The sequence below is a fragment of the Paenibacillus arenosi genome (genome assembly GCF_014841135.1).
GTDB classification, from domain to species: Bacteria; Bacillota; Bacilli; order Paenibacillales; family Paenibacillaceae; genus Paenibacillus_B; species Paenibacillus_B arenosi.
The window spans coordinates 1-57,671 of sequence record NZ_JACYTN010000020.1 but is presented as its reverse complement, the minus strand read 5'-3'; the positions used below and the strand labels follow the sequence as shown (position 1 = coordinate 57,671).

The following is a 57,671-nucleotide window of genomic DNA, read 5'->3' as shown; positions in this document are numbered from 1 at the left end:
AGCGGGGCACGCTCTGCCTCTTCATTTAAGATACCTGCTGCATTAATAATGACCTGCGGACGCACCGTTTCGATTAGCGTATCAAGATTCGTTCCGTCTGTGACATCGAGTACTAAAGACGCTTCATCTTCGATGTCTCGTGACGTGTAGAATACATGATAATCAGGCTTTTGACGGAAATAACGGACCAATATATGGCCCGCCATCCCATTACCGCCTATAATTAGCAGCTTCATTAAAGGAAGCCCCCTCGTTGCAGCATCAGATGAATTTCTTCCTTGCTTATGACATTTTGCTCGGAACTGAAGCTATTGAATTCAACAGACGGGTATAAGGCATACTTCTCTCTTAATCCTGGAATATCTAGTGTCGGTAAAATAACAAGATATTGTTCGTCGTAGACGACCGTTGTTAAGCTTTCATAGTCACTCATCAATATTTCATGAATTTTCTCGCCTGGTCGTATCCCTTTTTCAATAATCGATACGCCTTCTACACTAGATGCTTCAATAAGTACTTCAGCAAGATCAACGATGCGGCAAGTTGGCATGGTCATAACAAATATTTCACCGCCATGGCTTTCTTCGGAAGCCTTAAACAGCAGTGTTATCGCATCTTGAAGTGTTAAGAAGAATCGAGTCATTTTCATATCGGTAATGCCAACTTGACGCTTGCTGTGAATCTGATCCTTAAATAAATGCACAACAGAACCATTCGTGCCAAGCACGTTCCCTCCACGCACACACACGAATTGCGTGCTTGAAGGAAGCAAGTTCGCATAAACGATTAGCTTCTCTCCGATCGCTTTCGTCATTCCGTAAAAGTTCGAAGGATTGGCCGCCTTATCCGTTGAAATGTAGATTACTTTTTTGACTCGATTCTCGATTGCTGCCTCGATCACATTTTGGGTTCCAACCACATTCGTTTTCAATGCCTCATAGGGCTGTTCTTCACATACGGGAACATGCTTGAGCGCTGCAAGATGGTACACATAGTCCACGTCTTTACACGCTGTTCGAAGCGCTTGTAGGTCTCGGATATCTCCGATACAGAAGCTAAGGCTGCTATTTTCAAATTCTCGGCTCATTGCAACCTGACTTGATTCGTTACGTGAGAATACGATAATTTCCTTCGGTTGCTGTGGCAGCAATTGACGTATCAGTTCATATCCCCACGATCCCGTACCACCGGTCACAAGGATGCGCTTATTCTTAAACATCCATTTTCCCTCCAAGCAAAAATTTCACCACAGTATGTGAAACATGGGGCTCTAAGTACCCATTTGGACATTCCCAACTAGTCGGAAGTGAAGTCATTACGCCAACGGCTTCTACAATGTGCTTCGGCTTTAGTCCGCTAACGATGTTACTCCCACAATCGACTGTCTCAGGACGTTCTGTCGTGTTGCGTATCGTCACAGTAGGAACGTGAAAAATACAGCACTCCTCTTGGACCGTACCACTATCTGTAATCGCACAAGCTGCATGCTGCTCCAGCTTCACGAAATCAAAAAATCCAAAGGGCTCATAGCATTCTACCAAAGGGTTCAGCGACAAATGTGGAGTACTCTCCATCCTAGCTCTCGTACGAGGATGAACACTGCAAATGATTCGCTTGCCATAGCGTTCAGCCGTCTCATTTAAACTTTGCATAATTTGCTGCAAATGCTCTGCGCAATCCACATTTTCGGCCCGATGAGTTGTCACAATAAAATAATCTCCACGCCGCAAATTCAGCCTCGTCAATATCGTGCTTGCTTCAATTTTCGACTTATAATGTACCAACACCTCATAGATCGGGTTGCCTGTCAGTATGATTCGCTGGCTAGGGATGCCTTCCTTAATGAGATGCTTCTTGCTCTGCTCGGTGTATGGCATATTAATGCTCGACACTGTATCAATGATGCGCCTATTTTTCTCCTCAGGAACTCGCAAATCGAAGCAGCGATTACCTGCCTCCATATGCACAACAGGAATCCCTAATCGTTCTACAACGATCGCACTCAATGCACTGTTCGTATCACCGAGCAAAAGCACGCGATCTGGTTTCTCCTTAAGGCATATTTTTTCAATCTCACGAAACATAATCGAGAGCTGCTCACCTACACTCTGCTGCTGATCGAACAACTTATAGTCTGGTGATCGCAGTCCCATTTCCTCGAAAAAGATATCGCTTAATGTGTGAGTGAAATTTTGACCAGTGTGAACAACGATATGTTTTTCCGCCAATTGATCGAGCTGCTTCATAATCAGACTAAGTCTAATAATTTCTGGTCTTGTACCCAAAATAGTCATGACACGCATCGCTTCCTCATTCACCTCCTGCTCGCAGTTCGCAGCACCTTGCGCATTCGTCTAACGTTCTTCTTTCGCTTTCTTCGCCTTTGCCGCGCCGATGATAGTGGTGATTTGTGCGGTCTGGTTGCTCTAGATACGGTAGACGCTTTACGACGATTTCGAATAGATGGGGATTTGCGTGATGATTTTGGGGATAGCCGAACTCTTCGTGGTTTACTGGATTGTTTGCGCTTGTGAATAGGCTTCCGGGGACGTGAAGACCTTACCACTTCATTAGCATCTTTCGGAAGATCATGTTGACTCTCAGCTGTACTTGTCTGCACAGGAATGATTGTTCGCTTATGTGCACGAAAGAGGTTCCAAAATGCAGTTAGCAGACTTCGATAATGCTCGATACCATACACTTGTCTAACTACGTTGTAGTTATGAATACCAACTGCTGTCCGTTGTTCTGGGCTGCTTATCAATCCATTGACAATATCGGACAATTCTCGCCAGTTCCCCACATCCGCAATAAAACGCTCATTGCCCATGGATTGCTGTATTTCTTCTAATCCTCCTGAGCGATAGACGACAATAGGCTTGCCGAAGATGAGCCCTTCAAGTGCTGTCATGCCAAACCCTTCGGGAAAGAGACTCGGGGTCACAACAACATCAATAGCTGGGTATACATGCTGAATCTTGTTCTCGAAACCAGCAAATTGGAATTTGTCCTTTAATGAAGAGCGCTGCACAAGCTGCTGACATCGCTCGAAATAATCTTGATGAGCGGGGCATCCAATAACGATGAAGCGCGTTGACGTATTTCTTTCTGCAACTTGCATCGCCATCCACACGAAATGTTCCAGTCCTTTTTGGGCAGTTATCGTTGCTGCAACATACCCAACTAAGCACATTTCTGGAGCGATGCCTAATTCGACGCGTTTCTTCGCTCTTGACTGAGGCCATAAGTCAGGCTCCAATGCTTTGTCGTCCCATGAAGGAGGAAGTGTAAACAGAACAGGGGGCGAAGAGGTGGGGAAAGCTTGAGGATAGCGTGTCATAAAGGCCACTGCCGATTGAGATATACCGATAACTGCCTCTGCATACTGATGTACAATCGCTGCTGCATGGATTGTATACGCATTGTCTGGGATCTTCTCAGTAATCTGCCAAATGACAGGAATGTTCAGCGATTGAGCTGCTACTGCTGGGATAGCATGCACACACGTATTTGTCAGCACATAATCAGGAGCTAGACGTTGAAGCAAGCCAACAACCGCATCCCATTCCGAGTGTGCACGTAATTGCTCCAATTCATTATGCAGATCAGCATGAGGTTCCATCATGGAGTAGAACAATCGGCAAGGCTGAACATAGTAGGAGATCCCTGCATTCACTGCCTCTTGTGACAATATCCCTTCCTGAGGCACGATCAGAATGCATTCGAAGTTGAAGTTGGTCCGAAGTTCACGCATGAGAAAGAGGATTAATTTCTCTGCACCTGTAATATACGTTTGATTACATAAATGAGAGAAGCACACGATACGTGATCTCATAGCAGTTACCTGTCGACCGATAGGTCACAGGGTCAGTCCCCCCTCTCTTCACCAATGTACTTCAATATATTAGTACAGGTCACATATCGGCACGACATTTGAACCTTATCCAAGTGTACAATTTACTTGCGTCAGCCTATGAAAACAGAAAAAACGGCCAATAAAATCAGCCGTTCCTTACATCCTTTCATTATCAGTTACCACTAATACATCCATATGACGGGCAATTCGCATTAACATTTGCATACGTCCCATATGTGATTTGCGCATACGCCGTGCAGGTACACCTACTATCATTTGAGAAGCTTTATGTTCATCAGCTAGGCGAACCGCTTCCTTCGCCCAATATTGACAAGCCACACTCGCTTGAACACGAAATGTCCCCCCAAGTCGAACGGTTAATGCCTCGGTTTGCTCACACCATTTCAGAAATGGTTGACTCGCGGTATGTTTACCATTTAATGATAGAAGTGATGGGAGCATCTTCGATACAGGAAGACAAATAACATGCAGCTCCGCCTTTAATCGATGCGCAATTCGAAACCCATGACGCACAAGGCGTTCCGCACGCTCATCAGGTTCAACACATACAAAAATTACTTCTTTGCGCCTCCACGGCCCCCGCAGCAGTGCACGCCGTTCCCACGATTCCAAGCGCTCATCGACATCGTCGGCTACTTCACGCAAGGCAAGCTCGCGAAGTCCAATCAAGTTAGGTATGCGAAAAAAGTTGTTCAGCGCCTGATCAACCTTGTCTTTTGCATAAATCAGCCCATCCTGCATTCGCTTTTGAATCGTAGATGGGGTAACATCGATCAATTCCATCTCATCTGCAAGACGCAGCACCCCGTCAGGAACCGTTTCCCTGACACGCACCCCTGTTAAGTGCTCTACAGCATCATTCAAGCTCTCAATATGCTGGACATTTACCGTTGACATGACTGAAATACCCGCTTCCAGTAGTTGAATAACATCCTCATAGCGCTTAGCATGCACACTGCCAGGCACATTCGTATGTGCCAATTCATCAACGAGCACTAGCTCAGGCTTTCTCGTCAATATTTCTGCTACATTCATTTCTTCTAATAAGTGAGCTTGATATTTGATTTTCTGACGCTTCACTATAGGCAAAGCTCCAATTTGAGCAGCCGTTTCACGTCTACCATGCGTTTCTAGAAGGCCAATTACGACATCTATCCCCTGCTCGAGCAGTCGATTGCCCTCTTGCAGCATTTTGTACGTCTTACCAACACCAGGGGCTGCACCAATAATAATTTTAAAATGTCCACGCCTTAGTCCATCCGCACGCTCCTCAAGTTCACCTGCGGTCCAACGTTTAAACGCTTGTGTCGGCATCCTTTGCTCTGTCTTCACAGGAAATACACGCTCACCTTCGCGTTCCGAACGATCCGCCACAAAGAACAAGTCCGTATGCTCCACCGTCCGCAGCAAACCATTCACAAGTGAACCATGCAGCCATTCCTGCCACCTCGACTGGCGTGAATGTCCTAGTACGATTCGAGTCATGCTGTGTGTCCATGCATATTGGGACAGCAATCCTGCCATACGCCTGCGTGAGGACAAGGGCACTTCCTCCCACTCAGCGCCTATTTTTTGCACCAGTTTCTTCAATGATCGTTGAAATGTTAGCTGGAGCTGAGTTAAAGGCACATCTGGATCCACAAACGATAAAATAAACAATTCTCCGTTCAGTCGTTTCGCCACCTGCTCACCACGGCGAACATGAATAGAACCGTTCCATCCATATTGTGCGAGGACGAGAATGCGTTCCGTCACCCCAGATGGACCCTCCAATCCTAGCTCATGTCGATGCTGCTCCAATGAACCATTCACATCATTCGCTATCGTGCGCAAAGCCAGCTCACGCAAAATGCTGAGCCGGCTTCGTTCAGAAACTCGTTTATTTTGTCTTTTCTTATTTACCGATGCAAACGATATACGTTCCTTCTGCGAATAAACCTGCCTGCGCTCCATTAACGTTTCTGCGGATACATCCAGCAAGCGAACCTCATCTGCTGCCTGCAGCACCTCTGCTGGCAAGGTCCATTTCGGATCGACACCAGCGATACGACGAGCTTGTTCACTAACACGCTCGTCTTCATAGGCATTCATTGTCGCAATGACACTAATTCCTTGCTGCAACAAAAATCGCACATCGTCCAACCGGCGTGTTCGTGCTGCTTCAGGGCGATTCGGCTGGGCTAAGCCATCTACTAGCACGATATCTGGTGCTCGTTCGCACAAACGCTCCACGTCCAAATCTTCCAACTGTAACTGACCACGAGCCCAACTTATTGCTGCAACCGCTTCTATTGATGAGGTAGCAGTGTCTTGCTCTGGTACAGAAGTTCCCCAGACAACCTCCAAGCCTTCTTTCGCTCTTAATTCACCTTCATGAATCAATTGAGTCGTCTTCCCAGCGCCACTAGCCACTGCTACAAGAATGCATAGTCGGCCGCGCCGCATCTCCTCAATGAGCTTAAGCAGCACCTCAGGCGAGCGCCTGCGATAAGCATCCCCTTCTTTCATGGCCAACCTCCCGCCTAGTGCTTTTATTTCAACAATTGTCCCAATTCGATATTCAATAACAACACATTGACTCTACTTTCACCAAACACTCCAAGGTCAGGCCCTTCCGTATGCTTTTCCACTAACTGCGCCAATTGAGACTCAGACAGTCCTGTTGCTTTAACAATACGAGGGATCTGCACAACTGCTGCTTGAGGCGTGATATGTGGATCAAGACCCGAAGCCGAATTTGTCAATAAATCTGCTGGAACTTCAGATACCGCCACTTGTGGGTTCTGTTCCTTCCAATCGCTAAACGATTGGGCTACACGCTCTGTGAGCGCTTCGTTCGACGGTGCTAAGTTGCCTGAGCCTGAACCAACTCCGTTATATTCAATACTGGATACACGTCCGTGGAAATATTTCGAATCCGTAAAAGTCTGGCCAATTAATGCTGAACCAACAATTTGACCACTTTTATCCTTTACTAGACTACCATTCGCTTGATGAGGAAATAAGGTTTGTGCTGCCGCCGTCATAACAATTGGATACACAAGCCCGCATAAGACCATAAGGCCGATGCTCATTCGGATAATGGTGCCCAGACCACCACCTTGATTATTTCCTTGTGAGTGAGAGGCTGATGATTCACGACTGTTTGATGATGAAGCGTAAGTGTTCATGCATGGTCATCCTTTCGCGTATTTACGCATAGTATCCTTGTTATTTTTAATAGGAGTGTATCTCTATTTTTATAGGTAGACCTTCATTTCGGTAACTACATTACATGTAAAACCTTTTTCATATCTTATTTATTCTCTATTTAATCTGAAAATGGAAATGACTCGATAAACCCTATTCGTTGCCTTTACTTTTGAAGAGCAGATCCTGTTTACAATCGCTGTTGTAGTCGAGTTCTTTGGAATTTACAAGAAAACTCCGACAACTAAATCTATTAGCTTAATGCCGATAAATGGTGCCACGAGACCACCTAGTCCGTAAATCAACATATTACGGCGCAGCAGTTGTTCCGAGCTAAGCGGCTTGTAAGCTACCCCTTTCATCGCTAACGGAATGAGCAGCGGAATAATAACCGCATTGAACACAAGTGCCGACAAAACGGCTGACATCGGTGAATGAAGACCCATTATATTCAGAGCAGACAATTCAGGAATTGCGATCATAAACAAGGCTGGAATGATGGCAAAATATTTAGCCACATCGTTCGCAATACTGAACGTAGTCAGTGCGCCGCGCGTCATAAGCAACTGCTTGCCGATGGCTACGACTTCAATTACTTTTGTCGGATCCGAATCCAAATCGACCATGTTGGCAGCTTCTTTTGCTGCTGTTGTTCCACTGTTCATCGCAATACCGACATCCGCTTGCGCCAGTGCTGGCGCATCATTCGTACCGTCCCCTGTCATCGCAACAAGTTTGCCTTCTCCTTGCTCTTTACGAATTAAGGCCAGCTTATCTTCCGGCTTGCTCTCTGCAATAAAGTCATCCACCCCAGCTTCGCGAGCAATTGTGGCAGCAGTAAGCGGATTATCACCCGTACACATTACCGTGCGAATTCCCATTTTCCGCAGCTGTTCGAACCGTTCGCGCATACCTGGTTTTACCGTATCCTTCAAATAAATAACGCCATAAATTTGATTGTCTACTGCAACAGCTAGCGGTGTACCGCCTGCCTTTGCAATTTTTTCTGTAACACCATCAAGATCAGCTGGAATTACCCCGCCTTTACTTGCAACCCACTGCTTAATCGCATCTACCGCACCTTTACGAACGAGCCGTCCATCTGGCAAATCAATGCCACTCATCCGCGTTTCTGCTTTGAAGGGGACAAACTCTCCTTGCTCTGACAGCTCACGATCATAGCTAAGACTGTGCTTCACAAGCCACTCCAATACAGAGCGCCCTTCTGGAGTCTCATCAGAATGAGAACTTACAGCTGCCCAGCGTGCCAATGTCTGCACACTGTTGCCATTAACCGGAATTAGATCGTTCGCAAGACGGTTACCATACGTAATCGTACCTGTCTTATCCAAAATAATAGTATGGATATCTCCGCATGCTTCGACCGCTTTACCAGAAGTAGCTATGACGTTGAAGCGCGTAACGCGATCCATACCTGCGATCCCGATAGCGGAGAGTAAGCCACCGATTGTCGTCGGAATAAGACAGACAAGCAGCGCAATCAATTCTGCCGTATGCAGCGTAATGTTCAAATATTTACCGAAGAAAGGAAGTGTAACGACTACGATAAGAAAAATAAGTGTCAAGCTTACAAGTACCGTATGCAACGCTAGTTCATTCGGCGTCTTTTGACGTTCTGCTCCTTCAACCAAGGCAATCATGCGATCCAAGAAGGATTCGCCCGGATCACTTGTAATACGAACTTTCACCCAGTCACTTACCACACGTGTTCCAGCTGTAACGGAGCAAAAGTCACCGCCTGATTCCTTTAGTACAGGAGCGGATTCCCCCGTAATCGCAGACTCATCAATCGATGCCAAGCCTTCAATAACTTCCCCGTCACCAGCAATGGTCTCACCTTCACGAACGATAATAATATCGCCTTTTCGTAAGCTTACAGAAGAAACACGAATCGTACCTGTCGAAGTCACTTTTTGCGCCCACAAGTCTTTCTTCGTCTGCTTCAAGGAATCTGCTTGGGCTTTCCCTCTACCTTCCGCCAACGCTTCCGCGAAGTTCGCGAACCACACAGTCACAAACAAAATCAAACTAACAACTCCGTTGTACCAGCGAGGAGCTGCGCTCCCGAATGCATCAGGGACAAACGTCAATAGCAAGGTGATAACAAAGCCAAGTTCCACAAGGAACATCATCGGATTTTTGATCATAAACTTCGGATGGAATTTGCGCAAAGCATCTATAGAAGCTTGACGAACGATGTCGCCACCGAACATCGACTTCGATTTCTTGATTTCACTTCGAGACCCGCTATCATACGATGACGGAGTTTTCATCGATTGTACTGTACTCATTGCTTATTTCTCCTCTCGTTCGCAAACGATTATTTCCACAAAGTCAAATGTTCTGCAATTGGTCCAAGCACAAGAATCGGGAAGAACGTCAAAGCACCAACAACGAGAATCGTACCGACGAAAATCGTACCGAACGTTGCGTTGCTCGTCTTAAATGTACCTGATGTGACCGGCACTGGACGTTTCGCCATAAGCGATCCAGCAACAGCCAGCAACGTAATCATGCTAATATAGCGTCCGAAGAACATAACCAATCCCGTTGATATATTCCAGAATGGTGTTGCATCGCCAAGTCCCTCAAACCCTGACCCGTTGTTTGCAGCTGAAGACGTATATTCATACAGCACCTGTGAAATGCCATGGAAGCCAGCATTTGATATCGTCTCAGGATAAAATACAAGCGCGATCGCCGTCGGCACCAAAATAAGAATCGGCTGAATAATAAGTGTTACGGCGATAAGCTTCATTTCCCGAATTTCCAACTTGCGTCCCAAAAATTCAGGAGTGCGTCCTACCATTAAGCCTGATAAAAATACGGCAATCATCGCATACATCAATACGTTCACAAAACCTACACCTACACCGCCAAACACGGTATTAAGCATCATATTTCCTAGCGGAACTAATCCACCAAGCGGTGTTAATGTGTCATGCATCGTGTTAACGGCCCCTGTCTCAGAAGCTGTCGTAACGACTGCGTACAAGGCAGACTGTGCTACACCAAAGCGCACTTCCTTACCTTCCATACTAGGGCCTGACATACCAAGCTGATGCAGTGCTGGATTGCCCACTTGCTCTGCTGTTACCGCGATTCCAAGCATCATAATAAACATAATTGACATGGCGACGAAGAGTACTCTGCCTTCTTTCGCACTTCCAACAATTCGACCGTATGCAAACGGAAGAGAAGTCGTTAACAGCATCATGAGCAAAATTTGCAGCATATTGTTAATGCCGTTTGTATTTTCAAACGGATGCGCAGAGTTCACACCCATAAACCCGCCACCGTTATTGCCTAATTCCTTAATAGATAAGAAGGAAGCGATTGGCCCGCGGGCAATTTGCTGCTCTGCACCTTGCAGCGTTGTCACCGTTTCTGTTGGTGCAAATGTTTGTGGTGTCCCCAAGGCAACCAATAGAATCGCTGCAACGATAGCTATCGGCATCAGCACGCGTACGATGCTGCGCACTAAATCTACGAAGAAGTTGCCGAGCGGCTTGCCAGCAATTCCTCTCATAAAGGCAAAGGCAATCGCAAGCGAAGTAGCTGGTGCTGTAAACATCATGAACGTAATGCCCAGCGTTTGAGACAAATAGCTCAATCCGCTTTCACCGCTGTAATGCTGCAAGTTCGTATTCGTCATAAAGCTGATTGTCGTATTGAACGCCAATGTCGGCTCCATACCCGCTATGCCGCTTGGGTTCAACGGAAGACTGCCTTGCAAGCGTAATACGGTGTAAACAAGCAGCATCATAAACACATTCGTCAAAATTAATGCTGTCGCATAACTTTTCCACGTCTGATTCGTTTCTTTAATGCCAAATAGCTTGAACAATAGTTTCTCTATCGGTCCAAATATACCGTTAAGCGGCATCCGTGCCCCTTCACTATGAAATACTCGTGCTAGATAAATACCTGTTGGGCGTGCCAACAATAGCACTAGCAGTAGAGTAAGGCCAATCGATACCCAGCCTAATAACGTCATCTCTCGTTCCACCTCTCTAGATTTAACCCCGCTTCGATCATTCAACATCGTATCTTGTTTCGGTGCGTTCCGAATTACTAGTTACGTAATTCCCAGTTGCATGCCAAGTATTTTTAATTATTTACGCCTAGTATCTGCTGAAATTAGAACTTCTCAGGTTTAACTAGCGCGTATGCTAAATATAGAAATAGTGCAGCAATCACAATACCTAGCGCGATCATCATTTCCATCACCTCATCTATCAATTTCTTGCGAGCACCAATGTATGACGACATAGGCTGCAATTCCTAACATCAACAGTAAAATACACATCACCGCATCGAACATGTACCATTCCTCCCTTTGTCTAGTCAGATGCTGTTGCGCTCTCCTGATTTTCGCTCTTGCCGGCAAGCATACTGACTTGTCGGGACGCAAAAAGGCCACGCGGAAGGAGGTCCCCTTTCCGCGTGGCCAAATAAACACAGCTATAGAAACCGTGCATCGATCCACGACGAAATAAGGCTGCCTCTACGGACGCTTACGAGGTTAGCTGACGGATTCGGACGCAAGAGTCGCCCTACCAGATGCTAATTCGACGCTCCATCTATGCAATGGAAGCCGAGCAGTCATCCGGACTCACCCCAGACATGCAGATGCATATCGATTGGTTCCCCCGTTCCCTTATAAAGGGACTCAGCGATGAGCAAAGCCCAAAGCTATCTGATTGTATTTCTATCATCACCTATACCCGAACCATACGAGGCTATGATCATCATAAGCTCGTTCAAGCAGGCTGATGGCTGTCCTGACTCAATAAATCAGTCAGCAGAAAGGACACTTGGTCTGACTGCGTATAAATGACCAAATCTGCCCCCAACATCCGATAAATCGACTTCGGATAATTCTGTTTCGTAATCACCGTAATGATTTCGTCCGTCCAAGGACGACACTGCTGCAACAAGCGGCATGTCAGTGCGAAGCTTTGCTCAAATACATACATGCGCCCTACAGGTACAGTTGGCAGCACCATTGTCTTTCGCTGCGATGTCGTTCGCACGTTGCAAATATGCTTTACACCTAACTTCTCCATATTAGCTGTTAGACGGGTATTGTTCGATATCGCGGCTACAGATACATTCGCACCTCGCAGCTGCTTCAAAAAATCAACACCCATCGCATTGGGAGCAAATACAGTTACCATGCGCCCCTCACTATGCATCTTGTTCATTCCTCCTGAAATCCGTACAGCGGTCATTTTCGGGTGTGAGGCCATTCGAAATGCGCCAGTATACATAACGGTATTCAGGCACGCCTCTCCTCGGACGCTTACGAGGTTAGCTGTCGGATTCGGGCTCGAAGAGTTGCCCTACCAGTTCTCGGCACCAATTGCACCAATTCCTGCGATAAGCTGGAATTGCGTACCGATCTCTAGATTCACCCCAACAAACGATTGCCTGCGGCCTTTCAAGCTTAGTCAGGCAGCCGTTTGCATTTGGTTCCCCCGCTTCCGCACCTTATGCGGAACTCAGCGATTTCAGACGCTACGGAATGTAGTTGCTGTTGCTGAACTGAATCTTACTCCTCTGCTCCGAGACTGTAAACAAATCACAGCGCTCATTTTAGACAATCCCTAATTATGGCAGTCATATAAACCATTTCAATCTTTTATTTTCATATCATTTCCTCGCTCAAGCTCATTCTTTCTCTATTCTTAATGAAAACGAAAGATAAAAGGAGATAATCCACAAATAACCCCTATAATAACGCTTTCTTGAACGTTAATCCTCTTAAAATCGAACATATTTGCCGATAATCAGCCATTCAGCAAATTAGACCGCTTATCGAAAATAGACAAGCTTGCTCATCCCTCACCTACAATGTCACTTCATACATAGGCAGCAAAAATACCCCCACCTAATCGTTCTAGGCCGAGGGCAAAAAACAAGCTCCATAAGGTAAAATCTCCTCACTCTGTTTGACGATCAAATATAATACCCAACAGCTGCTGGAGGCGTTTCACATAACTATGATCTTTCAACGTACGCGCTAATCCGCGCAATGCAATCTCTCTACGTTCCTCTTCGTGGGTTAAATAGTAAACCGCTTTTTCCAGCAAGTCGATAGGGGTTTCATACGTTACAAGTTCAACTCCAGGCACATAAAAACTAGCTAAATCACTTCGAGCATCTGTCAGTTGCAAAGCCCCACATCCGTTAATTTCAAATGTGCGGGGATTAGGTGATGTTGCTCTAATTTGCTGAGAGTTTTGGTTTACTGTCGAATCATCATAATCTCTATGCATATTTATTACAATTTTACTACTATTATAAAATTCTGCTGTTTCTTTTGGACCCATCCAAAGATCAAGCTTAATAGATGACTTATGCTTCTTGTATTGGGGAAGCCGATCCCACCATAACCCTGAAACATGAGTATTGTATTTCATTAGTCGATCCATAATTGGCTCGAAGAAACGCACTCGATTCCAATAAGCAGAGCCAATAAAGCTAAAGTCATACTGAAATGGAGCCGGAGAAGCCCGCGGAGTAAAATGTTCAGGAAAAGCAGCAAAAGGCAAATGATGCACTTGCCTACATCCTAATGATTGATAGTACTCGATGGCCGTAGATTCTAATGTAAAAATATAATCATAATGAGGAGCAACCGCTGACATCCGATCCGTATAATAGGGATCATCTGTAATCCATAACGCTGTACGAATAGCGAGAGCCTTCAGCTCAATAAGCTGCTCAGCTGGAAAATCCATGCCATCTAGAACGAGGACTAGATCTGCACGATATTCTACGGCACTTACAGCTATTGAATCTTTAGGTCCCGATACTCGCACATCTATAGCCATTGCCTGCATCGTTGATACCACAGCTTCATCAAGCGGTGAATAAGGGAATCCTTTGCCTGACGATACGTAAATAATACGTAATTGGCGCTGGGGAGCATGTTCAGTAAGTGTATGCACAAGCGCTTGTGCTCTTCCACGAAAGTACCCTTCTCCGTATCCTCGTTCGTGTCCTTCTCGCGCTCCTTTATCACTAGCCGACCGCACCTGATGCAGCAATGATGGTCGAGATTGCTTGACTATGCCTTTTTTCTCTGTTGCACCAGCCATCCTATTCCTCCTTCCCTTCATGCTTTATCAGTTTAACAATGCTACTGAAGGTAACGAGTAGCCCTTCTCAATGACGTCAAGCATATGATGCACCCGATGCTCAAACGTATGACGCATAAATGTGGTTTGAAGAGAGCGCATCGCGATACGCATCCTCTCTTCTTCATGATTTAAGTAGTATTCAATCTTTTGCATAAGTTCTTCGCCTGTCTGGAAAGTTTCAATATCCCAGCCTGGCGTATACATTTGAGCCAAATCACTCCGCACATCGGTAAGTTGAAACGCACCACAAGCAGCAATTTCATAGGTGCGAGGATTAATCGACTGCGCAGGAAGGTCAAATGTATTTCGATTGTCAGCCCCTTGTTCATGGGGACGATGAATATTTAATATAATTTTGGAAGAATTGTAATAATAAACACTCTCTTCTAGAGGAACCCACCCTGAACGCAGCCGCTTCCCCCAACGAGCATGCGTGACCATCCGATCCCAATAGCCACCTGCAATAGAAATATCGTACTTCATCAGCTGATCCGCATAACTATCAAAAAACGCTACCCGATTCCAAAAGCCGTTGCCAATAAAGCAAATATCATGGCAATAACGATAGTCTGACCGAATAGGACGGAAGCGTTCTGTTGCTGCCGCGAGAGGAAGGTGGTAAACATGTCTACATCCCAACTGCTTGTAGAAAGGAACACATTGCTGTTCATGGGTGAATACGAAGTCATAATACGGGGCTAATACTGCTGTGTCTTGAGTGAAGTAAGGATCATCGACAAACCATATCGCCGTCTTTATACCTTGCTGCTTCGCCCATATGATATGTTCAGGATGTTCCTGAGGAAATACATGAAGGGCATTTAGAACGACAATGAGATCTGGCTTGAAACGCTGCGCTTCCTCTATAAGTCGGGAGGGATGTGCTTCCGCATACGCACTGCTCATTTTACTCAAAGCAATGCTGCATCCGTGGTCAATCGCTTCAAATCCTTGTGGAATATAAAGAATTCGCAACGGTGACGACTTGGGTGGCATCATAGGAATCTGTGACACAACAGCTTCAGCCGTACCAAGGCGATAACCATGCTTATATCCTATGGAGAAGCCGTCCCGTCGTCCTTTTGCACGTTCTTTCTGTCTAACTTGCTGCATGGCATCACCTGAAATTCAGACATATGATCATTTTCATGTCTTGCTGCATAAAAGTTGGTTTAAGCCTGCTGGCTGTATATGATATGGTGCCCATCCTCGAAGCCTTTTGCAAATCCTTCGTTAAAACCTTGATTAAATGCTTCGTTATAGCTTTTATCATACGCATGATTTACTCGTTTTTTAGATTTGGTTGATAACTTGGAACTCGCGGAGTTCGTTGTCCGTACTCTTTTCTTGGACAGACGTCTTCCTTTTGTTTCTTTCTCAGTGGCAGGTTTGGCCTTTTTAGCGCTTTCTTTTGTCGACTGTCGCCGAATACGTACTTTCCGCTGAGTCGACTCCTTCCGCTTCTTCTTAGCTCTTTTTTTCTTCATCTATTCCATCCCTCCCTGCGTATCGGACTATGCGTTCTCCTTTTTGCGCGTGGCTAACTGCTCAATATGAGGGGAGAACCGATCTAACAGCGAGCTTATTGCAGCTTGACTGCGTTCAATTGCCTCCAACAAATGCAGTTGGGCCGCAACCGCTCGTTCTGACCGATAGTTGCGACGAAGATCATCGAGGACAAAGCGTTGTTCTTTCAACTTCGCTGCATGCTTGGTGTCTTGCTTGGACGCTTGCCCTTGAAGCTGCTTCATGTCATTTCATCCAGATCAAGCTGACCTTTAAAACCACCATTATTCGCATGACCTGCACCTTGTTCATCCTGTCCATCCGGATCAAGAATCGTCTGCATATTACGGTTTAAGCTTTGCTGTAATCTTGTTAATCCAGCAATGACCTCTATCACTTGAGCATGGACATCTAGCGCATCCTTCGTCTGTTCATGAGCGTCTGCGCTGTCGCTCGCGATCATATGATTAAGCAGCCAATTACGCACTTTCTCTGCTTCCAATGTTTTGGCTTCCAGCATAATCGCAATATTCCATTGCATGTCCGCCATAGATTCCAAAATTCGAATGTTGGCATGTTCACGATCCAAATCTTTCCCTCCTGACTGCTAATGAATAAGGTAACTGCTTTTTCTATTCTTCTTCTGGCTCATGCAGGTCCTTCAACACCAACTTCAATTGATCAGCCATGGCATCTTCTAACTCAGCAATACTCATCATATAATCGATGAGGCAACGAGTAACTTGTCCTGATTGTACCTTTACCTCAGATACATGTTCGACTTGAGGAAGCTCATCTGGAACAGCATGAACGAGTTGTGACATTCTAACTGCCACCTGACGCTTTGCCTGCAATATTTTTGCCATCTGATTATGCGTGTGAGCCATATGGACAATGATTTCATTCACTTTATCTTCAGGCTTCATAGGTTATACCTCCCGTTCATTCAATGGTCCATTTGCCCCTAATAGAACTGCTGCCTCTATTTCGTTCTAGATTGATATACGATATGCCGCTTCCGTGCTAAAGCTCACCGTCATCTGCCTATCAATTGCCGTTGGATATAAAATCATTATTTATCGACCAGCATGCAGACATGAAAACTCCGCTGCAGCCTGCATGCTCAAGTCGATATTATTCCCATCACAAATTGCCGTTTACGAGGACAGGTGCAGCCATGATTGGCAGCCCCTCTACTAACTGCGATTTCTCCATCCCTGATCGTGACATCACCCTATCACTCAGCTTCCAACGCTTAAGCACATATTCGCTTATCAACATACGACATGTATTTCCATCTCGTTGAAACCAATGACCGCTCTCTGTAACAAACACCCCTCCGTCAGGTATCATGTCGTCAAGCGTCATCGTTCCCCGCCACTTCTCAGCCGCTATATCAGCTTCTATATCCGAACCTGTCGGCCATGACAATAGCTCAATTTGAGACAGCTTAACCGCAGGAAAAGGGTATGCCCCTTGAATCGGATACTTTACCCCCTGCTCCACCCAAAAAACAGTCCCATTCAAGCCTGTAACTGCTACATGGGTCGGATAAAAGGAAATGGCTCTCCGGGAGGCTCCTGTATCCCATTCACCTTCCTTAATCACTGCTTGAGACTCGGACCATTCCGTTACACGTTGAACCCACTCGTAGGGATTGCTCCATTTCTGCTGATAGAAGGCTTCATTTTGTTTATAAATTTCTTGCAGTTGCTCGCCAAGCTCCCTCATACTTTGGCTGCCAAAATGATGAATGAAACAATCACCAGCAATCGCTAACTTTCGACCTGCCAATCGTGTACGAATGATGAAATCTTCATCCTCAAAGTTTCCGATCTTATACCCTTCATCTAAGTAGCCGGTCTGTTCAAAAAATGATTTTTGAAAAAGCATACAAAAACCGACTATCCGCTCAACGATTTTCCATTTGCTTGCGTCCTGCTCATTGTGCTGCCTTGCAAATTGCTGCATTTCTTGATTCGTACTATAGGAAACCTCAATCTGTTGTTCCCCGCTAATATAGTTAGTTACGGGACCAACCATCCCAATCGCAGGATCACTTTCTAAGCAGTGCAGCAAATTACCTAGCCAATTCGTCGTTACGATAATGTCATTGTTTAACAAACATATCGTTTTGCCTTTTGCCATTTTCAAACCAGTATTCATAGAGCTTGCAAACCCGTAATTTTTGTCGTGTATGTGATAGCGAATCTGCCCTGACAACTTGCGCAAATAGGCAGCTGTTCCATCCGTTGACGCATCGTCCACTACAATAATTTCGTGTGCCTCAGATGTATACTGCTGAATACTAGCGATACATTGTTTGAGCAAGTTCAGCTTGTTGTAAGTCGGAATAATAATGCTAGTTCCCTCTATGTGGTGGTCGAATTGCTCCTTTCCTGAAGCAATGCCCATTTGATAGCCTGCTGCATATCCTTTTTTGTAATGTTCTTTAGCCAGTCTACGTCTCGAATTAGAGCGTTTTAATGGCGTACTACGCAGCTTGCGATTACGCTGGCTCTGGCCATTATGCCTATGCTGCTGAGATAGTCGTGACAATACGTCCACCTCCGTTTCATGAACATTCGCTAAAAACTCATCTCTCCTTCTGCTAGCCTATTTGCTAAATGACCGAAGTCCAAAGCAACTTTACCCAGCTCTGAAGCGATACGTTCCGCAATAATAACAGCGGGAATGCCTGCCGACACTAATGCAATATCAAAGGTAATGGAAGCTGCTTCCCTCATAACACGAGGAATATCCTTCATTCCTGATACAGAAGCAATCATGCCGCTAATGATGACACCTCGCTTCGAAAGTACTTTCCCTAATTGTTGAGCTACATTGCCGATAAGCAGTACATTTCTGCCCTGCAACAGCTGCTGCAAATATCCAAGCTGAGCGATTAAATAATTCACCGTCGAATAGGTAATTCGCATATGCTGCAAAGATAGACCGTACTCACGACAAACGGGATACAATAGACCTTGAAAGTAAGGAAGTCTCGAAATAGGAATGCCTACATAAGTAGCTCTTCTTACCGACTCTGCCAGCGCTTCACGCCCTGCGTAATCAGGCAATGACATACCAGATGTGGCAACGAACGGGGAGTGATCACGAATTTCTTGAGAGGGTATAAGTCGATCATGGGCTAATGCCAATAATTCTCCATCTCCAAGTCTAACGACCGATAGCGGTCTTCCCTCCAACAGCGCTTGCTTCATATCAACAAAGATGGCAAAAGGATCAGTAAGAGGCAGAAGAAGATGTTTAACTTGTTCGAATCCCAAAGAAATAATATGGTCTAATGAAATATCCGGTAAAATAAGATGCTCTGGAATAAGCTGCTGTAGCAAAGCTTCTCCTCCATCGTACTTTCCTTTCATATAAACTTTTCTATATGTTTTTTCTGTCTCTATTTTTGGTTCGACCTGTACGTTAGCAGGTTCTGTTGAGAGATTCTCCTTGTCGGTTAGAGAAGAATGCGAGGGCTCATGAACAGTGGATGGAGTATGATCAGGGAGCAAATCGATAGCAGCACTTTCAGGCAAGGGAGGCGTATGTGGTCGCTTCAAATTGGAGGAACGGCGAGTATGTGGGCTGTGTTTACGGGAGCGCAATCTATTATGCGCATGCTTGTCACCTTTGCTACGTTTACTTACGCGCTTCATCACACGACGTTTTTTTCGGAATCCTTTCTCTTTGACAGCAGTACGCCGCTGACGCTGTGAAGAAGCTGTAGCAGGGCTCATCGCTTACCTCTCCTTCCAAGTTTAATACGTGCAGCATATAACGATTCATACGTTCCAGCATCCGTCCACCACCCATTCAAAATATTATATTGCAGCAAGCCTTTAGACGCATAGGCATTATTCACATCTGTTATTTCTAGCTCACCGCGAGCAGAAGGTGATATATGGCGAATATGCTCAAAAACAGCTGTATCGTACATATAAATGCCTGTGACACAATAGCTAGATTTGGGCTTACGCGGCTTTTCTTCTATTTTAATAATACGCTCAGGTTCTACTTCATCCAGCACAGGAACCCCATAACGATGCGCATCCTTTACTTTTTTAAGCAGCACCCTTGCCTCACCATCACCTTGGTTCTCGAATTGCTGTAGATAGGGCTTTAAGCTATCGTGAAATAAGTTGTCTCCTAACAGCACAACAAAACGTTCATTCGGAGCTAGAAAAGGTTCAACTAAAGATAATGCTTGAGCGATTCCTCCAGCTTCCTCTTGGATTAAAAATGATACATGTACACCTAGAGATTGACCGCTTCCAATGAAGTCTGCGTATAAAGGTACGGACTTGCTGCCAATTACAATAAACAGATCTGTGATCCCCGCTTCCTTCATTCGTTCAATCCCATAGTAAATCATCGGAAACTTGCCTATCGGAATCAGGTGCTTATTCATCATCTTTGTTAAAGGCAGCAAGCGCGAACCTGTACCACCGGCTAAAATGATCCCTTTCACCTTTCTCCCTCCTTAAATGAACTGGTGCGGGTCTATGTTCCACTTTTCTTTGAAGCGATCATAATTCCGTGCAATCAATTGATTCAACTGTTCCTGGCCGTGCTCTTTGAAGCTATGACTGCCGTAATGATGAACAAGCGCATCTTCACACACAACCAGTTGAAAGCCGTTCATTTTGGCGCGTAGACAATAATCATCGTCTTCATAGTGACCAGGACTAAAGCGTTCATCCAAATAACCGATTCGTTCCATAACAGCGCGCTTCATAACGAAACATAACCCTACAACACGCTGTACATGAAGCCATTTGGACGGATCGGGCTTTTGATTCACGCTATAGGCGATATGTTGAAATTGTCCCATCGTATCGTAAGGATGCTGCACTTGCTGCTTGCCGCTCGCATAATTCGTTACGGGGCCGACAATACCAATCTGCGGTGCTGACATCAAGGCTGCCAACAGTTGATCCAACCAACGATGAGCGACAATCACATCGTTGTTCAACAAGGTAACAACGTCTCCAGAGCTTAAACGCATCCCAGCATTACATGCATATGGAAAGCCTGTATTGGATGGCAAAGATATGCAAGTAATTCCTGCCTCTAGACAATAGGCTAATGTGCGGTCTGTGGAACCGTTATCTACGACAATAATTTCATAGGGGGTATTGGTATAAGATTGAATCGCTTCAATACAGGAACGAAGCAGCTCATAACGGTTGTAGGTTGGTATAACGATACTTGTTAAAGGGGCTTTTTCTTGCAGGAGAGCCATCATGTATTCCTCCTCCAAGCAATATCGGCGCGTACCGATTGTACGGCATTCAATTCTTCTCGCTTCCAGTTCCACACCGCTTCCAACGCTTCCATATGATCGCCGATAATAAGCTGGGCTACTGGATTTCCTAGACCGATGTTCGTTGTACGCAAACGATTCTGTGTAATTACGTCAACCGTGCAGGCCGTTTGTACGTGTAAGCCATGCAGCACAGCCAGAGCATGTGCTCTTGGTGGCACATATAACGCTTCATAGCCGATCGTGTGAATTGCTTTGCTGCTTAAGGCATGAGGAATGGCTGTTAAAGAGTTCATCGCCAAGTCAGAGCGTCCAAGCTCCTGATTAAGCCACTGCTTGCAATAACTGATGCCATCCTGCTGTTCAAACTTATCCATGAAAGGTCGTATATCATTTAGTGCCACATCTACGCCAGAAGCGATACTCCACAAGTAAGCTCCTAGCTGTTCCCCTTCTATTGTAAAGTCACAATCTGTAAATAATACTGCGTCCACTTGCAGCAGCTTAGCCCCAATGGCACGACCTACATCATGGCCAAGCGGTTTATCAAAATGAACTACGATTGCTTCTGGCAATGACTTTCTCGCCAGCTCAAAAGTGCGATCCACAGAACCGTTCACGACGATGACGATCTCATCCAACGGCAACCTAGCAAGCTGCTTCAACGTTGTCGCAATGCTATCCTGTTCGTTATAGGCGCATAGAACCGCACCAAGTCGCATCGTTGTCGGCAGCAGAACGACGTCTGCACCAATCCCGTTACGAACATCCGCATAGCCCTCAGCATAACTACGGCCTAGAGCGATCACATCTGCGTAGCTTGCATGAACATCTGCTGGAAACGCAACTCCTTCTAATTGCAAAGCCTGGCTAAAACGTTGATTCATTTGGCGTGTCAGCTGCAAAGATGACAACACTCTGTCCGCTAGCCCCCATTGTGTCGCATCTCTATTTCCCGCTGCTCGGAGGAAACGTTTGCTATAAAGCAGTTGGCTTGATGCAGACCGTGATTGCGAAGAGCCACCGCGATATAATTGCAATTCATCCACTTTGTGTACTGGTTTCATCGCTTTCCGCTTTGATCCAGATTGTCTACTTACACCCGTTCGCTGCACACGCCTTGACGTAAGATGCTCTTTACGGTTCGGACGAGAACTGTGCCGGGTATGACGTGATTCAGAGGCTTGCTTATGAGGCCGCGACAAAGTTGACTGTGACTTACGCCGCTGTACAGCTTCTCTTCTTCCGCGTTTTCGACTCAATCTGACTCGTCTCCTAAATCGCCGCTCACTGCCTGATACCTGCATGCCAATCACCTCACTTGCTGCCGCTGCCGATTCAAGTCCGTTAATCCACCTCGATGATCAGTATTCTCGAGCAACCAACGAACTGCTTGCATATGATCATTGTTCACAACTAGCTTCAATGGATCTGCAGCAGTCGAACGAGCACGGCGCATATTCAGTTTACCTACAGGAATGTACGTACAAGCTTTCACTTTCAATCCCTTTTGCAGCGCGATCGCATGGGCTACAGGTGGTGTAGCAAGATGCTCTACACCAATTGTGTACAGAGCACTACGGCTCAGGGCATGTGGCACCGCTGTCATCGACATACCACGCAATTCGGAATGCTGAAGTAGTGCATTAAGTGCATATTTAGCCAATACAACAGGATGTACATCCCTTTGCTGCTGTGGGCCAGAATATTGGTTCAGCGCTACATCTGCACCATTCTGTATGGCCTGCACAAATGGTCGTAATTGCTTCGCAGCAAGCACCATATCCCCATCAATAAATAGCAGCACTGAGCCTCTTGCCATTTCTGCTCCCACCTTACGGCCTACATCGTGTCCAAGCGCTTGCTTATATCGCAGCACTTTTGCCCCCGCACGCTCTGCCAGACGATCTGAGCCATCTGTCGTGCCATTAGAAACAACGATGACTTCCGTGTACGGATGGGTCCGTCGTGCTTCATGAACGACTCGTTCAATTGTCTTCCTCTCATTTAAAACAGGAATAATAACAGACACGACGGGGACACGATGATGATCTTTGCGGTTATGCGAGGAATCATAAGTGCCTGCTGTTGATAGCAGTGATCGCTTGCTGCTCTTCTTAGCAGCATAACGTACCGAACTCGTACTGCTGCGTGAACGACCTGCACGTTTCACTCGACGCTGCTGTGCCGCACGTTGTTTGCGTCTTAGCTTCGTTTGGCCATTCCTGCTGCTCCGTTTTCCACGCTTCAATCTAGGCATCTTCATCCTCCCTCCTTGCTTTCTCGTGTATCGCTATCCATATTGTATGGTTATATGCGCACGCGGTAACGGCAAGCGTACAGAAGGCCTGATTTCACAATGTCTGCACGCAAATAGGCTGGATGTATACACACATCCAGCCTACGTTCGTTCATTTAACCAATCGCAATCCAAGAGAGCTGTCCTTGCGGCGTCGGGCTTATTCTCGTACGAATGAGCTCCACTACGGCATGCGTTGGATATTGTTCCTTAAGAACTGCATAGCAGGAAGGATGATTAGCAGTAACTACGACAACGTATTGATCATCTTCATAAGCTTCATCGAAGGTCAAATTCACTTCCAATGTTTCGGCAAAATTATCAAACGAAAAAGCAGATTTGCCAAACTGTTGAAGCGGAGCCTTACGAATACCTACAGCGTGATCAGCTTCGGAAGGAGTGCCCGCCAATTCCCCGGAAGACTCCAGACCCGCGATTTTTTGCTTTAACGATTCATCCAACTGATTCCAACCTACCGCAAGCGGTGCGATCTGCGTCTTCGTTACACTACCTTCGGCCAAATGAGTGGTTTGGATAGCACCTTCCGTTAATTTTTCACCACCCACTGACTGATTAAGCAGTTTCGTTCCACTCAAATCTTCCAAGTTAAGATGCTTAAATTGAATCGCACCTTGTTGAATATGCTCGGCACCGATCGACTGTGGCTGAATGTGTACGCCTATAATTTCTCCGACGCCAACATGCCGGGCTTTGACAGCACAAGGAGATAGATGAGAAGACTGTACCGCTTGCGAAGCGATATGCTCTCCTGCTACTGCTTCAGCTGCGAGATGGGAGTTGGTAACTACGCCTTGCTGAATGTGTCTTCCTGCTATAGATTCATCAGCTAGATGACGCTCCAAAACGGCGAGATTTTGAATATGCCCATCACTAATGCTGTCCACCGCTATACGATCGCCATCCACGGCACCCATCGTAATATGATCACGGATAACGGATAGCTCTTGCAAGTGATAAGAGCGGATCGCTCCATCTGTAATATGCTGCGAAGCCACTGACAGCTCTGCAAGATGATCACCCTGCACCGATTCAAGCGCCAGCTTGGATGAGATGATGCTAAAATCAGCAATAGCATCTGTTTCTACAGCCCCAGCTGTTAAATGCTCAGCAAGCACGGACTGATCGGCAATATGTTCCGCCTGAATGCTATCAAGAGCGAGATGGGCGGATTGCACATTTCCCTTAGCGATATGTGCCGCTTGCACACTCCCATGCGCAAGATGCACGGCCAGCACGTTACCATGGGCGATTTGCCCTGCTTGCACACTGCCATGCGCAATGTGACCCGCTTCCACGCTACCATGCGCAAGATGAACACCTGTCACTGCACTTGGTGCCAACTTGCTTGAACTAACACTGCCTTCTTGTAAATGTTCTTTTGCTATAGCATCAGGCTGAATATGCTGTTTGCTTATAGCATGAACCCGCACATGGTCGGAATGGATCAAGCTAGGAGTAAGATGAGCCGCTTCAATCGACAACGGCCGAATAGCACGGGCAGTAACTGCACCCTCTTGCAAATGATCGGCACTAATAGCAGATGGCGCTACCTGATCTTTCGTTATACTTTGAGGCTGCAAATGCTCACTTTTCACCGATTGATAAGCGAGATGGCGCTCTTCCACAATTGCATCCTGCAAATGTCCTGCTTCGATTACATAAGGAGCAATATGAGCGCCTTGTACAGCCTCCACAGTCATGTGATACTCGCGAATGACACCAGCGGTTAAATGTTCTTGATTTATCGACATTGGCTGAATATGCGATGCTCGAATGACACCCGTACCTACATGATTAGAGCGAATGACTTCATCTGCCAAATGATCCGACTGCACGGCGCAAATAGACAGCTTATCACTCGTGACCGACTTCGGCATTAGTGCACCTGTAGATACCGAATTCTCTCCCAGATGATCCTCACGAATCGAATCAGATGCCAGATGATCCTCGCCTACAGCACCAAATGCAATTTTATCTGCAGTAATCGCCTGCTGCTGCACATGCTCAGCAGCAACCGCATTCGGTTGAATATGCTTCGCATGTATCGAAGTAGCCTGCATCTGTTTAGCGCCAATTACTTCATTTGCAAGATGAATGCTCTCCACGGAATGTGGACGAATGGAATGGCTTGTTACCGATCCCTCTTGAAGATGCTCTCCGCTAATTGATAATGGAGAAAGATGATCTGCCATAATACTGAGCGGTCTTACATGCTCACCACCTATGACATGATCTCCAATATGGCGCTCTTCGATTACCCTATCCTGCAAATGAGCAGCTTGAATGCTCTCGGAAGCAAGATGAATGCCTTTTACTGCTGTAGCTGCCAGATGTCGTGATGTTACAGCATCCACTTGCAGATGTTCTCCACCAATACTATCCGTCGCAATCTGCTCACTGTCTACCGCGCGATGAGCGATATGATCTCGAAGCACAGACAGCTCTTGCAAATGCGTGGAACGAATGGCTCTCTCTGTAAGATGAGTGGAATGAATGGAAGCGCCAGCAAGATGGTCTCCTTGGATGGAGCCATGGATCAACTTGTTAGCAGTAATGCTGGCGTCTGCTAACTTCTCCCCGCTAATGGCACCTTCTGCGATATGCCTGCCCTGTATATTTTCATTCATGATATGGCCACTGCGAATCGAAGTCGGTGCAAGATGTTCCGCATGAACAGATTCAACCGCAAGCTTCGCACGTGTTATTGCTCCATCAGCTAGTGATTCACCTTGTATACCAAGCGCTTCAATCTGCTTCGATGTAATCGTATGAGCAGTCAAATGTTCGCCAGTAAGCGTACCATCGAGAATGAAAGAGCCATCTAGACCTTGATCATCTCCACATAGATGCTCCAACTGGAAGACGCCCGGTTTTAAATGCTCTGGACCTATCGCCTGAGACTGCAAATGCTCAGCTCGAATCTCTCCAGCTCCAATATGATGAGCGTGTATCGTATGCACCGCGAGATGCTCTGAGCGTATCGCCTGAGGTGCAACATGATTGCTTTCAACAGCCCCAATGGACAGGTGTTCAGGCAATATCGTATCCGGTGCAACCTTATCGCTTGTAACCGAGTAAGCACCAAGCACATAGGACGACACTGCGCCCTCTGCCAAATGCTTGCCTTGTACAGCCTCCAACCCCATTTTGCTTGAAGTCACTGCTTGATCTTGAAGATGCAGAGAAGCGATAGCATCAGGCCGTACATGCTCAGCGTCAATAATGTTAGGTTGAATATGATCATGGCCCACAGCCGCAGGAGTAAGATGAGTGCTATCAATTGAGGACGGATGAATAGCTCTGGAGGTGACAGCCCCTTCCTGTAAATGCTCTTCCCCGATCACACCTTCTGTGAGATGGGCAGATGCAATGCTGTGAAGCTGGATATGCTCACCTGTAACTGAATTCGGCGTGAGATGGTGCTTCTCAATTGCCCCTTCTTTTACATGTCCTGCATGAACAGAGTCAGCCCCAATATGGTGACTGTGTATCACTTCTTCTGCTAAGTGATGCCCGAGAACAGTTAAAGCAGCTAAATGCGATGAATTAATCGCTTCGGCAGTTATATGCTCACCTACTATTGTATCTGCTTGAATATGCTTACCAGATACCGCATCAGGTGTAAGATGACGAGCGTTAACCGCTTCATTTTGAATATGCAGGCCTGTGATGCTGTCTATGGCGATTCGATCACTGTCTACAGCTCGATGAGCAATTTTTTCGCGGACAACGGAAGACTCAAGAAGATGATTCGAATGAATCGCCTCATCTACAATGTGCTGAGACCATACAGCCATATCCGCCAAATGACTCGATCGGACTGCACCAGCAGCTAATTTCGCGGAACTGACACTCAAATCTGCAAGGGCATCGGTGTCTACCGACCCTTTTGCAAGATGTTCATTTTGCACACTAGCATCTGCAAGGTGATCCCCTCGAACCGAAGAAGGTGCAAGGTGCTCGGAATGAACAGCTTCCTGCGAAATATTTTCTCGCGTCACTGCTCCAATCGCCAAGGACTCTGATTCAATGCCGTAAGGTTCGATCTGCTCGGATGTAATCGTATGGTCTGCCAACTGCTGATACGAAATGGAACGATCTTGAATGAGGCTGCCATCCCATTTCTCGGTAAATAAATGCTCTAACTGGAATACACCTGGCTTCAAATGCTCAGGGCCTATCGACATCGGGCGCATATGCTCCGCTCCAATTTCGCCATCCTGAATATGTTGAGCTAGGACAGATTGTGACGCAAGATGGGCGGACTTCACAACCTGAGAAGCAAGATGCTCTTCCTGTATCGATTGAGGGGCAATATGCTCAGATACGATTCCTCCAAGCGATATCTTTTCCCCGGTTACAGCACCATTGGCAATTGCAGATGATGACACCGCTGCCTCTGCAAGCAGATCACCACTAATTGCACCGCGAGCAATCTTTTCGGCTGTCACTGCTCCTGCTGACAGCTTTGTTTGTGTAATGGCCTCATCATGCAAATGCTCAGACATAACAGCGAAGGATTGTAAATGATGCGGACCTATCGCCTGAACTTCAATATGATCACCGCGGACTGCCCCATTTGCAATATGAGAAGAATCTACCGCTTGTGCTCGCAGCGTACGAGAATTGACAACACCGCTGCCTAGATGCTCGGAGAGAACAGATTCGTTTCGCAAATGAGAAGAATGAATTGATTCTGAAGCAATTTTCAATCCTGTTATAGCGCCGTTCGCAATTCTTTCGTTATCTACGCTATTCGGTTGAAGCATTGCCGTTTGGATCGCTTCATCTTGTATATGCTCGGCACTGACTGATTTCAGTGCAAGCTTTTTACTATGAACAGCACGATTTTGCAGTTTCTCTGACCCTATCGACTCATCCACGACATGCTCCGTACGGATCGCAGACTGCTGAATATGGGAAGAAGCAACGGATTTCTCCTGCAAGTGTTGAGCTGCAATGGCACCCTCTTGAATATGATCTGCATGAACGGATTGAGATAAAAGCTGCCTAGAGCCGATAGCTCCTTCAGCAACATGCTCAGCGCATACTGCTTCTGGCACGATATGAATAGCATTGACAGCACCTCTGCCAAGCTGCTCCGAACCTACGCTATGCTGGCTCAGCTTATCACTCGTTACAGCTCCATCCTCAATTAACGCTGAATGAATCGCTTGAGGCTGAATATGAGCGCTTGCTACAGCTCCTACAGATAAACTTTCACTTCCTACAGAACCAGGTCGCAGCTTATCGCTCGTTATCACGTAATCGGCCAAGTGCTCCGTCTGGATGAGGCCCCGCTGCAAATGCTCACTTTGAACCGAGGCTTCTGCTAAATGATGATGATTGATTTCACCTTCACCTATATGCTGAGTACGGATCGCAAAGTCCGCAATATGGCGAGATTCAACTACACTATTGCCGATAACCTCAGACTGAATGGACTGATTCATCAAATGCGAGCTGCTGATCGTACGTTTGCCGATTTTTTCTCCATTTACACTACCATCAGCTAGTTTTTCTGCAATAATACTGTTATCTTGCAGCATATAGGAGCTTATCGCATAAGGCTCTATGTGTTCACTACGTATCGACTTCGGTGCTATTTTGTCACTTGTAATCGCATGCTCGCTCAATTTCTCTGTTGTAACTGCTTCATCCTGCAGATGCTCGCTTTGAATAATACCTTCACCAAGATGTCTAGAAACAATAGACATTGGCTGCAAATGCTCACTCGTAATCTCTAGTGCACCAATGTGCTCGCCTTCGATAGCACCTTTACTAATATGATGGGTCTCGATTGTGCTCTCTGCGATATGGGCACCACTAACCGCTTTCTCAGCAAGCTTACTCCTACTTACAGCTCCATCAGCAAGCTTTGTACTATCTATTGCACCATCTTTGATCATATCTGAACGAATCGAATTGGACTGAATATGAGACTCTTCGATAATTTGCTCATGCAAATGATGCGGAAGTACAACACCTTCTGTTAAGTGTTCCGATGTTACAATGCCTGCCTTCAAATGACGTGCATCAATGAGTTCTGATTGCAGATGAATCGAGCCTATCGCCGAACCTTGAATATGCTCCGCATTTATAGCTCCCAAAGCAATATGCTGGCGAGCAACACTACCTGGTTCCAACTGGTCGGTTCCTACTGCCTGAGGGGTTAAATGAATACGATGAATAGACTGCTCTTCAATAGCTTCTGCTTTGATGGACTTCGGAGCATGATGTCTGGCTTCAATTTGTCCGGTTGCAATGTGGTGGTTCTGAATGGCGTCACGCTGAATCTGTGCGGTAGCTATAGCATCGGATTGGATATGTTCAGTCTTAATTGCTTCTGCTTGAACATGTTCACTGCCAATAGCTTGCTCTGCCACATGTCTGCTTGTAATCGTCTGATCTGCAACATGTTCCGTCCTTACAGCTTCTTGCTGAATGTGAATGGACTGAATCGCTTCCTCTACGATATGACCACTCGTAATCCCTTGCGGTTTCAACTTGCTTCCAGCAATGCTTTGGTCAGGCCATTGCTCTCCACTTAAAATATCAGATGCAAGATGCGATGTATTAATACTGCCCTTTTTAATGTGATAGCCTTGGATGGCATCCACCCTGACATGCTTGCCGGAAATCGTTTCTAATGCAATGTGCTTGCTGAGCACCGCATTAGCACTAATCTTATCGGAAGTAATGCTGTTATCTTGTAAAATATCTGCGGATACGGATTGCGACTGCAAATGCTGTTCGCCAATAAGTTGTTCCGTTAAATGGTTCTGTTGAATGGAACCAGGTCCAATATGATGCTCCTGCACGGCCTGTTCTCGTAGATGCGCTGAAGAAATGCTGCCTTCTCGAATGTGGGAATCGCTCACACTGTCGAGCTGTAACTGGGCAGCACCTACACTGCCTTCCGATAATTGCTGCTCAGTAACCGCCTGTAATTGAATATGAGCGGTACTCACACTGTTAAGCTGCAAATGCCCGCTGCTAATGGATTCATCAGCAATATGTGGAGAACGAACACTGCCAATCGCCAATTGTTTCGAGAGAATACTTTGTGGAGCAATCTTCTCCGTCGTTATCGCTTCTGAAGCAATATTATGCTCCGCTACAGCTTCTGCCTGTAAATGCTCTGTAGAGATAATACCTGCGGCCAAGTGACTAGATTGAATGGCATGATTGCTTATAATGTCACTCGTCACTGCGCCATCAATGAGATGAGCCGTTTCAATACTGTCTGCGGCAATTTTATCTCCCGTCACACTTTGCTGGGCGATCTTGCTTGCCGTTACGGCCATGTCGCTAATTTTATCTGTAGAGACGCTTTCCGGCGATAACTTGAGTGAAGTCACGACGTAATCTGCTAAATGATGAGAGAACACAACACCAGGACCAATATGACGATCTCGGACGACTTGAGTCATCAACTTCTCGCTAGAAATACTTTCATTTCTTAGCATGCCAGTATCAATGGTTTGGGCACGTATATGGCTGGAATGGATAGCGTCAGGTGCAATGTGAGTATCGAGGATGGAACCAGATGCGATTGCTTGTGAGGTGACAGAGCTCTGCTGCAAGTGTCGTGACTGTACACTATCATCGGCCAATTTGGCGGATGTTACACTCCAATCTGCAAGCTTGTTGCGAGTGACAACGGCATCGGTTAAATGTTCAGATACGATAGCGCTGGTCGCGATTTGGGGAGTATGAATAGCACTGTCTTGAATATGTTCGGTAGCTACGGCACGCTTATCAATATGATTCGATTGTACCGCTTCAGGAGCAAGAATGTAGGATGTAACTGCACCATCGCTCAAATGCCGCTCATCGATGGACTCATTTTTAATATGCTCACGCCGTATACTATCATGGCTTATATGTTGACTTTCTACTGCAGCAGGTGCAATATGTGGACCTTCTATTGATTGTCTCGCAATATGGCGAGATTGAATGGCTTCTTCCGCGATTTTGGACGGCACGATACTTTGATCGGCTATTTTGGAAGATGTAATTGCTTGTTCTACAAGCTTGATCGTCGTAACCGCTTGATCGGCTAATTTGCCAGAAGTAATCGCATGGTCTGACAAGTTCCAACTTTGAATTTCACCTTGGCCGATATGTTCTTGACGAATCGCGTATTCTTGCAGATGTTGAGATTGGATCGCACCAACTGAGATATGCTGACCTTGTACGGCGTTTTTTTGGATATTTTGCGCACTGACTGCCCCTGCAGCCAAATGCTCCGTCAGTACTTGCTCTTCCGCAATATGCCGGCTTTCTACCGTGTGATCGGCAATCGCACTGCCTGACACACTGTTATTCGATAAATGTTCCTTGCTAATACTTCCTAGCGCAAGCTTCTCCGCGGTTACTGCACCATTTCTTAACTTAGATGTCGTAACTGCTTCTTCTCCAAGCTTGGAAGTATCCACGCTCTCGTTAGCAAGATTCTCCGTATGAATGGAGCCGCTTCGAATTTTATCTGCGGTGATGGAATGATCTTGAATCAATTCATTGGAAATAATGAGCGCCCGCAAATGTTTCGTATCGATTGAACCTTCTGCAATTTTAGAGGAATCAATCGTTTTATCAGCAAGCTTCTCAGATGTTATGCTCCCGTCACGGATCTTCTCTCCTGTAATCGAACGATCCCGAATTTTCCCACCTGATATAGCATTGCGAATCAGATGTTCACCTGCGATCGATTCTAGTGCAAGCTTTGATCCCGTCACTGCACCATCAGCTATTTTGATCGCATTTATCGCATAATCGCGAATTGTATCCGTATCAACGCTCTCGCGTTTCAGCTTGCTGCCATCGATGGCGTGAGGCGCTATTTTCTCCGTCGTTACCGCTTCAGCTGCGATGTCGTCTGTGTATATAAATGCTTTAGAACGTTGAGATCCCCGCTTCTCCGCAATCCACTGCTCTTTATTCGCAGTTTGCCGTTCCTCTTGCGCAGAAGTGGTTGAGTGCTGCTTATCCTCTTGTGTGGATGTCGCCTTTTTACGTGATCCTTTTTCATCCGACTCTACTTCCTGAGCAGGAGACGAAGCCGATGCAGATTGGTGCTTCTCTACTCCAGTAATTACGTCTGCCGAATCATCTTCCTGAGCAGCCTGCTCTGGTTCTCTGCGTCTTGAACGTTCTTGAGATCGATCCTGCGAGCGCTTCTGGGATCGAGTGTGTTCTGAGCGACTGGAAGCATGGGGAGATGCTTCTTCCTCTTCCGCTGTCTCTCGTCTTCCTCTCCGTTCATGGCGCTCTTGACGCTCTTGACGCTCATAACGCTCTTTCCGCTCCCCAACTCTCCCTGCTTCCCGAGATGAAATTTCCGGTTCATGTTCTCCTGCTTCAAACTCATTCTCATCAGCTAATGGAGTTATCCTCCCATGCTCAAGCTGCTCAGCTGAATCTTGATGGGATGCAGCAGAATCTGTCTCCGTCCCTTCTAATTCATCCTCCTCAAAAACATGCTCATTTCCTTCATCGTGATCCTCCGATTCAAATATATCCGATGAATGGCGACCTGACTTTACAAAGAAACCATCTTCCTGATCTTCCATCAGATCGATCTCATCCAACTCTGAAGACATATGTGGCAATTCGGCCAAAGCGTTGAGCTTTGCCTGCTTATGTCTCGTATCATGCCCTTTTTTCTTCATCATCTTATCCAACATACCAAGCTCGGATGTATGTGGATTATCAACGTAATAGAGTGGTTTCTTCGGCTTCTGGGCAGTAGGTTGAAGAGGTCGTGTTATTTTCTTCTTCTTCATGAGTTCTCTCCTTTCTTGCGGGCTGCAGTCTAAGCCTAGGGTATCATATGCGGGCTGGTGTACCGCTGTCACTTGCTCGAACCTCATTCATCCACCGCTCTGCTGTATGCTCCCATGTAAAAAATTGTTCAACACGCCGCACACCTGCACGCCCCAGTCGTTCTCGAAGCCCAGCGTTCTCCAATAATCGAGTAATAGCACTGCCTAATTGCAACTTTAACTGGGTAGGCGATACTAAAATTCCTGTCTCTTCATTCAAAATTACCTCTTGAATGCCGCCCGCCCGTGAAGCAACAATGGGTACGCCTGTTGCCATCGCTTCCACATTTACGAGACCAAATGCTTCCTTATCGACAGAAGGTACAACGACAACATCAGCCATTGCATACCACTTCGGAACATCTTCATGCTGCACATAAGGAATGAACCGAACATGATGAGGGTAGCGACTTCCCCACTGCTCCAATTTGCGCACATACTTCGTCTTGCGAGTTGAGCCATAGAAAGCGCTGCCCACTACAACAAACATCGTGTTCGGATGCTTCTCTACTAATTGTGGAATAGCTTGTAAAAAATAATGAACCCCTTTTAACGGAATGAGACGTCCAACGTACATGACAATTTGCTTATGCTCCCAGCCGTTTAATCGCTTGCCTTCGACATGTGCTGCAGCCCCCTCTAAGCTCCAACGCGACTTGAACCGTTTTATATCAACGCCAAGCGGATTGATAACCATTCGAGCAGCGCATGATGGAGCCAACGCGGCTACTTGGCGGTATAAATAGTGACTGTTTACCCAAATTCGCTCCACTTTCTGTAACATCCCAACTAACACATGTCTCGGTACATATTTCGACGAAATAAACGTTAGCGAATGCAGACTCAGCCAGATTCGTGCATGGGGAAACGCTCGCTGAAGCATACGTACAAAACGAGGTCTATTTTCAATCTGAATAATATCCGGTTTATAAGAGCGAAGTTGGCGGATCACTTGCTTGACATACGCTCGACCGCCTGATGATGAAACTCGTACACAAGGCACATCCCCCACATAGCCATACGAACTTTGCCCTGGCCAACGCCTGCTATAGATAACCGCCTTCATTGAAGATTGAGATAAGCTGACCACATGCTCAACGACTCGCTCAACTGAACTACTGGAACCAGATGGTATAGGAAAAGTACCCGGTGTAATGATCGCTACTCTTGGAATTCTCACAGCGCACCTCCTTTCCTCAACAATGTTCATATCGCTCATCTGCACAAGCCCAAACAAACTTATTCTTGCATGCATACAATGGATTCGGAAAGCTTACATAACGATTATCCGAGTGAGGTGCATTGTCTATGTCCAACAGCTCCATGTATAAACGTATCGGTATATTGTTCAATGATCGTATGCTTCGTGGCGTAGCTGTTGGCAAGACAGGGCAAGAGAAGTTAGCATGGTATGAGGAAGCGGCCTCCCGGCACGAGGTTATCCCCGTCTACTTTCGCCTTGAAGACGTAGATATGCATTCTATGCAGGTAAAAGCCTATATGCGCCAAGGCAAGCATTATGTTTCTCGCAAAATTGCGCTGCCTCGCGTTATTCATAATCGTGCCATTTATACAAACCCCCGCTATGATCGAAAAATTCAATCTATCATTGATCGCGGCTACATCTTATACAATCAAGTGAATCGCTACGGTAAAATGACGATTCATGAAATTCTCCGTAAAGACCCTTACCTCTATCCATTCCTCCCTGAGACCGAGATTGCTTCGGAAGAAACGATTCATACGCTTATGAAACGACATCATTCGCTCATCTTGAAACCAAACAATAGCAGTGTTGGGAAAGGCATTATGAAAATGGAACGTACCTCCCACGGCTGGCAGGCTATTTATCCGACTACCCCACGACTGGGTAAACAGCGCTGGCAGCAGCAGAGCACGAGAGGAGATGTTATCCCACAAGTCATTCTCAATCGGATCCGCAAAGCTAAAACCACGTATCTCGTTCAGCAAACCTTGCCTTTATCCAAACACGGCGGAAGACCATTCGATCTGCGTGTTTCCGTACAGAAGTGTTCGGACCGCAATTGGAAAATTACCGGTGTCGTCGGCAAAGTAGCTCCTACGACAACCTTTGTAACGAATGTAGCTCAAGGTGGAGCTGTTGTTCCTTTTGAGCAACTAGTCGGAACGTCACTACCTACCTTCACTGCTGATGTTTTATTGAATCGTGTATCCAACTTCTCACTGCACATTGCTCATGTACTCGCCAATACGCTTCCGCATGTCGCTGATTTTGGACTCGACATTGGCATATCCCCTGATGGTTGTCCGCTATTTATTGAATGCAACGGTCGTGATCAACGCTATAGTTTCAAAGAAGCAAAGCTGCTTCAATTATGGAAAAATACGTATGAGAACCCTATTGCATATGGAGCCAGTCTGCTCCAATCACCCTCTTCTCCTTCCTAAGTGATCGAATGATTTAGCAGCTCGGCTTACGAATGCCAGATCCGTTATTGAAAAATAAAGCGTTCTATGTCAAGATAGTCGAAAGGAAGCGACAGTTTCCATGATGACTACGGACGCCTATTAAGGCGCCAACAATATAGGTGATAACAAATGATGATGAAGCGATTGTTGCGTCTGTTAACGGAGCTGTCATCCCGCAAGTGGGTGTCACAAGCAGCAGGGTCGTTTGCCAACTCTCAAGCTAGCCGCCGCCTTATTCCACGATTCGCCAAGTCGTACGGAATTAACGTGGAAGAAGCAGAGAAAGCTATGCACGAGTATGCGACATTGAATGATTTTTTCACAAGAAAGCTAAAGCCAGGCATGCGCCCGCTCGTACAGGAGACCGACAGATTGCTAAGTCCTGTTGACGCGCTTATTACCGGAATGGGCACGATCAAGGAAGGTGTTATTCTTAATGTCAAAGGACAAGACTACACCTTGGAGGAACTACTGCATCAGTCTCCTCATGCTCAGAAGTACAAGAATGGATATTTCTTCGTTCTTTACTTGAGCCCTACCGATTACCATCGGATCCATGCCCCTGTAACAGGCACAACTGTCGAAAGTGAGCATGTACCAGGTAAAGTTTATCCTGTGAACGACTTCGGTCTGCGCCATATGCCGAGAGTACTCAGTCGCAATGAGCGTCTGATCACGTATATTCGCCATGAACAGGGCGAGGTATCTGTCGTTAAGGTCGGAGCATTAAATGTAAGCAGCATTCGTTATACAGACGATGCCGTGCTCCCTGCTTATGAGCGTGGACAAGATATGGCATATTTTGAATTCGGTTCTACGATCGTTCTGCTTACAGAGAACGGCACCTTCTCGCCAAGTGCTGATTTAGAGCTTGGTTCACGCGTAAGGATGGGGGAATCACTAGGTACCCTTCATACCAAGTCAGCGAAACGACCGCTAAACTAATTAGCCCTCTGTCAGAACGAAACAAACCAAAAAAGCATCCCGTAATACGATACAAATCGTACATGGGATGCTTTTTTGGTTGCCTATTCAGGTTCTGAATCTGTATATTCGTTACCCTTTTGTTCTTCCCCAACAATGAAACTCCAAGTCGCGAACGCGGTTCAACAAATCTTCAAGCTGCTGAGATTGTGTAGGGCTTGCAGAGTTTGCTGAGTTGGGCACAGGAGCACTAATGTTCGCAGGATGCGCCGACTGATTCAACTTACGCTTCAATTCATTATTTTCTTTCTCAAGATCCGCAATTACATGTTCAAATGCTTGATAGTCTTTAATAATTTGGTCCAAAAATAGATTGACCTCATCTGAGTCGTAACCGCGCATGCGAGAAGAAAATTCTTTGCCATGAACTTCGATTGCGGTTAACAGAATGCCATACTCTTTCAAATTAGTTTGATTGGACAAATTAATCCCCTCTTTAACTATTAAGTTATGTAAGCTTATTTTATCATAGAAAGAGGCTGTATTTCATTCCTCATACCAGCAGCTGCTTCCACAGCGCCTTAATATGTACGCACAATCGTGTAAAAAGTATCACCGACTCCGCTATCTTATTTCAGAAGGACTTCTTCCCGTGTATTGCTTGAACTGCCTACTGAAGAAGAAAATATCTCGATAGCCCAAGGCGTCAGCTACCTCCGTCACATTCATGCCTGCATGATGAAGCAAATGCTCAGCCCGCTCAATACGTGAACGAATAATGTAATTTTGCACAGATACCCCTATCAGCTCTTTGAATTTCACAGAGAAGTAACGCGGTGACAGCTGTGCCCGCTTGGCTAAATCTTCGATTCGATGAGAAAGTCCTGGATTTTGCCGAATATAGTTAGCAACTTCGTGAACAGAAGTCGTTAACTGCTGGCTCAATTTCCGATCTTGTGGTTCTTCACACTCGTCACGCAGCAAATATATCATAAGCTGCTTCAATACAAGCTGTGTTTCCACCTCAGCTCCAAAGGGTTGAGTCACATGCAATCGAACGAATCGTGCCAGCAAGTGTTCAAAGTCTACGGTCTCCGTTAACTGTCGATAAGGCTTCGGTATCTCCGTCACACCAGCATCAATATTGAAATGAATGTAGGTAAGCGTTAATGGCTTCTGCGGATGATGTGTTGCACTCGTATGATCGCCAGGTCTGAATAAGAAGCAGCTTCCCTTACTTACTTCATAAGGTTGATCATTGAGCACGACTTGTCCTTCTCCACTCCAAACATAGAATAAGTCGAAGTTTTCCAGCGGCTTCTCCCGCTTTAGCCATTTCCAATTCGGCTCACAAGTAATTTTAGCAATTCCTGGCTTAAGTACATAAGAAGTCGCTGATGCGTGCAGCAATCTGTATACTCCCCTTTCCGTGCTTATACGAATTCTATTTCATTTATATAAGCATAAGCTTTTTTCCTGCTCATTTCGATAATTAATTACATGTTTTCCTCTTCTGTTTTGTTCAGGTTCTTCTTTTTCGAAATATCGGCCAATAAATATCCACCCTTTTCCAACGTAACGATGACGTTCTCTTCTACGAGTGCTATAATAAAGGCATTGTGTAACCGATTATTATGGACGCTGGAAGGATGAAGATGATGAACCCACTAGCTCAACAATTGAATGAATCTATTCGTCAAGAAAATGAACACGTGTACAGCATGTTATCCCGCCTTGGACAGCTCATTTATTTCCCTAAAGAGGGAATTTTGAACCAATCGGCTGAAGCATCTGCTAAAGCGAAAAAATTCAATGCTACAATCGGTATTGCAACAGAAGGCAAAGGACCTATGCATCTAAAAGTCATCCAAGATCAATTGTCCGCCTTTGAACCAAAAGATCTTTATCCGTATGCCCCTCCTGCTGGAAAGCCTGAGCTGCGCAGCATTTGGAAGGACAAAATTTTTAAAGAAACACCTTCTTTGGAAGGGAAGCTTATTAGTAATCCTATCGTAACAAATGCATTGACGCATGGCTTAAGCATCGTTGCAGACTTATTTGCAGATGAAGATGATATCGTCGTTATGCCTGATAAGAACTGGGAGAACTATGAGCTGACTTTTAATATTCGTCGTGGTGCACAAATCGCTTACTACCCTCTATATAATGACGAAATGAAATTCAATAGTGAAGGTCTTCGTCAGGTGCTTCAAGCTCACAGCAGCAAAGGAAAAGCAATTATTTTGCTTAACTTCCCGAACAATCCAACAGGATATACACCTGGAGCAGAAGAAGCGCAAGCTATCGTTGCTGTTATTAAAGAAGCAGCAGAAAACGGAATGAAGCTTGTCGTCGTTTCAGACGATGCTTACTATGGCTTGTTCTTTGAAGATTCTGTCCAAGAATCTCTATTCGGGGCGTTAGCATCTCTCCATCCAAATGTACTTGCAGTGAAGGTAGATGGCGCAACAAAAGAAGAATATGTATGGGGCTTCCGTGTCGGGTTCATCACCTATGCATCCACTTCTGAGAAATTACTTGCCGCCTTGGAGCAGAAGACGATGGGAATTATTCGTTCGACGATCTCGAGCGGCCCTCATCCTTCTCAAACCTTCGTGCTTAAGGCGCTACAGTCACCTGCCTATGCAGAACAGAAACAAGAAAAGTTCAATATTATGAAAGCTCGTGCGAATGTTGTCAAATCATTGCTTGACAGTGGCAAATATGCAGGCGCTTGGACCTATTATCCGTTCAACTCCGGCTACTTTATGTGCTTGCGTCTAAGCAAGGTGTCTGCTGAAGATCTACGTATCCACTTGCTGGAGCAGTACGGCATCGGTACGATCGCATTAGGTGAGACGGATCTGCGCGTTGCGTTCTCTTGTATTGAAGAAGAGCATCTGCCTGAGCTGTTTGATACGATCTATCAAGGTGTGCTTGATCTGACTTCATCGAAAGTGAGCAAGTAATATCGATATATGAACAACTATGAGCAGACATTGGGCAGCGTCACTGGAAATTGATTCATGAACATCTAAGCGGGATGCCTAAAGAATCCTGATTAGGTTTTTCCTATCATTCTCGATACATGGATGTAATCGAAAAATAAACATTCCATCAAAAAAGCCGGGGCACAAGCTTCCTACCGATAATCGGTAAAGAAGCTTGTACGTCCGGCTTTTTTTCATTAATCGTCATCATCTTCATCCTGCATCTTGGAGCGTCCACGAGACCAACGGGTGGATGCTACAATCACAGCCGCAAGCCCTACTGCTGCCATTCGATACATGATGGAAGTAGATCCTACGATAACAGGCACAAGCAGAGTAAGCGCAGAGAGGAAATGAAAAGCTGTACTAAATGTTAAAGCTGCATCTTTCTTCGCCTTAGGTGACAATGGATATAATTGATACCAAACATCATGCTTGTGAAGTTGGAATAAGGTCCGATTTTGCGCACCGATTGCTACAAGGAATAACAGCAGCAGCAATCCGTTCCAAGGCGTATCTTTGGCAAATGTGATAAGCAGCGTCCCGATTACGGTTAAACGCATCCATATGCCTAACCATTCACTGCGTATAATCGTCTTGGCCAACATGTAGTGGTACGCATAGGATTGACGGAACGAATAACGATTCCCAAGCCAGCTCAGCCAAGGACGCGCAAATCTTCGCTCATCCATAGCAGGCAAATCGACAAAGCTGCTTAAAAATTGCTGAATTCGCTGTTGATGAACACGTTCGGCCTCCATATGGGCATCCCAAGCAAAAGTTAAAACAGGAACACGACGGAGTGCTAGCAAATAAACAATGCCAATCACACCCGAGATCAGCCCTGCGGCGGGGATCGGAAACCACAACCAAGCCCAAATAAATAGTACGCATACGATCTTGCGTGACCATTCGAGCCAAAACAGAGAATCTTTATCTGTCACATGGCGCTCTATCCATACGCCGTAGGCTACGACCAGCTTCAATATGAACAGCACGATAAGCATCAACAAATATGGCTTAGGTGATGCATCCACCCGCTGATATAACGGCCAAATAGCTGTCCATACAGCTACCGTCAGCAGCAGACGTGGAATAAGGCTGTATCGGACACTTCGTCTTAAATACGGCTGCATTTTATGTGCAATACGCAGGAAAAATACACGATCTGCTTCTACGATAAAGGTTCGAAACGTCATATGAACAAGTGTAGGCACTAAAATAACTAGCGCCAAGAAGCGAACAGGAAAATCTGCTGGTACACGCTCCAAATAGGATGCATACAACGCTGTTCCTACAACAAATAAAAAAGCGATCATAAACCCGAATCCACTTCGTATCACATAGCCAACGTAAGGAATAATCGATAGCCAATACGATGTTACTCGATCCGCCCACAGCTTGTCTGGATGTATCCACTTGCGCACATCAGCTTGCTCGAACGAGCTTCGAGAACCATCTGCTGAACGCTCCACGCTATCTCTCATCAGGAACCTCCGACGATACGCTATCATCCCCAACCCAAGCATAGAACGCATCTTCTAGTCGAGCTTGCTCTGACATCGCTACCCCGCGAGCCTCAAGGCCCAATTTCAATTGTTGCGATGTACCGTCAATAAGTACCTTTCCATGATGAAGCAGGACGAAGCGATCGCAATATTGCTCAATTGTAGAAAGGATATGCGAGCTAACAAGCAAAGAAGCCCCTTCTTCCTTCAACCGTTTCATATATTGAAGCAGCGAGCGAATACCGAGCGGATCCAATCCTAGAAACGGCTCATCAATAATATAAAGGGGAGGACGTGCGATAAATGCACACATCAGCATCGTCTTCTGCTTCATTCCCTTAGATAAATGCTGTGCAGCCTTATGTAAATGAGCTTCCATATGGAATAACTTCGCAAGCTCATCAACTCGCTCTTCAAATTGTTGTTCGCTTACGCCATATGCAGTTGCAGACCATACCAAATGCTCATACACCGTTAACGCATCATACATGAGCGGCGATTCCGGCACATAGGCTATCGCTGAACGATATGCCTCGGCCCCGCTGTTAAGCTGCTTTCCATTGACTAACACTTGTCCCTGCTGTGGATCAAGCAATCCTAATATATGCTTCATCGTCGTACTTTTACCCGCTCCGTTCAAGCCGATCAAACCGACCATTTCACCAGGCTTCACAATAAACGACACTTGATGCAATACAGGTCTACCGATGCTGTACCCACCAGTTAATTGATTGACTTCTAATAAAGGATTCATCTTCCATTCACCTCTCTATGCCATTATATCGAATCCGCCAGCTAGAAGCGAATAAACAAAACACGCCCTGCCTGCTTACATGAATAAGGTGCTGGGCGTGCTCAATATCGTGCTTTTATTTTGCAGTTATCATGTTACGGTTTTTTCTTCGCCTCTACGAGAGCATGCTGCAGCTCAGGCAATAAATCTTGATAAGCTTGATCAGCAGATTTCTTACCCTCTTTCACAGCACTCAAAGCATTGCCTAATTTCGTATTCAGTGTATCGGCAAACTCCTTAGAAACATTATTTTTCCGTAACACTTCATCCAAAGTGTAGCTGTTTTTAGCAGGGCGCAGGATCGTAAAAGCTTCCATACTTTTACCTTCTATAGGCTGCTGATATTTGACGCGCGACGTCATCCTCCGGCTGGTACGCCCATGAATGCGAGCCATTTCCTGACCTGTGCTAAACTTGACTAACTCCCACGCTGCGCGCTTATTTGCTGAATCAATTGATATGACGAAAATTTCGGCAATCCTTACCCTGGAAGATTCATCAGGGTTAGCTGGATCAACAGGTAGAGAGACAATGTTCCATTCAAACGGCTTTGTTTTCTTTCCATCATAACCACCCTGCATCGCGTACTTGATTTCTTCGAACATCCAATAATAGCTGATAGACATTGCCGCCTTACCCGCTGGAAATCCCCCCTGACCATATCCCATATAATTGTTATCGTCTTGAACATTGACCTTTTTATTTTTCATCAAGTCCGCGTATTTCGTAAACAACGTCCTCCAAGCCTCACTATCCATAACGACATTCTCTGCTTTCTGATCAACAATTTGAAGATTCGACATACTTCCAAGGTGAAGTACGTAATCCGCTGGAAGCATGTATTCGGTGTGAAGACCATACGTACGGTCTTTATCATTATTGGACTTACTTTCGAATCGTTGTGCTAAATCCATCACTTGCTCGACAGACATCTTATGCGTTGGGACCTCTACACCTTGCTGCTTAAATAAATCGACATTGTAAAATAACGCGTCTGAACTAATCGTTCCAGATAATCCATATATAGCGTTCCCACCTTTTTCACGTAGAAAATCCATAACACCAGGTGCGAAGTCATCCACCGGATACTTTTCCTCTTGTATAATCGTATCGAGTTTATATAAAGTCCCTGAAGCTGATAAATGCTCATATTGGGATTGTTGCAAGATGGCGACATCTATGTTTTTACTTTTTATAAATTCAATCAGTTTCTTATCTCTGTCATCCCCTGGTTTTACAAATGATTCGAATTCTGAATTCTCGATCACTTCAAACTCTATTTCTGGAAATTTAACATTAAACGTATTGCCATACTCACTCATAAACAGTTCTGAACTGTGATACATGACCTTAATTGTTGCTGCACTATTCTCAGGAAGTTCCGGCAGTTCACTTTGATTTCCCCCTGTACATGAAGCTAACAACGAGACAACAAGACTTAGTCCCACAACCATCTTCCATGGACGTGCCCATTTGTACATAATGATTCCCCTCTCGATTTATTATCTATTGATATAAGCGTGAAAGAAATGATGAGCGTAAATGTAACTAATAAGCTTTGGGATCGATTCATAGGTGGGGTAGGTAAATAAGTGACTGAGGAATAAGAGGTAAAGCCAAACGTTGGTTCATATATATGTACCTAACATCATGTTTATCAATGAATATAATCTACCTTTTCCATATTCCTTGAATGAAGGCAAATAATAAACAAAGCACATCCTGCCTGCTTACCTACGTAAGCTGCTGGACGTGCTCTGCTAACAAGATTATATATGACTATTATTTTTTCTTCGCCTCTTCCTCGGCTCCTTTTTGCTTCGCCTCTACGAGGGCCTTCTGAAGCTCAGGAATCAGCTCGTTATAAGCTTGATCAGCAGATTTCTTACCCTCTTTCACACTTTTAAGTGCTTCATCCAACTTCATACTTAAAGTCTGATTAAACTCATTAGATATATCATTTTTTTCTAATATTCTGTAAAAGGGATAATTATTTTTCCCAGGACGCAGCATCGTAAATGCTTCTAAACTTTTTCCATCTTTATCTTTTTGAAAGTTTTTTCGCGCTGTCAGCTTCCGAGTAGAACGGCCATTTATTTTTGCCATTTCTGGGCCTGTCGTAAACTTTACAAACTCCCATGCTGCACGTTTGTCCGTCGCATGATTCGTTATCGCAAATATTTCACCCAATCTGACGCTCGAAGATTCATCAGGATTAGCAGGATCAACAGGCACTGTAACGGTATTCCACTCGAATGGTTTACTTCGCTCGCCGTCTTCACGTCGAGATGCATACTTCATTTCTTCAATCATCCAAGTACTGCTGAGAATCATAGCCGCCTTCCCTGCCGAAAAGCCACCATCATAAGAACCGCCTTGATTGTTATCCGTTACATTTATTTTATTGTCTTTCATCAATTCAGCATAACTAGTAAATAACTCTTTCCAAGCTTCACTGTCCATAACGACTTTCTCGGCTTTCTGGTCAATAACTTGAAGGTTAGTCATCTCCCCAAGCGATAACATGTGGTCACCTACAGAACCATACTCCGTATGAATTCCATAAATACGGTCTTTTTCATCGGACCCACCTGGGAATCGCTGTGCTAGGTCAAGTACTTGCTGCGCGGACATTTTATGTGTAGGAACTTCTATACCTTCCTTTTTAAATAAGTCCACGTTATAAAATAAGGCCATTGAATTTATCCCGCTAGGCAGTCCGTATATTGCATTGCCTCCTTTTTCACGAAGCAAATCAACAATGCCAGGATGAAAATCATCCATCGGATACTTTTCCTCTTGAATGAGCGTATCCAATTTATACAGAACTCCTGCCTTAGCCAGTTTCTCGTATTCTATCTGATGTGTCATAACGACATCTATTTTTTTCTTTTTAATAAATTCGGCAAGCTTCTTATCGGCATTTCCCTCTTCGGGTTTGAAAGAATCATAAAATTCATTAGACTCAACGACTTGAAACTCGATTTCTGGATATTTTACATTAAACGTATTTCCTAACTCAGTCATAAATGAATCTGCATTCCAGTGCATGATCGTAATTTTCCCCGCACCATTTTCAGGGAGTTCCGGCAATTCACTTTTACTCCCCCCTGTACACGCGGCTAATAACGAAACGACAAAACTTAATGCAATAACTAGCTTCCATGGACGAGTCCAACTCGACATGTTCATTCCCCTCTCTATTAAGGCAATTACTATAGTTATACTGTGTTATATGTATCTATAAACATAACCAAGCTACATTATATATCCATAATTTTCACGTTACAACTAATCTTCGCAGTAATGAAAAAACACGCCCTGCCTGCTTATATAGATAAGCTACTGGGCGTGCTCTGCGAAAGAGATCAGATATGCTATTATTTTTTCTTCTTTTTCTCTTCTGCTCCCTTACGCTTCGCCTCTTCAAGGGCCTTCTGAAGCTCAGGAATTAGCTCGTTATAAGCTTGATCAGCAGATTTCTTGCCATTTTTCACACTTGTAAGGGCCTCTTCCAATTTCGTAGCTAATGTCTGGTGGAATTCATAAGATATATCATTTTTTTCTAACGTACTCTGCATGGAATAATTATTTTTTGCAGGGCGCAGCATCGTGAAGGCTTCCATGCTTTTTCCTTCTACTTCTTTTTGATAGTTTTTACGTGCCGTCAATTTTCGCGTAGAGCGACCGTTAATTTTGGCCATCTCAGGACCAGTTGTGAACTTGACAAACTCCCAAGCCGCACGCTTGTCCACCGCACTGCTCGTAACCGCATATATTTCACCCAAGTTAACACTAGAAGACTCGTCCGGATTAGCTGGATCAACAGGCACTGTAACCATATTCCACTCAAATGGCTTACTCTCCTTGCCGTCTGGACCTTGACTATGAGATGCATACTTCATTTCATCAAACATCCATGTATAATTGAGAACCATAGCCGCCTTTCCAGCCGGGAAGCCACTTCCATAAGATCCACCTTGATTGTTCCTATCATTTATATTTATTTTATTATCCTTCATTAACTCAGCATAACTTGTAAATAGACTTCTCCAGCCTTCACTGTTCATAAGCACTTTTTCTGCTTTTTGATCAATGACTTGAAGATTTGACATTTCTCCAAGCGATAACATATGGCCACCTACAGAATGATACCCCGTATGGATTCCATAAATACGGTCTTTTTCATCGGACCCACCTGGGAATCGCTGTGCTAAGTCAAGCACTTGCTGCGCCGACATTTTATGTGTAGGAACCTCTATACCATGTTTCTTAAATAAGTCCACGTTATAAAATAAAGCCATTGAATTTATCCCGCTAGGTAGCCCGTATATCGCGTTGCCGCCTTTTTCACGAAGCAAATCAACAATGCCAGGATGGAAATCATCCATCGGATACTTTTCATCTTGAATGAGCGTATCCAGCTTATACAGATTTCCTGCCTTAGCCAGCTTCTCGTATTCCATTTGATGTGTCATAACGACGTCTATTTTTTTCTTTTTAATAAATTCAGTAAGCTTTTTCTCGTATTCTCCTTCTCCATTTTCTGGTTTGAAAGATTCATATAATTCTTTAGGATCGACTATTTGAAACTCAATCTCGGGATATTTCACATTAAATGTATTTCCCAACTCATTCATGAACTGGTCTGCACTCCAGTGCATGACCGTAATTTTCCCAGATCCATTTTCGGGCAGGGCAGGAAGTTCACTTTTACTCCCCCCTGTACATGCAGCCAATAATGAGACTGCGAGACTTAACACTACTACTAATTTCCATGGACGAGTCCAACTCGACATGTTCATTCCCCTCTCTATTAAGGCAATTATTATAGTTATACTGCGTCTACTGAGTTGATGAAGGTGAGAGTCTTGGTGAGCACAAATGACACAGCCTTACTAACATATGAAACTGAGACTATCATTTCATATAGAATGGTGTGCATCTGAGATGTGTATCTGGATGGATGACTGAGATTAGCGTAGGTAAAATGCTAGATGTAAGAGGAAGATCGTTAAGCAAAGTATCTGAGTTGCTTCGAAAACATATAGGTTCCTAGCAACATGCTCTACCTAAATTATATATCCATAATTTTCACATTTCAACTAACCTTGGCAGCAATGAAAAAACACACCCATCAAGCTTATCCAATAAGCTGCTGGGCGTGCTTCACTGACATGCTCCAATATTCTTCTATTTTTTCTCTGCTTTTTCCTTGGCGCCTTTTTGCTTCGCTTCTTCAAGCGCCTTTTGAAGCTCTGGCAACAAGTCTGAATAAGCTTGCTCCGCTGATTTCTTGCCATCTTTCACTGCCATTAATGCTTCATTTAATTTCATCGTCAACGTTGAGTGGAATTCCACCGATACGTCGTTTTTATTTAAGGTTTTGTATACATTATAGTTATTTTTCGCAGGGCGCAGCATCGTGAAGGCTTCCATGCTTTTGCCGTTGATTTCTTTTTGATATTTCGTGCGAGCTGTTAATTTTCTAGTCGAGCGGCCATTGATACGAGCCATCTCTGGTCCTGTACTGAACTTAATAAATTCCCAAGCAGCACGCTTATTTGGTGAATCATTCGTAACCGCAAAAATTTCTGAAAGCTCTACTAAAGAAGACTCATCCGGACTAGCTGGATCAACGGGTACCGTGACCATTCCCCATTCGAATGCTTTTCCTGGCTTCCCATCTGGACCGTAGCGCTGCGTTGCATACTTCATTTCTTCAATCATCCACTGTTGACCAATACCTAGAGCAGACTTGCCAGCAGCGAAGCCTGGATCATACGCTCTGTTAGGACTCTGGTCATTCATATTGATCTTCCCACTCTTTACAAGCTCTGCATAATCGAGAAATAGTACTTTCCAAGCCTCACTATCCATAACTACTTTTTCTGCTTTTTGATCGATAATTTGCATATTTGAAGCCTCACCAAGAAATATAAAATAGTCCGCTATATTTCGGTATCCTGTATGGATGCCATAAATACGATCCTTTTCGTCTTTGGATTTGCTATCAAACCTCTTCGCTAAATCCATCACTTGTTTCACATTCATTTTATTTGTTGGTAGCTCAACTGCATGTTTCTTAAATAGATCGACATTATAAAATAGAGCCTGGCTGTTAAACACAGTAGGCAATCCATACAGTGCATTGCCACCTTTCTCACGAATCAAATCGATCACACCAGGAGCGAAATCATCGACTGAATACTTTTCATCTTGAATGATCGTATCCAGCTTATATAACACCCCTGCCGAAGCAAGTTCCTCGTAGTTGCCTTGATTCAACATCGCAACATCTACTTTTTTATTTTTAATAAACTCTATAAGTTTCTTATTACCATCATCTTCTGGCTTTAGTGATTGAAAATACTCCTGCATCTCAACGACTTCAAGTTCAATCTCAGGAAACTTTACACTGAATGTGTTGCCAAACTCGCTCATAAACTGCTCTTCACCATAATGCATAATCGTAATTTTCCCGGCCCCATTCTCAGGAAGCTCTGGCAGTTCACTCTTATTCCCCCCTGTACAAGCAGCTAACAATGAAACAACAAGACTTAATACTACAACCAACTTCCATGGACGAGTCCAACTAGACATGATCATTCCCCTCTCTTTAACTAATTCATTATAGTAATACTGCGCCTATATATTTCTTTAGCTTAGATAGTTATTAACGATCATGATGAGAAGTTAAGACGCAGCGTTTACTACCGATTAAAGCGCTTACGTATTGTGCCGTTTCAGTTTGTGTTTCAAGAAATGTGATGGAAGAATTGAAAGTGAAGTGAATTTCGCTCTCTAGAGGTAAATTAAGTTTGAATTTACTACCTATGGATAAACATCCATATATGTTCTTGCTTAAAGTATAAAACCACATTTGCCATCATACAACTGAGGCTGTGTAACGATTTATTATAGAAATCAATGAATATAAAACGACCAGCAAGTCCTTATGGATTTACTGGTCGTGTCTTATACAAGGGTTATTTCTTAACCTTATCTTTTTGCGCAGCGCCTTTTTCTCTAGCCACATCCAACTGCTGCTGAAGCTTTATTTGCAGTTCTTCATATGCTTGTTCCGTAGTCTTTTTTCCTGAAGCAATATCCTTAAAAGTAGTATTTAATTCCGTAAATAGATTTCGGAAAAATTCCTGAGACACCTTATTTTTATTCAGCGTTTCAAATAAGAATGGTGAATTGGTCGCAGGTTTCAACATCGTAAATGCTTCTACACTCTTTCCAGCCATATCCTTTTGATATTTGGTTCGTGTCGTCAGTTTCCCTTCCGATTTTCCTGTAATCTTAGCCATTTCAATACCTGCGCTGAACTTTATAAATTCCCATGACGCACGTTTGTTAGGCGCATCCTTCATCATCGATAAAATACTAGCCAGTGAAATTATTTTTGATTCGTCTGGTCGAGATGGATCAACAGGGATCGTCACCATCCCCCATTCGAACGCTTTATGCTTTTTCCCGTTTTTATCGCTTAAATATTGCATGGTTTTCATTTGTCCTATCGACCATTCTTCTCCTATCATCATCGCTGCTTTTCCATCATAAAACCCAGGTCCAAATACATTGCTCGCGCGCTCATAATAATTGAGCTTTTTTCCCTTTACAAGTTCAGCATATTTGAAAAACAAAGTTTTCCACGCCTCACTATCCATCACTATTTTTTCCGCTTTCGGATCAACTAGCAGCAAATTGGACATGTCTGCAAGGTTAATTAGCATGTGTCCAAGTTCCTTACTTTCAGTATCAAATCCATAAATACGATCCTTGTCATTTTGAGATTTATTGTCAAACCTCGCTGCAAGCTCTAGCACTTCATTTACAGACATCTTGTGTCGAGGAAGCTCAACTCCATACTCTTTAAATAGATCTACATTATAGAACAGGGCACTAGCACTAAAATGAGCAGCTAATCCATACAAGGCATTACCGCCCTTTTCACGCAGTAGGTCAATAACTCCGGGATGGAAATCATCAATTGGATACTTTTCATCTTCAATAAGCGAATCTATTTTATATAGTAATCCATCCGATGAAAAACGCTCATAATCACCCTGATGCAAAATGACAACGTCAAGCCGCTTGTCTTTCACAAATGCGAGCATCTTCTCATGGTAATCATCATCCGGTCCAATCGATTGATGCATCTCCCCCGTTGAAACTACTTCAAACTCAATATCGGGATACTTCACATTGAAAGATGATCCGTAGTCCTTCATAAACTGCTCTTCGTTCCAGTACAACACTCTAATGGTGCCTTCCCCACTCTCAGGCATAGGAGGAAGCTCACTTTTATTTCCCCCTGTACAAGCCGTCAGCAGCACGACAACAAGACTTATGATAATAACTTTTTTCCAGTGGCGATACCGACTTAACATAATTATATTTCTCTCCCTACCTATACATTTATTTTCATGATGTTCTTAAGCGTCTTATCTGTATAAACAAAACGAATGCTGCACTTTGTGACAGCATTCGTTTTTATTTGTGTTCTATTATGTTTTTGTTGTCGATCGATACGTGCCTTATTCCCACTTACTTCTTCTTTTTTGCTTGTTCTTCTTGTCCTTTTCGTCTAGCTTCATCCAGATGCTGCTGAAGCTCTGGTACTAGCTCCTCATAAGCCTGCTCTGCCGTCTTTTTCCCATCGACAACAGACTTAAACGCCTTATCAAAGGCCTTCTCTGCATTTACAAAAAAGGAAGTCGCGGATACGTTATTCTTTTGCATGGTCTCACGAACCGCTGGAGCATTGGACGGCTTCAACATCGTAAACGCCTCTACGCTCATTCCATATAGATCCTTCTGATATTTTGAACGTGTCGTCAACTCTCCTGAAGATTTCCCTCTAATTTTGGCCATTTCGATACCAGCACTAAATTTAATAAATTCCCATGCCGCTCGCTTATTCGTCGAATCTTTCGTCATCGCAAAGATGTTGATCATTTGAATCTCGGATGATTCATCTGGCATAGCTGGGTTAATAGGCACCGTCACCACCCCCCACTTGAACATCTTTTTATCTTTGTTATAATCCTGAGCAGCTTTCATTTGCCTCATCATCCATGTATAACCTATCGTCATCGCCGATCTTCCTTCTCCGAAGGATGGATCATAGTTGTTATAACCATTTGACGCAGCTATGTTCCACTTCTTGTCCTTGATAAGCTCCACAAATTGAATAAATAGTGATTTCCAGGCTTCACTGTCCATGAGAATTTTCTCAGCTTTCTGGTCCACCATCTGCAGCCCCGCCATGGACGCAAAAGTTTGCAACATATGTCCGCTAGGCATAAATGTACTATTCATTCCATATATACGTTCACTATCTTTTTGAGATTTGCTTTCAAATCGCGCTGCAAGCTCCAACACCTCAGACACGGACATTTTATGCCGTGGCAGTTCTACACCATATTCTTCAAACAAATCTACATTGTAGAATAGAGCAGAAGATTGAAACGCAGTTGCTAGACCATACAGCGTATTTCCACCTAACTGCCGCAGTTGTTCAATAACCCCTGGATGAAAGTCATCAATCGGGTAGTTTTCTTCTTTTACAAGTGAATCCAACGGATATAACATGCCCTGACTAGCTACCTGCTCATATTCTCTTTGACCTAGCAGCACCACATCTAACTTTTTCTTTTTTATAAATTCAATTAACTTCTCCGTATAGTCATCATTAGGTTCTACGGAACTATAAAATTCACTCGCTGGCACAATTTCAAATTCGATATTCGGATACTTCACTTTAAATGGAACCGCATAGAAGCTCATAAATCGCTGTTCGCTATAGTACATCACTCGAATTTTACCTGAACCATCTTCAGGAAGCTCCGGGAGCTCACTTTGAGCTCCTCCTGTACAAGCTGATAACATCGTCATAACGAGAATAAAAATAAGCAGCAGCTTCCCATGACGTCCAACATCTATCTTTTTCAACGTCTGTTCTCTCCTTTTTTATATCTACTAGAAGATAGAATTATCGAATTTTCCTCACACCGTAGTTACCACTTACTTTTTGGGCTTATCCTTTTCTTTCCCTTCTTTTATTCTAGCTTCATCCAAACGCTTCTGTAGCTCTGGAAGCAGATCCATATAAGCCTGTTCTGAGGATTTCTTCCCATCCACAACCGACTGAATAGCCTCATAAATAGACTGATCGATCTGTTCAATAAATGACTCCGATATGTTATGTTTACCAATTGTCTCTTCGAGAGAAGGAGAAAGAGAAGGCTTAAGCTTCGTAAATGCTCCCATATCTGCTCCCCATAGATTCTTTTGATATTTCGTACGTGTCGTTAATTTACTAGAAAAACTGCCATGAACTTTAGCCATTTCTGGACCAGCGCTAAACTTGATAAACTCCCATGCCTCGCGCTTGTTGGTAGCATCTTTCATCATGGCAAAGATACCGCCAAATCTGACCATTTGAGATTCATCGGGCTTAGCTGGGTCAATAGGAATAGAGACGATATTCCATTTAAATGTTTTTTTCTTGTTACTTTGATCGTTTAATTGAGCATTTCTAAGGTTGTCCATCATCCATAGATCCGCTATAAGCATAGCCGACTTGCCCTCAAGGAATCCGTTAGCATAACCATCTTGCCTGTCTGGCGCAATAAAATTCGTCTTCTTGTCTTTCACTAGCTCAGCATATTGGATAAATAGCGTTTTCCATGCCTCGCTGTCCATTACGATTTTTTCTGCTTTCGGATCAACAAACTGTAAGCCGGCCATAGATGCAAAAGATCTGAGCATCCTACCAGGACTCATATACTCGCTATGTATCCCGTTAACACGATCTTTGGCATGATTGGATTTACTTTCAAATCGCTCGGCAAGCTCCAACACTTCATTTACCGACATATTAGGTCGAGGCAGTTCCACTCCATGCTCTTTGAATAAATCTTCATTGTAGAATAAGGCAGCAGACTCAAAGTGTGAGGATAATCCATACAAAGAATTCCCTCCCATCTGACGTAGAGTATCAATCGTACCTGGGTGGAAATCATCAATTGGATATTGTTCATCTCGGATAAGTGAGTCTAGTGGATATAGCAATCCATCATTCGCAATCTTTTTAAATTCTTCTTGATTTACCATCACGACATCCAGCTTTTTTTCTTTTATAAATTCGCTCCATTTTTCGATATAGTTATCATCAGGCCCAATAGAGCTATTCAGCTCTGCCAGAGGTACAACTTCAAACTCCATATCGGGATACATCACATTAAATGGCGTCCCATAATCGAGCAAAAATTCTTCTTCTCCCCAGTACATGACTCTGATTTTACCGGTACCATCCTCTGCTAGAGGAGGCAGTTCACTCTTACTACCTCCTGAACAAGCGGCCAACATCGTAACGACCAGACTTAATACAAGCAGCAGCTTCCACGGACGTGCATCGTTCTCTCTTTTCAACTTCTCCACTCTCCTTCTAAATTACTAGATAATAGACACCATCTTTTGGTTTTATAAATCCATTACTTTTCCTTTAAAAGGCATAAAAGAATTATCCTTTGTTCATAAATTTGTAAATTCTTAATTTTCATTCACTATTTACACCATAAAAAAAGATGCTAGCGACTAAACGCTAGCATCCTTATTCTTAACGTATTTTACTGTTATTGTTGCGGTCGACCTTTATCACCGTTTTCTTGCTGCTTCGCTTTCAACCACTTTGGCGCACCTTTACTCTTCTTATCGCGATGGCGCTCATTCCCCTTACGTTGGGAACCAGCTTGTCGAGTTTCAACTGGCTTGCGCGCTTGAGGCTTGCGCTTAACCACTCCCTCTTCAACAAGACGTACTTTGCCATCATTGTACGACCATTCTTGAATTTGGATGTTAAGTTCACGCTCGAACTTACGCATAATGAACAGCTCACGTTCCGTAATCAGGTTGACAGATATCCCTTTACGACCCATACGACCTGTTCGCCCTGCACGGTGAACATAATGCTCCGCATTGATTGCAGGCTGCAAGCTGAATACGATCTCCAGATCAGCAATATCCAAGCCACGAGCAGCGACATCCGTCGCTAGCAGCAGCTGGAATTCCCCTTCACGGAAGCGGCGCAGTACCTGAACGCGTTCCTGCTTCGGAGCATTCCCATATAAAGTGCCTACTGATAAATGAGCATACTTTAGCTTCGATTCCCATTCGCCGATCATGTCCGAATCATTGACAAATACAATGGAGCTCTTCGGATTGTAATGACGTACAAGGCGTCTGAGCATATCAATTCTGTCGCGCTCCTCTGATACGATAAAGGAATGCGTAATCGTGTCCGCAACACGCTTGTCCGGTTCAATACCGACATTTACAGGATCGTTCATCCATTTCGAGGCAAGCTTTTTCACTTCAGCAGGCAGTGTTGCAGAGAAGAACAACAGCTGACGATCACGCAAGGCGCGGTTCATAATCTGCTCGATATCGCCTGCTCCGCTTTGACGCAGCACATGATCTACCTCGTCAATGATGATTGTGCGAACTTCGTGCATTTTCAGCTTTTTCATATCCAGCAACTCGCGAATACGACCTGGCGTACCCACCGCAAGTTGTGGACGCTGCTTCAGCTTATCCAACTGTCGGTTCAATGCAGCACCTCCAATAAGCGGCGCCACGATAAGCCCTTCTGCGCCAGCAAGCGCTTCTGCCTCACGCACGATCTGCATCGCCAGCTCTTGTGTAGGCGCGACGACTACTGCCTGCAGTGCGCTTTGATCCAGCTGTATGCGCGTAAGCACTGGTAATAAGTAAGCTAGTGTCTTACCTGTACCTGTTTGAGATTGCGCCAATACATCGCGCCCTGCTACCGCAGCTGGGATCGCTTCCGCCTGTACAGGAGACGGCGTTACGATACCGCGCTGCTCCAGCTTATCGGCATAAATATCATCTATAGATAATTGTTTAAATGTTAAAGTCACGATTCACTTTCCTCTCTTCTGCATCCCATCGATGATTGCTCTTCCTATCATTATAACGAATGAAGGAGCATCCTCCAACTTTCTTCATGATTCGAGCAATAATCAACGATAAACTAGGTAAATCAATATACATTTTTTTGCATCAGATTATCATAGAACACCTTTTGCTTTAACACTACTTATGTTACAGTTCAAGTTATTGCGACTGCGGTAAACATAAATATTTTAAATTGCATTTACAATTTATATAACCATCTATAGTAGGTGTTATCATGAAAATTTCAATCGAAGAAATAAATAAAGATCTTGAAGAAGAGATTCTCATCAAATGCCATGAGGTGGATCAGGAGATTTACGAGATCGTTAACATTTTGAAAACAGAAACCCTCATCCTGCTTGGTTACCATAATGATCGTGTTCATCGTATTAAGCTTAGCGATGTCTTTTACTTTGAGGCAGTTGACGGAAAAGTTTTTATTTACTGCAAGGACAAGGTTTTTGAGATAAAACAGAAGCTTTATGAGCTTGAGGAACGATGCAGGGAGAAAACATTTTTTCGTGCATCAAAATCAACGATTTTGAACATAGCTATCATTTCATATATTCATCCATCCATAAGCGGTAGATTTGAAGCAGTACTTGATAACGGAGAACGTGTTGTTATATCCAGGCAGTATGTGCCTGTCCTGAAAAGGATGCTTGGAATATAAATGGAGGGGCAATAATGAAACTTTCTCAATTTATAAAAGAGACCATCCGAGATTTCTTTACCATCTTCGGATCCATCATCATTATCATTACACTTTTGCGGCAATTTTTTCATCCCGATCTAGCCTTTGATTTGAAGTCGATTTATACGATTATGACTTTTTCAATGATTGGTGCATTGCTTGGATTTATTATGTATTCTCGTAAGGATCTAAGTGAGAAGCAAACGCGTGTAAGAATTGCTATTCACTTTATTGCTTTGGAAATCATCCTAATTTCTCTTGGAATTATCATTGGTGTTATAAACAGTCCATTAAGTGTAATTATTCTTGCCTTACAAGTTGCAGTAGTCTACGTCATCGTTCGTCTGCTGGCATGGCACAATGATAAAAAAGTAGCCAATAGCATTAACGAAAAACTAAAGTCTTTTAAGAAAAATATTTGAGAGCAGCGGTAAGCTAAATAGCTTATCGCTCTTTTTTGCAACTTATTGCCCCGCAGCTACAGCTTATTGCTTTTTTATATACATCCTTTTAACCGTTTTCTAAGATGGAATCAAAAATCAATAGAAACGAAAAGGAGTAGCTACTATGGGAATGTTAGTACTGTTTGTCACTCTAATGATCGAATTTGTGTTAGCAATATATTGCGTCGCAACGAAGCAAATCCACTCCAAACTCAGAAGCTGGGTTCGAATTGCTATATTTTCAACATTTGTCCTTCTCACACTTTCATCCGTTATCATTTGGAGTTTTAGCTGGGTATTGCTTGCTATACTTCTTTTCATACTGGCTGTAATCGGATCGGTGTCACTCATACGCAACAAAGCAAATACCAAAAAGTACAAAGGCTCTCGGATTATCGGGAAAGCAAGTATGATGACATTGGCGTTGGTAATTGCACTTGTACCTGCTCTTATTTTTCCGCAATATAAATTACCAAAGGTTACAGGTCAATATGATGTTACAACAACCACTTACACCTACACAGATGAAAACCGGATTGAGGAATTTACCGACACCGGCGAAAACAGATTTGTTAATGTACAATTCTGGTATCCTGAAAATGCTGATGGAACCTATCCACTATTAGTATTTTCACACGGCGCATACGGTATTAAGGAAAGCAACACCTCAACCTATACTGAGCTTGCAAGCCACGGCTATGTAGTCGTTTCCATCGATCATCCCTATCATTCCTTTTATACGGTTTCAGATGACGGGACAACTACGCTAGTCAATACAGAATATATGCAGGAAATTAGTAATTCCAACACAGCGGGTAGTTACACAGCAGCAGAAGGCTATGGGCTCATTCAAAAATGGATGAAGCTACGTACAGACGATATGAACTTTGTAATGGATACGATTCTTCATCGATCCGAAAATGATAGCGACCCCATTTATCAGCTTATTGATACTGAGAAAATAGGTGTTTTCGGCCATTCGATGGGTGGTGCAGCAAGTGTTTGGGTGGGTAAAGAGCGTGATGATGTAAGTGCGGTTGTCAATATTGACGCTCCGTTGTTTAGTGAGCTTATTTACAATACAGAGATTAATAATTTTGAAGCAAGTGGGGATGTGTATACGACCCCGCTTCTTAATATCTATTCTGACGATGTTTGGGTACAACTTGATACAATCTCCACTTATGCCGCAAACAAGACCATCGATATGAATTCTACTGAGTCATACACCGTTCATTTTGAAGGTGCAAAACATTTAAGTCTGACGGATTTGCCGTTATTCGCTCCTATCTTTGCAAATTTTCTACAAGGTGAAAAAGCATCCATTGATACCTACTACTGTATTGAAACTCAAAATGAGCTGATTCTGAAATTTTTTAATTATAAACTAAAAGGTACTGGCAGTTTTGAATTTGAGCCAACTTATTGAGCAATTATGCGTATATTCATATAAAAAAGGCAGCCAAATGGCCAATGTCATTAAGTTAAGGCACAGGATCAAAAATTAAGAACAAGAGTAGGTCTATCGAAAAAAGATAACCTGCTCTTTTTTGCGCAAAAATGAGAAATAGCACTTGACAAGCAGATGAAAATGTATAACGTAGCCCCTTGAAAAAACGAGGAGGTTACGCCAATGAATGAGTACGCGAATTCGCTAAAAGAAACACTGACATCCCTCATAAGAGAAATGTCAGCCGCACCAGCACCTTATG

42 protein-coding genes and 2 riboswitches (1 of these 44 running past the window's edge) are annotated in these 57,671 nt (G+C 44.3%); of the genes, 6 read left to right on the top strand and 36 right to left on the bottom strand.

The window, feature by feature from the left end:
* From IFO66_RS18425 to IFO66_RS24260, 24 genes are all read right to left on the bottom strand, one after another.
* Positions 1-236, bottom strand: the 5' end (the start) of a protein-coding gene (locus IFO66_RS18425; protein WP_192026573.1) for a dTDP-4-dehydrorhamnose reductase family protein. It extends 595 nt beyond the left edge of the window; 236 of the gene's 831 nt are visible here — the first part of the coding sequence; it begins with the start codon at positions 234-236; its stop codon lies off the left edge, out of view.
* Positions 236-1,219 (bottom strand): polysaccharide biosynthesis protein, encoded by a 984-nt coding sequence (locus tag IFO66_RS18420; protein WP_192026572.1) that lies wholly within the window; start codon positions 1,217-1,219, stop codon positions 236-238. Before IFO66_RS18420 ends, IFO66_RS18425 begins: the two co-directional genes overlap by 1 nt.
* A complete protein-coding gene (gene wecB / locus IFO66_RS18415; protein ID WP_192026571.1) occupies positions 1,212-2,303 on the bottom strand; it encodes a non-hydrolyzing UDP-N-acetylglucosamine 2-epimerase in 1,092 nt (363 codons plus the stop codon). Before wecB ends, IFO66_RS18420 begins: the two co-directional genes overlap by 8 nt.
* 11 nt (positions 2,304-2,314) lie before the next feature.
* Positions 2,315-3,835 (bottom strand): glycosyltransferase family 4 protein, encoded by a 1,521-nt coding sequence (locus tag IFO66_RS18410; RefSeq protein ID WP_192026570.1) that lies wholly within the window; start codon positions 3,833-3,835, stop codon positions 2,315-2,317.
* A 177-nt stretch (positions 3,836-4,012) separates the two neighbouring features.
* Entirely contained in the window at positions 4,013-6,385 is a 2,373-nt protein-coding gene (locus IFO66_RS18405; RefSeq protein WP_192026569.1) for a histidine kinase, read from the bottom strand.
* Positions 6,386-6,408: 23 nt separating this feature from the next.
* Positions 6,409-7,047, bottom strand: a complete 639-nt coding sequence (gene kdpC, locus IFO66_RS18400) for a potassium-transporting ATPase subunit KdpC (protein ID WP_192026568.1) — start codon at positions 7,045-7,047, stop codon at positions 6,409-6,411.
* A 243-nt stretch (positions 7,048-7,290) separates the two neighbouring features.
* Positions 7,291-9,378: a potassium-transporting ATPase subunit KdpB gene (gene kdpB / locus IFO66_RS18395; RefSeq protein ID WP_192026567.1), complete on the bottom strand. Its 2,088-nt coding sequence runs from the start codon at positions 9,376-9,378 to the stop codon at positions 7,291-7,293.
* A gap of 29 nt (positions 9,379-9,407) precedes the next feature.
* Complete coding sequence (gene kdpA, locus IFO66_RS18390; RefSeq protein WP_192026566.1) at positions 9,408-11,084, bottom strand: potassium-transporting ATPase subunit KdpA; 1,677 nt, start codon at positions 11,082-11,084, stop codon at positions 9,408-9,410.
* A gap of 143 nt (positions 11,085-11,227) precedes the next feature.
* Positions 11,228-11,359 carry a K(+)-transporting ATPase subunit F gene (kdpF, locus tag IFO66_RS23875; RefSeq protein ID WP_225445883.1) on the bottom strand — a complete coding sequence of 44 codons (132 nt, stop codon included), beginning with the start codon at positions 11,357-11,359 and terminating at the stop codon, positions 11,228-11,230.
* A 228-nt stretch (positions 11,360-11,587) separates the two neighbouring features.
* A riboswitch (cyclic di-AMP (ydaO/yuaA leader) is annotated at positions 11,588-11,775 on the bottom strand.
* A gap of 75 nt (positions 11,776-11,850) precedes the next feature.
* Complete coding sequence (locus tag IFO66_RS18375; RefSeq protein WP_225445882.1) at positions 11,851-12,294, bottom strand: hypothetical protein; 444 nt, start codon at positions 12,292-12,294, stop codon at positions 11,851-11,853.
* 79 nt (positions 12,295-12,373) lie between these two features.
* Positions 12,374-12,607: riboswitch (cyclic di-AMP (ydaO/yuaA leader) on the bottom strand.
* Between the two features lie 425 nt (positions 12,608-13,032).
* Positions 13,033-14,193, bottom strand: coding sequence for a CgeB family protein (locus IFO66_RS18370; RefSeq protein WP_192026564.1), 1,161 nt, complete (start codon positions 14,191-14,193; stop codon positions 13,033-13,035).
* 27 nt (positions 14,194-14,220) lie between these two features.
* Entirely contained in the window at positions 14,221-15,348 is a 1,128-nt protein-coding gene (locus IFO66_RS18365) for a CgeB family protein (protein WP_192026563.1), read from the bottom strand.
* 59 nt (positions 15,349-15,407) lie between these two features.
* On the bottom strand, positions 15,408-15,722 hold the full coding sequence (locus IFO66_RS18360) for a hypothetical protein (RefSeq protein ID WP_192026562.1): 315 nt from the start codon (positions 15,720-15,722) through the stop codon (positions 15,408-15,410).
* A 27-nt stretch (positions 15,723-15,749) separates the two neighbouring features.
* Complete coding sequence (locus tag IFO66_RS18355; protein ID WP_192026561.1) at positions 15,750-15,986, bottom strand: hypothetical protein; 237 nt, start codon at positions 15,984-15,986, stop codon at positions 15,750-15,752.
* Positions 15,983-16,330 (bottom strand): alpha-helical endospore appendage domain-containing protein, encoded by a 348-nt coding sequence (locus IFO66_RS18350; protein WP_225445881.1) that lies wholly within the window; start codon positions 16,328-16,330, stop codon positions 15,983-15,985. Before IFO66_RS18350 ends, IFO66_RS18355 begins: the two co-directional genes overlap by 4 nt.
* Before the next feature lie 43 nt (positions 16,331-16,373).
* A complete protein-coding gene (locus IFO66_RS18345; protein WP_192026560.1) occupies positions 16,374-16,667 on the bottom strand; it encodes a nucleoside-diphosphate sugar epimerase in 294 nt (97 codons plus the stop codon).
* Between the two features lie 217 nt (positions 16,668-16,884).
* Entirely contained in the window at positions 16,885-18,300 is a 1,416-nt protein-coding gene (locus IFO66_RS18340; RefSeq protein ID WP_192026559.1) for a glycosyltransferase family 2 protein, read from the bottom strand.
* A 29-nt stretch (positions 18,301-18,329) separates the two neighbouring features.
* Positions 18,330-19,493 (bottom strand): GT-D fold domain-containing protein, encoded by a 1,164-nt coding sequence (locus tag IFO66_RS18335; RefSeq protein ID WP_225445880.1) that lies wholly within the window; start codon positions 19,491-19,493, stop codon positions 18,330-18,332.
* On the bottom strand, positions 19,490-20,224 hold the full coding sequence (locus tag IFO66_RS18330; protein WP_192026558.1) for a sugar phosphate nucleotidyltransferase: 735 nt from the start codon (positions 20,222-20,224) through the stop codon (positions 19,490-19,492). Before IFO66_RS18330 ends, IFO66_RS18335 begins: the two co-directional genes overlap by 4 nt.
* A 12-nt stretch (positions 20,225-20,236) precedes the next feature.
* The gene (locus IFO66_RS18325; RefSeq protein WP_225445879.1) at positions 20,237-21,001 is read right to left on the bottom strand and encodes a glycosyltransferase family 2 protein; all 765 of its coding nucleotides are present in this window, start codon (positions 20,999-21,001) and stop codon (positions 20,237-20,239) included.
* Positions 20,998-22,281, bottom strand: coding sequence for a glycosyltransferase family A protein (locus tag IFO66_RS18320; RefSeq protein ID WP_192026557.1), 1,284 nt, complete (start codon positions 22,279-22,281; stop codon positions 20,998-21,000). Before IFO66_RS18320 ends, IFO66_RS18325 begins: the two co-directional genes overlap by 4 nt.
* Positions 22,282-22,331: 50 nt before the next feature.
* Positions 22,332-23,279, bottom strand: coding sequence for a glycosyltransferase family 2 protein (locus IFO66_RS18315; RefSeq protein WP_192026556.1), 948 nt, complete (start codon positions 23,277-23,279; stop codon positions 22,332-22,334).
* A gap of 155 nt (positions 23,280-23,434) precedes the next feature.
* Entirely contained in the window at positions 23,435-33,127 is a 9,693-nt protein-coding gene (locus tag IFO66_RS18310; protein ID WP_192026555.1) for a WIAG-tail domain, read from the bottom strand.
* A 43-nt stretch (positions 33,128-33,170) separates the two neighbouring features.
* On the bottom strand, positions 33,171-34,346 hold the full coding sequence (locus tag IFO66_RS24260; RefSeq protein ID WP_192026554.1) for a glycosyltransferase: 1,176 nt from the start codon (positions 34,344-34,346) through the stop codon (positions 33,171-33,173).
* Positions 34,347-34,474: 128 nt separating this feature from the next.
* Here IFO66_RS24260 and IFO66_RS18300 point away from each other — a divergent pair, with 128 nt between their 5' ends.
* Both IFO66_RS18300 and asd read left to right on the top strand, forming a co-directional pair.
* Positions 34,475-35,596 carry a YheC/YheD family endospore coat-associated protein gene (locus IFO66_RS18300; RefSeq protein WP_192026553.1) on the top strand — a complete coding sequence of 374 codons (1,122 nt, stop codon included), beginning with the start codon at positions 34,475-34,477 and terminating at the stop codon, positions 35,594-35,596.
* 153 nt (positions 35,597-35,749) lie between these two features.
* The gene (gene asd / locus IFO66_RS18295) at positions 35,750-36,562 is read left to right on the top strand and encodes an archaetidylserine decarboxylase (protein ID WP_192026605.1); all 813 of its coding nucleotides are present in this window, start codon (positions 35,750-35,752) and stop codon (positions 36,560-36,562) included.
* Positions 36,563-36,673: 111 nt separating this feature from the next.
* Here asd and IFO66_RS18290 read toward each other — a convergent pair whose 3' ends face one another.
* Complete coding sequence (locus IFO66_RS18290; RefSeq protein WP_225445878.1) at positions 36,674-37,024, bottom strand: DivIVA domain-containing protein; 351 nt, start codon at positions 37,022-37,024, stop codon at positions 36,674-36,676.
* 141 nt (positions 37,025-37,165) lie between these two features.
* Positions 37,166-37,951, bottom strand: coding sequence for a helix-turn-helix domain-containing protein (locus IFO66_RS18285; RefSeq protein WP_192026552.1), 786 nt, complete (start codon positions 37,949-37,951; stop codon positions 37,166-37,168).
* 248 nt (positions 37,952-38,199) lie between these two features.
* Between IFO66_RS18285 and IFO66_RS18280 the strand changes: the two genes are divergently transcribed.
* Positions 38,200-39,510 carry an aminotransferase class I/II-fold pyridoxal phosphate-dependent enzyme gene (locus tag IFO66_RS18280; protein WP_192026603.1) on the top strand — a complete coding sequence of 437 codons (1,311 nt, stop codon included), beginning with the start codon at positions 38,200-38,202 and terminating at the stop codon, positions 39,508-39,510.
* A gap of 218 nt (positions 39,511-39,728) precedes the next feature.
* On the opposite strand, the gene IFO66_RS18275 is transcribed toward IFO66_RS18280, so the two are convergent.
* From IFO66_RS18275 to IFO66_RS18230, 10 genes are all read right to left on the bottom strand, one after another.
* A complete protein-coding gene (locus IFO66_RS18275) occupies positions 39,729-41,018 on the bottom strand; it encodes an ABC transporter permease (RefSeq protein ID WP_192026551.1) in 1,290 nt (429 codons plus the stop codon).
* Entirely contained in the window at positions 41,008-41,793 is a 786-nt protein-coding gene (locus tag IFO66_RS18270; RefSeq protein ID WP_192026550.1) for an ABC transporter ATP-binding protein, read from the bottom strand. Before IFO66_RS18270 ends, IFO66_RS18275 begins: the two co-directional genes overlap by 11 nt.
* Before the next feature lie 134 nt (positions 41,794-41,927).
* Entirely contained in the window at positions 41,928-43,313 is a 1,386-nt protein-coding gene (locus IFO66_RS18265; protein ID WP_192026549.1) for an ABC transporter substrate-binding protein, read from the bottom strand.
* A 301-nt stretch (positions 43,314-43,614) separates the two neighbouring features.
* Positions 43,615-45,018 (bottom strand): ABC transporter substrate-binding protein, encoded by a 1,404-nt coding sequence (locus tag IFO66_RS18260; RefSeq protein WP_192026548.1) that lies wholly within the window; start codon positions 45,016-45,018, stop codon positions 43,615-43,617.
* 194 nt (positions 45,019-45,212) lie between these two features.
* Positions 45,213-46,631: an ABC transporter substrate-binding protein gene (locus IFO66_RS18255; RefSeq protein WP_192026547.1), complete on the bottom strand. Its 1,419-nt coding sequence runs from the start codon at positions 46,629-46,631 to the stop codon at positions 45,213-45,215.
* Positions 46,632-47,025: 394 nt separating this feature from the next.
* Positions 47,026-48,435 carry an ABC transporter substrate-binding protein gene (locus tag IFO66_RS18250; RefSeq protein ID WP_192026546.1) on the bottom strand — a complete coding sequence of 470 codons (1,410 nt, stop codon included), beginning with the start codon at positions 48,433-48,435 and terminating at the stop codon, positions 47,026-47,028.
* A gap of 386 nt (positions 48,436-48,821) precedes the next feature.
* Positions 48,822-50,231: an ABC transporter substrate-binding protein gene (locus IFO66_RS18245; RefSeq protein WP_192026545.1), complete on the bottom strand. Its 1,410-nt coding sequence runs from the start codon at positions 50,229-50,231 to the stop codon at positions 48,822-48,824.
* Between the two features lie 157 nt (positions 50,232-50,388).
* Positions 50,389-51,795, bottom strand: a complete 1,407-nt coding sequence (locus IFO66_RS18240) for an ABC transporter substrate-binding protein (RefSeq protein WP_192026544.1) — start codon at positions 51,793-51,795, stop codon at positions 50,389-50,391.
* A gap of 72 nt (positions 51,796-51,867) precedes the next feature.
* Positions 51,868-53,277, bottom strand: a complete 1,410-nt coding sequence (locus IFO66_RS18235; protein WP_192026543.1) for an ABC transporter substrate-binding protein — start codon at positions 53,275-53,277, stop codon at positions 51,868-51,870.
* Between the two features lie 203 nt (positions 53,278-53,480).
* Positions 53,481-54,788, bottom strand: coding sequence for a DEAD/DEAH box helicase (locus tag IFO66_RS18230; protein ID WP_192026602.1), 1,308 nt, complete (start codon positions 54,786-54,788; stop codon positions 53,481-53,483).
* Between the two features lie 269 nt (positions 54,789-55,057).
* On the opposite strand from IFO66_RS18230, the gene IFO66_RS18225 reads away from it, so the two are divergent.
* From IFO66_RS18225 to IFO66_RS18215, 3 genes are all read left to right on the top strand, one after another.
* The gene (locus IFO66_RS18225) at positions 55,058-55,495 is read left to right on the top strand and encodes a LytTR family DNA-binding domain-containing protein (protein ID WP_192026542.1); all 438 of its coding nucleotides are present in this window, start codon (positions 55,058-55,060) and stop codon (positions 55,493-55,495) included.
* 14 nt (positions 55,496-55,509) lie between these two features.
* Positions 55,510-55,938, top strand: a complete 429-nt coding sequence (locus tag IFO66_RS18220; protein WP_192026541.1) for a DUF3021 family protein — start codon at positions 55,510-55,512, stop codon at positions 55,936-55,938.
* A 145-nt stretch (positions 55,939-56,083) separates the two neighbouring features.
* Positions 56,084-57,388: an alpha/beta hydrolase family protein gene (locus IFO66_RS18215; RefSeq protein ID WP_192026540.1), complete on the top strand. Its 1,305-nt coding sequence runs from the start codon at positions 56,084-56,086 to the stop codon at positions 57,386-57,388.
* Positions 57,389-57,671: the final 283 nt, after the last annotated feature.

Coding starts and splice junctions, on each gene's coding strand:
- IFO66_RS18375 (WP_225445882.1), bottom strand. CDS start 12,294: ATGAACAAGATGCATAGTGAGGGGCGCATGGTAACTGTATTTGCTCCC.
- IFO66_RS18325 (WP_225445879.1), bottom strand. CDS start 21,001: ATGATGGCTCTCCTGCAAGAAAAAGCCCCTTTAACAAGTATCGTTATA.
- IFO66_RS18255 (WP_192026547.1), bottom strand. CDS start 46,631: ATGTCGAGTTGGACTCGTCCATGGAAATTAGTAGTAGTGTTAAGTCTC.
- IFO66_RS18365 (WP_192026563.1), bottom strand. CDS start 15,348: ATGCAGCAAGTTAGACAGAAAGAACGTGCAAAAGGACGACGGGACGGC.
- IFO66_RS18335 (WP_225445880.1), bottom strand. CDS start 19,493: ATGAGCCCTGCTACAGCTTCTTCACAGCGTCAGCGGCGTACTGCTGTC.
- IFO66_RS18260 (WP_192026548.1), bottom strand. CDS start 45,018: ATGTCGAGTTGGACTCGTCCATGGAAGCTAGTTATTGCATTAAGTTTT.
- IFO66_RS18275 (WP_192026551.1), bottom strand. CDS start 41,018: ATGAGAGATAGCGTGGAGCGTTCAGCAGATGGTTCTCGAAGCTCGTTC.
- IFO66_RS18300 (WP_192026553.1), top strand. CDS start 34,475: ATGTCCAACAGCTCCATGTATAAACGTATCGGTATATTGTTCAATGAT.
- kdpA (WP_192026566.1), bottom strand. CDS start 11,084: ATGACGTTATTAGGCTGGGTATCGATTGGCCTTACTCTACTGCTAGTG.
- asd (WP_192026605.1), top strand. CDS start 35,750: ATGATGAAGCGATTGTTGCGTCTGTTAACGGAGCTGTCATCCCGCAAG.
- IFO66_RS18310 (WP_192026555.1), bottom strand. CDS start 33,127: ATGAAGAAGAAGAAAATAACACGACCTCTTCAACCTACTGCCCAGAAG.
- IFO66_RS18250 (WP_192026546.1), bottom strand. CDS start 48,435: ATGTCTAGTTGGACTCGTCCATGGAAGTTGGTTGTAGTATTAAGTCTT.
- IFO66_RS18315 (WP_192026556.1), bottom strand. CDS start 23,279: ATGCCTAGATTGAAGCGTGGAAAACGGAGCAGCAGGAATGGCCAAACG.
- IFO66_RS18370 (WP_192026564.1), bottom strand. CDS start 14,193: ATGGCTGGTGCAACAGAGAAAAAAGGCATAGTCAAGCAATCTCGACCA.
- kdpB (WP_192026567.1), bottom strand. CDS start 9,378: ATGAGTACAGTACAATCGATGAAAACTCCGTCATCGTATGATAGCGGG.
- IFO66_RS18360 (WP_192026562.1), bottom strand. CDS start 15,722: ATGAAGAAAAAAAGAGCTAAGAAGAAGCGGAAGGAGTCGACTCAGCGG.
- IFO66_RS18280 (WP_192026603.1), top strand. CDS start 38,200: ATGAACCCACTAGCTCAACAATTGAATGAATCTATTCGTCAAGAAAAT.
- IFO66_RS18225 (WP_192026542.1), top strand. CDS start 55,058: ATGAAAATTTCAATCGAAGAAATAAATAAAGATCTTGAAGAAGAGATT.
- IFO66_RS18420 (WP_192026572.1), bottom strand. CDS start 1,219: ATGTTTAAGAATAAGCGCATCCTTGTGACCGGTGGTACGGGATCGTGG.
- IFO66_RS18245 (WP_192026545.1), bottom strand. CDS start 50,231: ATGTTAAGTCGGTATCGCCACTGGAAAAAAGTTATTATCATAAGTCTT.
- IFO66_RS18220 (WP_192026541.1), top strand. CDS start 55,510: ATGAAACTTTCTCAATTTATAAAAGAGACCATCCGAGATTTCTTTACC.
- IFO66_RS18345 (WP_192026560.1), bottom strand. CDS start 16,667: ATGAAGCCTGAAGATAAAGTGAATGAAATCATTGTCCATATGGCTCAC.
- kdpC (WP_192026568.1), bottom strand. CDS start 7,047: ATGAACACTTACGCTTCATCATCAAACAGTCGTGAATCATCAGCCTCT.
- IFO66_RS18355 (WP_192026561.1), bottom strand. CDS start 15,986: ATGAAGCAGCTTCAAGGGCAAGCGTCCAAGCAAGACACCAAGCATGCA.
- IFO66_RS18270 (WP_192026550.1), bottom strand. CDS start 41,793: ATGAATCCTTTATTAGAAGTCAATCAATTAACTGGTGGGTACAGCATC.
- IFO66_RS18410 (WP_192026570.1), bottom strand. CDS start 3,835: ATGAGATCACGTATCGTGTGCTTCTCTCATTTATGTAATCAAACGTAT.
- IFO66_RS18215 (WP_192026540.1), top strand. CDS start 56,084: ATGGGAATGTTAGTACTGTTTGTCACTCTAATGATCGAATTTGTGTTA.
- IFO66_RS18265 (WP_192026549.1), bottom strand. CDS start 43,313: ATGTACAAATGGGCACGTCCATGGAAGATGGTTGTGGGACTAAGTCTT.
- kdpF (WP_225445883.1), bottom strand. CDS start 11,359: ATGTCGTCATACATTGGTGCTCGCAAGAAATTGATAGATGAGGTGATG.
- wecB (WP_192026571.1), bottom strand. CDS start 2,303: ATGCGTGTCATGACTATTTTGGGTACAAGACCAGAAATTATTAGACTT.
- IFO66_RS18405 (WP_192026569.1), bottom strand. CDS start 6,385: ATGAAAGAAGGGGATGCTTATCGCAGGCGCTCGCCTGAGGTGCTGCTT.